The 56,916-nt window shown below is 60.2% G+C and carries 51 protein-coding genes and 1 riboswitch (2 of these 52 only partly in view); of the genes, 21 read left to right on the top strand and 30 right to left on the bottom strand.

All coding sequences use genetic code 11. The features are described from left to right. The 5 genes from cydD to cydX all read left to right on the top strand — a co-directional run. On the top strand, positions 1 to 1,477 hold the 3' portion of the coding sequence (gene cydD, locus AC1DUP_RS05935) for a thiol reductant ABC exporter subunit CydD (protein WP_113310595.1). 230 nt of this gene lie to the left of the window's left edge; 1,477 of the gene's 1,707 nt are visible here — the last part of the coding sequence; the start codon falls outside the window, past its left edge; its stop codon occupies positions 1,475 to 1,477. After that, positions 1,474 to 3,165, top strand: coding sequence for an ATP-binding cassette domain-containing protein (locus tag AC1DUP_RS05930; protein WP_113310594.1), 1,692 nt, complete (start codon positions 1,474 to 1,476; stop codon positions 3,163 to 3,165). Before cydD ends, AC1DUP_RS05930 begins: the two co-directional genes overlap by 4 nt. Before the next feature lie 78 nt (positions 3,166 to 3,243). Beyond that, a complete protein-coding gene (locus tag AC1DUP_RS05925; RefSeq protein ID WP_113310593.1) occupies positions 3,244 to 4,821 on the top strand; it encodes a cytochrome ubiquinol oxidase subunit I in 1,578 nt (525 codons plus the stop codon). A 6-nt stretch (positions 4,822 to 4,827) separates the two neighbouring features. Further along, on the top strand, positions 4,828 to 5,982 hold the full coding sequence (cydB, locus tag AC1DUP_RS05920; protein ID WP_113310592.1) for a cytochrome d ubiquinol oxidase subunit II: 1,155 nt from the start codon (positions 4,828 to 4,830) through the stop codon (positions 5,980 to 5,982). Positions 5,983 to 5,994: 12 nt separating this feature from the next. Continuing rightward, positions 5,995 to 6,117: a cytochrome bd-I oxidase subunit CydX gene (gene cydX, locus AC1DUP_RS05915; RefSeq protein ID WP_113310591.1), complete on the top strand. Its 123-nt coding sequence runs from the start codon at positions 5,995 to 5,997 to the stop codon at positions 6,115 to 6,117. Between the two features lie 65 nt (positions 6,118 to 6,182). Here the strand turns inward: cydX and AC1DUP_RS05910 are convergent, their stop codons facing one another. Genes AC1DUP_RS05910 through AC1DUP_RS05900 form a run of 3 tightly spaced genes read right to left on the bottom strand, consistent with a single transcriptional unit; the run spans position 6,183 to position 8,722 of the window. Then, a complete protein-coding gene (locus tag AC1DUP_RS05910; RefSeq protein WP_113310590.1) occupies positions 6,183 to 6,593 on the bottom strand; it encodes a VOC family protein in 411 nt (136 codons plus the stop codon). 10 nt (positions 6,594 to 6,603) lie between these two features. After that, positions 6,604 to 7,701 (bottom strand): Gfo/Idh/MocA family protein, encoded by a 1,098-nt coding sequence (locus tag AC1DUP_RS05905; protein WP_113310589.1) that lies wholly within the window; start codon positions 7,699 to 7,701, stop codon positions 6,604 to 6,606. 10 nt (positions 7,702 to 7,711) lie between these two features. Then, positions 7,712 to 8,722, bottom strand: a complete 1,011-nt coding sequence (locus AC1DUP_RS05900; RefSeq protein WP_113310588.1) for a Gfo/Idh/MocA family protein — start codon at positions 8,720 to 8,722, stop codon at positions 7,712 to 7,714. 367 nt (positions 8,723 to 9,089) lie between these two features. On the opposite strand from AC1DUP_RS05900, the gene AC1DUP_RS05895 reads away from it, so the two are divergent. Next, the gene (locus tag AC1DUP_RS05895; protein ID WP_113310587.1) at positions 9,090 to 10,250 is read left to right on the top strand and encodes a fumarylacetoacetate hydrolase family protein; all 1,161 of its coding nucleotides are present in this window, start codon (positions 9,090 to 9,092) and stop codon (positions 10,248 to 10,250) included. Position 10,251: 1 nt separating this feature from the next. Here AC1DUP_RS05895 and scpA read toward each other — a convergent pair whose 3' ends face one another. The 4 genes from scpA to tauA all read right to left on the bottom strand — a co-directional run bounded on the left by scpA (position 10,252) and on the right by tauA (position 15,175). Next, positions 10,252 to 12,387, bottom strand: coding sequence for a methylmalonyl-CoA mutase (gene scpA, locus AC1DUP_RS05890; protein ID WP_113310586.1), 2,136 nt, complete (start codon positions 12,385 to 12,387; stop codon positions 10,252 to 10,254). Between the two features lie 99 nt (positions 12,388 to 12,486). Continuing rightward, positions 12,487 to 13,317 carry an ABC transporter permease subunit gene (locus AC1DUP_RS05885; RefSeq protein ID WP_113310585.1) on the bottom strand — a complete coding sequence of 277 codons (831 nt, stop codon included), beginning with the start codon at positions 13,315 to 13,317 and terminating at the stop codon, positions 12,487 to 12,489. Then, complete coding sequence (locus AC1DUP_RS05880) at positions 13,314 to 14,108, bottom strand: ABC transporter ATP-binding protein (RefSeq protein ID WP_113310584.1); 795 nt, start codon at positions 14,106 to 14,108, stop codon at positions 13,314 to 13,316. Before AC1DUP_RS05880 ends, AC1DUP_RS05885 begins: the two co-directional genes overlap by 4 nt. Before the next feature lie 62 nt (positions 14,109 to 14,170). Beyond that, the gene (tauA, locus tag AC1DUP_RS05875; RefSeq protein ID WP_113310583.1) at positions 14,171 to 15,175 is read right to left on the bottom strand and encodes a taurine ABC transporter substrate-binding protein; all 1,005 of its coding nucleotides are present in this window, start codon (positions 15,173 to 15,175) and stop codon (positions 14,171 to 14,173) included. A gap of 205 nt (positions 15,176 to 15,380) precedes the next feature. Here tauA and AC1DUP_RS05870 point away from each other — a divergent pair, with 205 nt between their 5' ends. Beyond that, the gene (locus AC1DUP_RS05870) at positions 15,381 to 16,736 is read left to right on the top strand and encodes an LLM class flavin-dependent oxidoreductase (protein ID WP_113310582.1); all 1,356 of its coding nucleotides are present in this window, start codon (positions 15,381 to 15,383) and stop codon (positions 16,734 to 16,736) included. A 3-nt stretch (positions 16,737 to 16,739) separates the two neighbouring features. On the opposite strand, the gene AC1DUP_RS05865 is transcribed toward AC1DUP_RS05870, so the two are convergent. The 7 genes from AC1DUP_RS05865 to AC1DUP_RS05835 all read right to left on the bottom strand — a co-directional run bounded on the left by AC1DUP_RS05865 (position 16,740) and on the right by AC1DUP_RS05835 (position 24,012). Next, complete coding sequence (locus tag AC1DUP_RS05865; protein ID WP_113310581.1) at positions 16,740 to 17,393, bottom strand: methionine ABC transporter permease; 654 nt, start codon at positions 17,391 to 17,393, stop codon at positions 16,740 to 16,742. After that, positions 17,374 to 18,456: a methionine ABC transporter ATP-binding protein gene (locus AC1DUP_RS05860; protein WP_113310613.1), complete on the bottom strand. Its 1,083-nt coding sequence runs from the start codon at positions 18,454 to 18,456 to the stop codon at positions 17,374 to 17,376. The genes AC1DUP_RS05865 and AC1DUP_RS05860 overlap by 20 nt, the downstream gene beginning before the upstream one ends. Before the next feature lie 85 nt (positions 18,457 to 18,541). Continuing rightward, on the bottom strand, positions 18,542 to 19,378 hold the full coding sequence (locus tag AC1DUP_RS05855) for a MetQ/NlpA family lipoprotein (protein WP_113310580.1): 837 nt from the start codon (positions 19,376 to 19,378) through the stop codon (positions 18,542 to 18,544). A gap of 240 nt (positions 19,379 to 19,618) precedes the next feature. Beyond that, complete coding sequence (msuE, locus tag AC1DUP_RS05850; protein WP_113300400.1) at positions 19,619 to 20,179, bottom strand: FMN reductase; 561 nt, start codon at positions 20,177 to 20,179, stop codon at positions 19,619 to 19,621. Between the two features lie 211 nt (positions 20,180 to 20,390). After that, on the bottom strand, positions 20,391 to 21,593 hold the full coding sequence (locus tag AC1DUP_RS05845) for an MFS transporter (protein ID WP_113310579.1): 1,203 nt from the start codon (positions 21,591 to 21,593) through the stop codon (positions 20,391 to 20,393). A 366-nt stretch (positions 21,594 to 21,959) separates the two neighbouring features. Next, positions 21,960 to 23,270 (bottom strand): ATP-binding protein, encoded by a 1,311-nt coding sequence (locus AC1DUP_RS05840; protein WP_113310578.1) that lies wholly within the window; start codon positions 23,268 to 23,270, stop codon positions 21,960 to 21,962. Beyond that, positions 23,263 to 24,012: a response regulator transcription factor gene (locus AC1DUP_RS05835; protein ID WP_113310577.1), complete on the bottom strand. Its 750-nt coding sequence runs from the start codon at positions 24,010 to 24,012 to the stop codon at positions 23,263 to 23,265. Before AC1DUP_RS05835 ends, AC1DUP_RS05840 begins: the two co-directional genes overlap by 8 nt. A 224-nt stretch (positions 24,013 to 24,236) precedes the next feature. Here AC1DUP_RS05835 and AC1DUP_RS05830 point away from each other — a divergent pair, with 224 nt between their 5' ends. From AC1DUP_RS05830 to AC1DUP_RS05820, 3 genes are all read left to right on the top strand, one after another. Next, positions 24,237 to 25,094, top strand: coding sequence for a MipA/OmpV family protein (locus AC1DUP_RS05830; protein ID WP_113310576.1), 858 nt, complete (start codon positions 24,237 to 24,239; stop codon positions 25,092 to 25,094). Between the two features lie 100 nt (positions 25,095 to 25,194). Beyond that, a complete protein-coding gene (locus AC1DUP_RS05825; RefSeq protein WP_113310575.1) occupies positions 25,195 to 26,439 on the top strand; it encodes an efflux RND transporter periplasmic adaptor subunit in 1,245 nt (414 codons plus the stop codon). A 9-nt stretch (positions 26,440 to 26,448) separates the two neighbouring features. Then, on the top strand, positions 26,449 to 29,550 hold the full coding sequence (locus AC1DUP_RS05820) for an efflux RND transporter permease subunit (RefSeq protein ID WP_113310574.1): 3,102 nt from the start codon (positions 26,449 to 26,451) through the stop codon (positions 29,548 to 29,550). Positions 29,551 to 29,695: 145 nt separating this feature from the next. On the opposite strand, the gene AC1DUP_RS05815 is transcribed toward AC1DUP_RS05820, so the two are convergent. The 5 genes from AC1DUP_RS05815 to hppD all read right to left on the bottom strand — a co-directional run bounded on the left by AC1DUP_RS05815 (position 29,696) and on the right by hppD (position 35,425). Then, positions 29,696 to 30,979: a cystathionine gamma-synthase family protein gene (locus tag AC1DUP_RS05815; protein ID WP_113310573.1), complete on the bottom strand. Its 1,284-nt coding sequence runs from the start codon at positions 30,977 to 30,979 to the stop codon at positions 29,696 to 29,698. A 203-nt stretch (positions 30,980 to 31,182) separates the two neighbouring features. Next, the gene (gene maiA / locus AC1DUP_RS05810) at positions 31,183 to 31,815 is read right to left on the bottom strand and encodes a maleylacetoacetate isomerase (protein WP_113310572.1); all 633 of its coding nucleotides are present in this window, start codon (positions 31,813 to 31,815) and stop codon (positions 31,183 to 31,185) included. Then, positions 31,812 to 32,837 carry a fumarylacetoacetate hydrolase family protein gene (locus AC1DUP_RS05805; protein ID WP_113310571.1) on the bottom strand — a complete coding sequence of 342 codons (1,026 nt, stop codon included), beginning with the start codon at positions 32,835 to 32,837 and terminating at the stop codon, positions 31,812 to 31,814. The genes maiA and AC1DUP_RS05805 overlap by 4 nt, the downstream gene beginning before the upstream one ends. 49 nt (positions 32,838 to 32,886) lie before the next feature. Beyond that, a complete protein-coding gene (gene hmgA / locus AC1DUP_RS05800; protein ID WP_477832247.1) occupies positions 32,887 to 34,248 on the bottom strand; it encodes a homogentisate 1,2-dioxygenase in 1,362 nt (453 codons plus the stop codon). Positions 34,249 to 34,315: 67 nt separating this feature from the next. After that, positions 34,316 to 35,425, bottom strand: a complete 1,110-nt coding sequence (gene hppD, locus AC1DUP_RS05795) for a 4-hydroxyphenylpyruvate dioxygenase (protein ID WP_113310569.1) — start codon at positions 35,423 to 35,425, stop codon at positions 34,316 to 34,318. A gap of 128 nt (positions 35,426 to 35,553) precedes the next feature. Here hppD and AC1DUP_RS05790 point away from each other — a divergent pair, with 128 nt between their 5' ends. Further along, entirely contained in the window at positions 35,554 to 36,054 is a 501-nt protein-coding gene (locus tag AC1DUP_RS05790; RefSeq protein ID WP_113310568.1) for an Lrp/AsnC family transcriptional regulator, read from the top strand. A gap of 14 nt (positions 36,055 to 36,068) precedes the next feature. Here the strand turns inward: AC1DUP_RS05790 and AC1DUP_RS05785 are convergent, their stop codons facing one another. Continuing rightward, on the bottom strand, positions 36,069 to 36,530 hold the full coding sequence (locus AC1DUP_RS05785; protein ID WP_113300413.1) for an Lrp/AsnC family transcriptional regulator: 462 nt from the start codon (positions 36,528 to 36,530) through the stop codon (positions 36,069 to 36,071). 123 nt (positions 36,531 to 36,653) lie between these two features. Here AC1DUP_RS05785 and AC1DUP_RS05780 point away from each other — a divergent pair, with 123 nt between their 5' ends. Next, entirely contained in the window at positions 36,654 to 37,445 is a 792-nt protein-coding gene (locus AC1DUP_RS05780) for a phenylalanine 4-monooxygenase (RefSeq protein ID WP_113310567.1), read from the top strand. Positions 37,446 to 37,514: 69 nt separating this feature from the next. On the opposite strand, the gene panB is transcribed toward AC1DUP_RS05780, so the two are convergent. The 3 genes from panB to AC1DUP_RS05765 form a co-directional block, all read right to left on the bottom strand. Continuing rightward, complete coding sequence (gene panB / locus AC1DUP_RS05775) at positions 37,515 to 38,336, bottom strand: 3-methyl-2-oxobutanoate hydroxymethyltransferase (RefSeq protein WP_115037592.1); 822 nt, start codon at positions 38,334 to 38,336, stop codon at positions 37,515 to 37,517. Next, a complete protein-coding gene (gene panC, locus AC1DUP_RS05770; RefSeq protein ID WP_113310565.1) occupies positions 38,333 to 39,208 on the bottom strand; it encodes a pantoate--beta-alanine ligase in 876 nt (291 codons plus the stop codon). The genes panB and panC overlap by 4 nt, the downstream gene beginning before the upstream one ends. A gap of 256 nt (positions 39,209 to 39,464) precedes the next feature. Then, positions 39,465 to 40,490 carry a LacI family DNA-binding transcriptional regulator gene (locus AC1DUP_RS05765; RefSeq protein ID WP_113300417.1) on the bottom strand — a complete coding sequence of 342 codons (1,026 nt, stop codon included), beginning with the start codon at positions 40,488 to 40,490 and terminating at the stop codon, positions 39,465 to 39,467. A gap of 299 nt (positions 40,491 to 40,789) precedes the next feature. Here AC1DUP_RS05765 and AC1DUP_RS05760 point away from each other — a divergent pair, with 299 nt between their 5' ends. The 6 genes from AC1DUP_RS05760 (at position 40,790) to AC1DUP_RS05735 (ending at position 47,000) form a co-directional block, all read left to right on the top strand. Beyond that, positions 40,790 to 42,055 carry an ABC transporter substrate-binding protein gene (locus AC1DUP_RS05760; protein ID WP_113310564.1) on the top strand — a complete coding sequence of 422 codons (1,266 nt, stop codon included), beginning with the start codon at positions 40,790 to 40,792 and terminating at the stop codon, positions 42,053 to 42,055. Between the two features lie 84 nt (positions 42,056 to 42,139). Then, positions 42,140 to 43,126, top strand: coding sequence for a carbohydrate ABC transporter permease (locus AC1DUP_RS05755; protein WP_113310563.1), 987 nt, complete (start codon positions 42,140 to 42,142; stop codon positions 43,124 to 43,126). Further along, a complete protein-coding gene (locus AC1DUP_RS05750) occupies positions 43,126 to 43,956 on the top strand; it encodes a carbohydrate ABC transporter permease (RefSeq protein ID WP_113310562.1) in 831 nt (276 codons plus the stop codon). The genes AC1DUP_RS05755 and AC1DUP_RS05750 overlap by 1 nt, the downstream gene beginning before the upstream one ends. Positions 43,957 to 43,968: 12 nt before the next feature. Next, positions 43,969 to 44,997 (top strand): ABC transporter ATP-binding protein, encoded by a 1,029-nt coding sequence (locus AC1DUP_RS05745; protein WP_113310561.1) that lies wholly within the window; start codon positions 43,969 to 43,971, stop codon positions 44,995 to 44,997. 75 nt (positions 44,998 to 45,072) lie between these two features. Then, a complete protein-coding gene (locus AC1DUP_RS05740) occupies positions 45,073 to 45,858 on the top strand; it encodes a ThuA domain-containing protein (RefSeq protein ID WP_477832246.1) in 786 nt (261 codons plus the stop codon). Between the two features lie 11 nt (positions 45,859 to 45,869). Further along, entirely contained in the window at positions 45,870 to 47,000 is a 1,131-nt protein-coding gene (locus tag AC1DUP_RS05735) for a Gfo/Idh/MocA family protein (protein WP_113308953.1), read from the top strand. Positions 47,001 to 47,167: 167 nt separating this feature from the next. Here AC1DUP_RS05735 and ribB read toward each other — a convergent pair whose 3' ends face one another. From ribB to AC1DUP_RS05700, 7 genes are all read right to left on the bottom strand, one after another. Beyond that, positions 47,168 to 47,794, bottom strand: a complete 627-nt coding sequence (gene ribB, locus AC1DUP_RS05730) for a 3,4-dihydroxy-2-butanone-4-phosphate synthase (RefSeq protein ID WP_113298810.1) — start codon at positions 47,792 to 47,794, stop codon at positions 47,168 to 47,170. 116 nt (positions 47,795 to 47,910) lie between these two features. Next, positions 47,911 to 48,055: riboswitch (FMN riboswitch) on the bottom strand. A gap of 106 nt (positions 48,056 to 48,161) precedes the next feature. Beyond that, on the bottom strand, positions 48,162 to 48,944 hold the full coding sequence (locus tag AC1DUP_RS05725; RefSeq protein WP_113308952.1) for a glucose 1-dehydrogenase: 783 nt from the start codon (positions 48,942 to 48,944) through the stop codon (positions 48,162 to 48,164). A gap of 77 nt (positions 48,945 to 49,021) precedes the next feature. Continuing rightward, positions 49,022 to 49,759, bottom strand: a complete 738-nt coding sequence (gene tpiA, locus AC1DUP_RS05720; RefSeq protein ID WP_113308951.1) for a triose-phosphate isomerase — start codon at positions 49,757 to 49,759, stop codon at positions 49,022 to 49,024. Positions 49,760 to 49,763: 4 nt separating this feature from the next. Then, entirely contained in the window at positions 49,764 to 50,552 is a 789-nt protein-coding gene (locus AC1DUP_RS05715) for an SDR family oxidoreductase (protein ID WP_113308950.1), read from the bottom strand. 22 nt (positions 50,553 to 50,574) lie between these two features. Beyond that, on the bottom strand, positions 50,575 to 52,053 hold the full coding sequence (locus AC1DUP_RS05710; protein WP_113308949.1) for a sugar ABC transporter ATP-binding protein: 1,479 nt from the start codon (positions 52,051 to 52,053) through the stop codon (positions 50,575 to 50,577). A gap of 27 nt (positions 52,054 to 52,080) precedes the next feature. Further along, positions 52,081 to 53,010 carry a sugar ABC transporter substrate-binding protein gene (locus AC1DUP_RS05705; protein ID WP_113298805.1) on the bottom strand — a complete coding sequence of 310 codons (930 nt, stop codon included), beginning with the start codon at positions 53,008 to 53,010 and terminating at the stop codon, positions 52,081 to 52,083. A gap of 115 nt (positions 53,011 to 53,125) precedes the next feature. Then, positions 53,126 to 54,109, bottom strand: a complete 984-nt coding sequence (locus AC1DUP_RS05700) for an ABC transporter permease (protein ID WP_007822521.1) — start codon at positions 54,107 to 54,109, stop codon at positions 53,126 to 53,128. A 213-nt stretch (positions 54,110 to 54,322) separates the two neighbouring features. On the opposite strand from AC1DUP_RS05700, the gene AC1DUP_RS05695 reads away from it, so the two are divergent. The 3 genes from AC1DUP_RS05695 to AC1DUP_RS05685 form a co-directional block, all read left to right on the top strand. Continuing rightward, positions 54,323 to 55,132 (top strand): transketolase, encoded by an 810-nt coding sequence (locus tag AC1DUP_RS05695; RefSeq protein WP_113308962.1) that lies wholly within the window; start codon positions 54,323 to 54,325, stop codon positions 55,130 to 55,132. Beyond that, the gene (locus tag AC1DUP_RS05690; RefSeq protein WP_113308948.1) at positions 55,132 to 56,088 is read left to right on the top strand and encodes a transketolase family protein; all 957 of its coding nucleotides are present in this window, start codon (positions 55,132 to 55,134) and stop codon (positions 56,086 to 56,088) included. The genes AC1DUP_RS05695 and AC1DUP_RS05690 overlap by 1 nt, the downstream gene beginning before the upstream one ends. A gap of 65 nt (positions 56,089 to 56,153) precedes the next feature. Continuing rightward, positions 56,154 to 56,916, top strand: the 5' portion of a protein-coding gene (locus AC1DUP_RS05685) for an FGGY-family carbohydrate kinase (RefSeq protein ID WP_113308947.1). Its footprint extends 704 nt past the window's final position; 763 of the gene's 1,467 nt are visible here — the first part of the coding sequence; it begins with the start codon at positions 56,154 to 56,156; its stop codon lies off the right edge, out of view.

Here is a 56,916-nt window from a genome sequence, read left to right as displayed (position 1 = left end):
TCTGCTTTTCGGCGTTGTCAAAAGCTGTCTCGACGCCACTGGCGGCCGTCTTGCTTTTCGCGCCGCCCGCGCGGAACTCAGCGAAAAGCGCGTCGCCGCTATTCGCCTGCTCGCCCGCCTGTCGCCGGTCGATATCGACCGCCCGGCCTCCGGCGAGGCGGCGAGCATTCTTGGCGAGCAGGCCGAGCTGATCGTGCCCTATCTCGCCCGGTTCCAGCCGGCACGGGTGAAGGCGAGCCTCGTGCCGCTCGTCATCCTGGCTTGCGTCTTTCCGATCTCCTGGATTGCTGCACTCGTGCTGCTGTTTGCAGGACCACTCATTCCGATTTTCATGGCACTCATCGGCTGGCGCGCGCAGGCTGCGAGCGAAAAGCAGCTTGCCGCGACAGGCGGCCTCAACGCCTTCCTGCTCGACCGGCTGCGCGGGCTTGCAACGATCCGTTCGTTGGATGCGGTCGACGCCACTGCTTTACGGCTGCGCACCGAGGCTGAATCGCTGCGCACACGCACCATGGCGGTGCTGAAAATCGCGTTCCTTTCGTCTGCCGTGCTCGAGCTCTTCTCAGCGCTCGGCGTTGCGATGACCGCTGTCTATATAGGCTTCAGCCTGCTCGGCGAAATCCGTTTCGGCGCGTGGTCGGGCGGCCTCGCTCTTTCGCAGGGGCTGTTCATTCTTCTGCTCGCACCCGCCTTTTTCGAACCCCTGCGCGAACTCTCCGCCGTCTGGCATGACCGCGCCTCGGGCGAGGCGGCGCTGAAGGCGCTCGATGGCTTGGCTGCCGACGGCATGAGGCTTCCCTATGAGGAGAGTGCCGAGGCTACGACTGTAGTGGAAGCCTTCAATATCCGCCTGGAAAATATCGGCTTTCGTTATCGGTCCGATCAGGAACCGGTCCTCGACGGTTTCAATCTCGACATCGCCGCCGGCGAACACGTGGCGCTACTCGGCGCCAGCGGCACGGGCAAGTCAACCTTGCTGTCTCTGACCGCCGGCCTGGCCCCTTGCGGGGAAGGTCAGGTTCTGATCGGTGGAACAGCCATAGATCGCGCCAAAATGGCCTGGATCGGCCAGAATCCGCATATCTTCGCCGGCACGATATCGGGCAATGTCGCGCTCGGTCGGCCTGGAATCACAAAAGACAGAGTTTCCGAGGCGCTCGATCTGGCAAAGCTTGCAGGTGTTGCGAAGGCCTACGGCCATCGCCCGCTCGGCGAAGCCGGCATCGGCCTTTCCGGCGGCGAAGCGCTGCGGCTGGCGATCGCGCGTGCTGCCTGCGACCCCAATATCCGCATCATCCTTGCCGACGAACCGACCGCCCATCTCGACGCCGAATCCGCAGCCGACATAACGGAGAGCCTGCTCGCTTTCGCAGAAGGACGCACGCTGATCGTCGCCACCCACGATCCGCTGCTTGCCGCGCGCATGCAGCGCACCATCCGCCTCGATGCCACAACTTTCCGGGAGGCTGCCGAATGACCACCTTCATAAGAGATATCAAGCCGGTGCTGCGTCTCTTCGTCGAGACACGCCGAAAGGAGCTGCTGCTCGGTGCCGCGCTCTCGGCAGCAACGGTAACGGCGGGCATCGCCCTGCTCGGTCTCTCGGGCTGGTTCATCACCGCGACCGCGCTTGCCGGGCTTTCGGCAACCATCGCTGCGACCTTCGACGTGTTTGCGCCGTCTGCGGGCATCCGCTTCCTCGCCATTCTGCGCACGGCGGCTCGTTACGGCGAGCGGCTGACCACCCATAATGCCACGCTTGCCGTGCTGGCTGCCCTTCGCGAACGTCTGTTTCGCGGCTGGGCCTCCGCAGGTGCGGCGCGCGCGCTCCTCAACCGCCCAGCGCGGCTGCTCTTTCGTCTGACGGCCGATATCGACGCGCTGGATTCGCTCTATCTGCGTATCCTGGTGCCTGCAGCCGTGGCAGTCGGCGCAGCACTCGTCGCCAGCGTTACGCTCGGCCTGATGCATCCGCTGTTCGGGCTTCTCTTCGGCCTCAGCCTTATTCTGGTCGGGCTCGGCCTGCCGCTGGCGGCAGGTCAGGCGGCCCGCAAACATGCGCGCCGACGTGCCTACGGCATCGAAACCCTGCGGTCGCGGACGATCGATCTCATCGCTGGGCAGACCGATCTGTTGATGGCCGGCCGGATCGCCGCACAGCAGCAGGCGATAACCGACGCCGATGCCTATACCGCACGGGCAGACGACCGGCTGAACAGGATCGAGACCGGAGTGACCTTCGGCTTCGGGCTTTTCTCCACCGCCCTGCTGGTTGCAGCATTGCTGACATCAGCGATGCTGATGCAAACAGGCGCAATCACCGCCCCGGTCGCCGCACTCGGCATACTCGTTGCCTTTGCCGCAACCGAACCCTTCGCAGCGCTACGCCGCGGCGCCATGGAATTCGGCAGGACGATGCTTGCAGCCAGACGCATCGCACCACGCCTTTCGGCAGCCGATGTGGACTTCACGCCGAAGACGCCTGCCCATGAGCTCGCCTTCGCGCTGCAGAATGCAACCGTTACCCATGACGGAGCGGCCCTGCCCGCCCTGCTTGACGTAACGCTGGAATTGCGTCGCGGCGAGCATATTGCCGTGGTCGGCTCGAGCGGCGCCGGTAAGTCGACCCTGCTTTCACTTCTAGCCGGCGAGTTGCCGCCGGTAGATGGTATGGCCGCCGCGCTCGACGGAACGCTACTCACCCAGCGGACCGAGCTTTTCCAGGACACGCTGCGCGGCAACCTGTTGCTCGCGGCACCCTGTGCCGATGATGAGCAATTGCGCAGCGCGCTTGCTGGCGCTGGCCTGCTTGCCGATGTTGATGCACTGCCATCAGGCCTCGACACACTGCTCGGCGAAGGCGGTATGGGACTGTCAGGCGGACAATCTCGCCGGCTGGCACTCGCCCGCCTCTTCCTGCGCGACACGCCGCTCTGGCTGCTCGACGAGCCGACCGAGGGGCTTGACGGCAGCACCGCACGCGATGTGCTGCATCGCCTCGCGCTCAGGGCCGACGGCCGAGCACTTGTCATCGCTACGCATATTCGCCGCGAAGCGGCGCTCGCAAACGTGGTCGCCGTCATCGAGGACGGCCGCATCTCGGAAGTTTCGCGCCGTGGAGAGGCGGCGTTCGAAAAGGCGCTCGATCGGCTTCGACCGGATTGAGCGAACAGGCATGCCCCGCACGGCCAGCCGGCAATGCGGAAACTACTTGATACCCCGTGGGACCGTGGGAGTAAGACAATGGAATTAGACATCGTAGCGCTATCGCGCTTTCAATTTGCGCTGACTGCGCTTTACCACTTCCTGTTCGTGCCCTTGACGCTCGGCCTTTCCGTGCTGCTTGCCATCATGGAAACGACCTATGTCATGACCGGCCGCCAGATCTGGCGGCAGATGACGAAATTCTGGGGCACGCTCTTCGGCATCAATTTCGTGCTGGGCGTCGCAACCGGTATCGTCATGGAATTCCAGTTCGGCATGAATTGGAGCTATTACAGCTATTATGTCGGCGATATCTTCGGTGCACCGCTGGCGATCGAGGGCCTGATGGCCTTCTTCCTCGAAGCGACCTTTGTCGGCCTTTTCTTCTTCGGCTGGGACAAGCTGTCGAAGGTCGGCCATCTGGTCGCCACCTGGGCGGTCGCGCTCGGCTCGAATTTCTCTGCGCTCTGGATCCTGATCGCCAACGGCTGGATGCAGAACCCGGTCGGGTCCGCTCTCAATCCTCAGACGATGCGCATGGAGATAACAAGCTTCTACGACGTGGTCTTCAACCCTGTCGCCCAGGCAAAGTTCGTCCACACGGTTTCGGCCGGTTATGTCTGTGCCTCGATCTTCGTGCTCGGCGTTTCTGCCTGGTACCTGCTCAAGGGCCGGCATATCGAGCTTGCCAAGCGCTCGATGACGGTTGCCGCCTCCTTCGGCCTCGCCTCCGCCCTGTCTGTGGTCGTGCTCGGTGACGAAAGCGGCTATCTCGCCACCGAAAACCAGAAGATGAAGCTCGCCGCGATCGAAGCTATGTGGAAGACCGAGCCGGCACCGGCTGCCTTCACCGCCTTCGGCTTCCCGGATCAGGAAGCACGCGAAACGCATTTCGCCATCCATATCCCCTGGGTCATGGGTCTGATCGGCACCCGCTCGCTGACGACGGAAATCCCCGGTATCGACAAGCTGGAACAGCAGGCCGAGGTCCGCATCCGCGACGGCATCAAGGCTTATGACGCGCTGACGCAGATCCGCGCAGCACCCGCCCAGGATCAGGTGGCCCAGGAAGTCCGCAGTTCCTTCGAGGATCTCGGCCACGACCTCGGCTATGCCTTGCTCCTGAAGCGCTATGTCGACGATCCGCGACTGGCAACCGACGAACAAATCGCCCAGGCTGCACGTGACACCATCCCGCATGTGCCCACACTCTTCTGGTCGTTCCGCATCATGGTCGGTCTCGGCATGTTCTTCATCGTGCTGACGGCAACCTTCTTCTGGCTGTCGGCCCGCCGGCATCTGGATAAATATCCGCTGCTCCTGCGCATCGCTGTCTTTGCCATCCCGCTGCCCTGGATCGCCATCGAGGCCGGCTGGGTGGTTGCCGAAATCGGCCGTCAGCCCTGGGTCATCGAAGGCGTGCTGCCGACGGCGGTCGCCGTCTCCAATCACGGCGCCTGGGCAGTCCTGTTGACCATCATCGGCTTTGCCGCGCTCTATACGACACTGATCATCATCGAGATGAGCCTGATGCTCAAGGCGATCCGCCAGGGGCCGGAACCGGACCACGAGCCGGAAGCCAAGCTCATTTCCGAAACCCTCGTTCCCGCGGAGTGACCTGTCATGATCCTTCACGAACTGATTAACTATGATACCCTGCGCATCATCTGGTGGGTGCTGCTCGGCGTGCTCCTGATCGCGTTTGCCGTCACCGACGGTTTCGACCTCGGCGTCGGAACGCTCCTGCCCTTCGTCGCCAGGACCGATACGGAACGCCGTGTCGCCATCAACACGATCGGCGCCACCTGGGAAGGCAATCAGGTCTGGCTCATCCTCGCAGGCGGCGCGATCTTCGCCGCCTGGCCGCCGCTCTACGCGGTCTCCTTCTCGGGTTTCTATCTGGCGATGTTTGCGATCCTCTTCGCCCTCATCCTGCGCCCGGTCGGTTTCAAGTACCGCTCCAAGCGGGACAGTGCAGCCTGGCGCAACGGCTGGGACTGGGCGCTCTTCATCGGCGGCTTCGTGCCGTCGCTGATCTTCGGCGTTGCCGTCGGCAATGTGCTGCAGGGCGTTCCCTTTCGTTTCGCGGACGACATGCGCATCTTCTACGAGGGATCGTTCTTCGCGCTTCTGAATCCCTATGCCCTTCTCTGCGGGCTGCTCTCCGTCGCCATGCTCGTCATGCATGGCAGCGCATGGCTCGTGCTGAAGGCAACGGGGCCGGTTGCTGATCGCGCCCGGCGCTTCGGCAGCATCGCAACGCTTGTGGTCATCGTGCTCTTTGCGCTCGGCGGCCTGTGGCTCTGGGCCGGCATCAGCGGTTATCGCATCACCAGCGATATCAGCCCGGTCGGCCCGTCGAACCCGCTTCTAAAGACGGTGGCGCTGGAAAGCGGTGCATGGCTTGCCAATTACGGCACCTATCCCTGGATGATCGCCGCTCCGGTATTCGGCTTCCTGGGTGCGGCGGCCGCCTTCCTTGCCATGCGCGCACGGCTGGAAGTCGCGACCCTGCTCTTCAGCGACCTCTCGATAACAGGCATCATCTCGACGGTCGGCCTGTCGATGTTCCCATTCATCCTGCCCTCTTCGCTCGATCCGAGGTCGAGCCTCACGGTCTGGGATGCATCGTCGAGCCACCAGACACTCTTCATCATGCTGGTCGTTACGGTCATCTTCCTGCCGATCATCTTTGCCTACACCACCTGGGTCTACAAGGTGCTGTGGGGCAAGGTCGACGAGAAGAGCGTCACCGACAAGAACAGCCACGCTTACTGAGGAGATGAAACGATGTGGTATTTCGCATGGATACTGGGCTTCCCCCTGGCAGCCGCCTTCGCCGTCCTCAACGCCATTTGGTACGAGCTGGTGGATGACGAAGCCAAGAAAAAGGCTTCCGGCGAACGCCGATAAAAGTAAAAAGGGCGCGGTTCATACCGCGCCCTTTCTTTGAACTCGTCACTATTCACACGGGGCTTTCACCCAAGCCGGTTCTGCGAGCGCTCCGCGAGCTCGACAATGATGCCGTCTGGATCGCGGACGAAGGCGATCCTGTTCAGCATCTCGGAATGGACTGCAAAACGTGGCCGCTCCTTGATCTCGACACCGGCCCCTTCCAGTCGGGCGAAAGTTTCTTCAACGTTCTCGAAATGGAAAGTTATGTGCCGGACCCCGGCTGTTCCATCCGGAACGTCGACAGCGCGCGTCGCACCGCCCGGCGGCGCAAAAACTTCCAGCATTCCGTCGCCAGCGTCAAGGAAGGCGACCTGCATGCCGTCAGGCATCTGCTTGCGCAGGTGCAGCTTCAGCCCGAGCAGGCCGCAGTAGAACTCGATCGCCCGGTCCATATTGCTGACTGTCATGCCGATATGTTCGAAAGATTTCAGCATCGTCTTCCCCTCAGACGCCAGCGGCAAGGCGCCGTCCCTCTTCCGGAAGCCAGGAACGGTAAAGCGGATGCTCGGCCGTGATCGGCATCGGCGTCGGCTGGCCGGTACGCTGCGAAGAATAGGCGGCGGTCACCAGTTCCAGCGAGTTGCGTGCGTCCTGAAGCGTCACCGGCGGATCGCGGTCCTCGATGATCGCCTTGTGGAAGAGCTCGAACTGGCGCGTATAACCGTCTTCCGTCTCTTCATAATCCGCAAGCGCCGCGTCGATGCGGGCCTGATGTTTCTCCGTCCCGGCAATGAAGGTCCAGGGATCGCGGCCCATCGTGTAGGGTTCCAGAATGCTTTCGGCGACGAGATCACTGAAGCAGAAACGCAGCCTGGAGATTTCCTTGCGGGAACCAAGCGTCATGGAAAGCGTGGCGAGCGAGCCGTTCTTCATCTTCACCGACAGCGCGGCGGTATCTTCCACCTCGATCGGATTGACCAGCGTCGCACCATAGGAAAACACCTCGGCGCAGGGACCATGCACATAGTTCAGCATGTCATGGGCGTGGATCGCATGACCGAGCAAGCCACCACCGAGTTCCGTTGCCCATTTGCCGCGCCACGGCACGGCGTAATAATCCGGCCCGCGCCACCAATGCGTTTCGATGGTGGTAAGGAACGGCTTGCCGGCAAGACCGCGCTCGATCAGAAGCTTCAGCTTCTGCAGGCCGCTACCGTAGCGGTACTGGAAGATCGGCATCAGCTTGCGGCCGTTCGAACGCGCCAGAATGCGCGCCATCTCGTCCACCTCGGCGATAGAACCGAAGAGCGGTTTTTCGCAGATTACATGCTTGCCACTCTCGATCGCTTTCCGGCAAAGCTCGAAATGCGAATCCGGCGGCGTGGCGATATCGATGATATCGAGATCGTCGCGCGCAAGGAGCGAATCCGCATCCTGCGTGTATTCGGGGATATTATGCTCCTCGCAGAGCGGCTTGCCGCGATCTGCGTCGAGAGAACAGAGAACGGGAACCTCGAAGAGATCGCTGTTCCAGCCGAAACCTGTCAGATGCCGTTCAGCAATGCCCGCACCGATGACGCCGACGCGCAGTTTCCGTGTCATGATATTTTCCTCAGCGGGTACCGATACGAGTGGCTTTGGTCTGTGCTTCGATTGAAAGGCGGCAGACTTCGTAGACGTGGCCTTGCGTCATCGCAGTTTCGCTGCGGTCGCGTACATCGGCGGCGAAAGCATCGAAATAATCGAGCTTCTCGCCGCTGCAGTCGATATGCGTCATCTCCTTGCCATTGACGAGGAAGAGGTGATCCTTGCCGGGCCGACCGGCGATATCGATATATTTGCGCAGCTCGATATAACCTTCGGTGCCGAGAATGGTCAGACGCCCGTCGCCCCAGGTCGGCAGCGCCTCCGGCGTGAACCAGTCGACGCGGACATAACCGCTCGCCTTGTCGGAGCGCAGCAACACTTCGCCGAAATCCTCGAAAGCCGGCTTTTCAGGCATGCCGAAATTACCAACCGAGCTTGCCACCACCTCGCCCGTCGTCGAGCCGGTGTAGAACAGGAACTGGTCGACCTGATGCGAGGCGATATCGACGATGATGCCGCCAAAGGCTTCCGGATCGAAGAACCAGTCCGGCCGCGTCGGCAGCTGCAGCCGGTGGGGGCCCATGCCGAGCGTCTGGATGACCTTGCCGATCGCGCCTTCCTTGACGAGCTTGCCGGCCTTGACGGCGGAGCGCACGCAATGGCGTTCGGAAAAGCAGATGGAGAAGATCTTGCCGGTCTCGGCAACGGTGCGCTTGACCTCGTCGAGCTGGGCAAAGGTCGTCACGCCCGGCTTGTCTGTCATGACATCCTTGCCGGCCTGCATGGCGCGGACCGCTAAGCCTGCGCGATCGCGAGGAATGGCGGCTATGCAGATCACGTTGATCGAGGGATCGGCAAAGATCTTTTCACGGTCGATCTGCGGTGCATCCGGATAGGTCTTTTCAAACATCTCGCGGAGTGCGGGCACTGATGTCTGCGGGCAATAACCGACGAATTCAGCACCGGCGGCTAACAATCCCTTCACATGATCGAACGTATGCCCATGGTCGATCCCGACGACGGCAAATCTCAACATCGCAATATTTCCTCCCGGCGGAATTTCTGAGTCCGGCGGTCGCCGATCCTCCTCCATGGGGCAAAACAGATAACGAAAGACCTGATCTGTCAAGGCAAGATCAGCGGCAAAAGAGTTTTGCCATCTCGTTAAATATATGAAATAGAAAGGTTATTTTGTATCTAAATAGTTATAAGTTATGATGAAATACTGATTTGGCGTTCTCGCGTGACCATACCCCCGATACAACGCGAACCGCTTTTCTCGCAGCGAGACTTGCTCTGTTGCAACGAATATGCTCGATTTTCATCGCCGTCGGGTTGGAGGACGGCACCCATCAATTTTTTCGCAGGAGCGCTCCCCGCTCCGCCCGTGACGGAAGATCGCCATGTCCCATTTCCCCCTCGATGCTGCCGTCTCAGGCGGTCTCTTTGTCGGCCGCGCCTGGAATCCGGAGGTTGCCGGGCCGAGCATCGTGACGCTGCGTGACGGCGCGCTCGTCGACATTACCTCTTCCGAAGCGCCAACGCTGAGCGCGCTGTTGGAGCGATCAGATGCGGCAGAATTCGTCCGCACTGCCGCCGGCAAAACGCTCGGTAGGTTGGAGGAAGTTGCGGCAAACTGCACAGGCAAGCCCGATGCGAGTAAAGCCTATCTGTTGGCGCCGGCGGACCTGCAGGCGATCAAGGCCTGCGGCGTAACCTTCGCCCAATCGATGATCGAACGCGTCATCGAGGAAAAGGCCGCCGGCAACCCGGATCGCGCCGCCTCCATCCGTGAGCGCGTCAGCACGCTGATTGGCGGAAGCCTGACCAATATCAAGGCCGGTTCGCCGGAGGCGGCCACGGTCAAGCAGGCGCTGATCGAAGAAGGCATCTGGTCGCAATATCTTGAGGTTGGCATCGGCCCGGACGCGGAGGTCTTCACCAAGTCGCCGGTTCTCTCGTCGGTCGGCTGGGGGTCGGACGTCGGCCTTCATCCGATCTCGACCTGGAACAATCCCGAGCCGGAAATCGTGCTGGCGGTCAACAGCCGCGGCGAGATCAAGGGCGCGACACTTGGCAACGACGTGAACCTGCGGGATGTCGAAGGCCGCTCGGCGCTGCTGCTCGGCAAGGCGAAGGACAATAACGCTTCCTGCTCCATCGGCCCTTTCATCCGCCTCTTCGATGCGAGCTACAGCCTCGATGACGTACGCAAAGCCGAGCTCGACCTCAAGGTCACCGGCACGGACGGCTTTGTGCTGCACGGCAAGAGCTCCATGTCGCAGATCAGCCGCGATCCGACTGATCTCGTCAAGCAAACGGTTGGCGCTCACCACCAGTATCCGGATGGTTTCATGCTGTTCCTCGGCACGCTGTTTGCGCCGACACAGGATCGCGACGCAAAGAATCAGGGTTTCACCCACAAGATCGGCGACGTCGTGGAAATCTCGTCGGCGGGCCTTGGCGCGCTGGTCAACACGGTGAGGCTTTCGACTGAATGCCCGCCCTGGACCTTCGGCATTTCCTCGCTAATGGGCAATCTCGCAAAGCGCGGGCTGCTCTGAGCTACTGGTTTCGCCTGACACCCTGCAGGAGGTCGAGAACGGAATTCGCGGCTTCGAGCACGTTCGTCCCCGGACCGAACACGGCGGCAACGCCGTGTTCGTGAAGGAACTCGTAATCCTGCCGCGGAATCACGCCGCCGCAAACGACGATGATATCGCCTCCGCCCTGTTCCTTCAGCTTATCGATCAGCTGCGGCAATAGCGTCCGGTGCCCGGCCGCCAGCGACGAGACGCCGACGACATTGACCTTCTCGCCGAGCGCCATGCTGGCCGCTTCTTCCGGCGTCTGGAACAGCGGGCCGGCAAGAACATCGAAGCCGACATCGCCGAAGGCAGAGGCGATGACCTTGGCGCCACGGTCATGCCCATCCTGGCCAAGCTTGGCGACCATGATCTTCGGCTTGCGGCCCATGGCCTCGGTCACTTCCGCCATACGCACCTTGAGCACGTCAAGCTCCGGCTCGTCCCGGTAGGCCGCACCATAGATGCCGCGGATCACCTTGGGCGTCGCAAAATGATCGCCGAAGACCTCCCGCATCGCGTCGGAGATTTCGCCGACGGTGGCCCGCGCCCTTGCCGCTTCGACGGCAGCGGCAAGCAGGTTGCCGTTGCCGCTGCGGGCAATCTCCAGAAGTGCCGCCAGCGTTTCCTTGACCTTCACGCCGTCGCGGCGGCGCTTGGTCTCCTCGATACGGCGGATCTGCGCGGCGCGTACCGCGCTGTTGTCGATCTCCAGGATATCGATCGGCTGTTCGGCCTCGAGCCGGTATTTGTTAACCCCGACAATGACCTCTTCGCCTTTGTCGACGGCGGCCTGACGGCGGGCGGCGGCTTCCTCAATCAGCCGCTTCGGCAGGCCCTCATTGACGGCTTTGGTCATGCCGCCAAGCGCCTCGACTTCCTCGATCAGCGCCCAGGCTCTATCGGCCAGTTCCTTTGTCAGGCTCTCTACATAATAGGAGCCGGCAAGCGGATCGACGACATTGGTGACACCGGTCTCGTGCTGCAGGATGAGCTGCGTATTGCGGGCGATGCGGGCGGAAAATTCCGTCGGCAGGGCGATCGCCTCGTCGAAGGAATTGGTATGCAACGACTGCGTGCCGCCGAGCACGGCCGACATCGCTTCGAAGGCGGTGCGGATGATATTGTTGTAAGGATCCTGTTCCTGCAGCGATACACCCGATGTCTGGCAATGGGTGCGAAGCATCAGCGAGGATGCCTTCTTCGGCTGAAACTCTTCCATGATGCGGGTCCAGAGCTGCCGAGCCGCGCGAAGCTTGGCCGCCTCCATGAAGAAATTCATGCCGATCGCAAAGAAGAAGGAAAGCCGACCGGCGAAGTCATCGACATCAAGACCCTTGGCGATTGCCGCGCGCACATATTCGCGCCCGTCGGCCAGCGTGAAGGCAAGCTCCTGCACCAGCGTCGCGCCTGCCTCCTGCATGTGATAGCCGGAGATCGATATCGAGTTGAATTTCGGCATCTCCTTGGCCGTATATTCGATGATATCGGCGACGATGCGCATCGAGGGTTCGGGCGGATAGATATAGGTATTGCGGACCATGAACTCCTTGAGGATATCGTTCTGGATGGTTCCAGAGAGTTCCGCCTTCGCAACGCCCTGCTCCTCGCCGGCGACGATGAAATTCGCCAGAATCGGGATGACTGCACCATTCATGGTCATGGAAACGGACATGTCCTGCAGCGGAATGCCGTCGAACAGGATCTTCATGTCCTCGACACTGTCGATCGCAACACCCGCCTTGCCGACATCGCCGACGACGCGCGGATGATCGCTGTCATAGCCGCGATGAGTGGCGAGATCGAAGGCGACGGAGAGGCCCTTCTGCCCGGCGGCGAGATTGCGGCGGTAGAAGGCGTTGGACTCCTCGGCGGTCGAAAAGCCGGCATATTGCCGGATCGTCCAGGGGCGGCCGGCATACATGGTGGCACGCGGCCCGCGTGTGAAGGGCGCATAGCCCGGCAAGCTGTCCGCGTCCGTACCGTGAAGATCAGCGGCCGTGTAGAGCGGTTTGACGTCGATGCCTTCGGGTGTGTGCCAGGTCAGCGTTTCCGGCGCTGCGCGCAGCTCCTTTTCCGCCAGCGCCTCCCAGTCCGACAGCGTCTTCTTCGTCATATCATCCTCCGCATCGTCTGCGCGCCACGCTACCACCATGCGGTGACGCGGCGCGATACAGCCTTAGGATAATTTGATCGGCAAGGCGATGGTAGACGTTCAGCGATGCGCGGCCCAGGGCACGAAGAGCCGTTCGATCAGCCGCGCCAGGATCTCCAGCAGGAAGGCGATCGCTGCGATAACGATGATACCACCGATGACGATATCGGTCACAAGAAACTGCGCCGCGGACTGGATCATGAAGCCGAGACCCTGGCTTGCAGCAACGAGCTCGGCCGCGACCAGCGTCGACCAGCCGGCGCCAAGCGCAATGCGCGTGCCCGTCAGGATGGACGGAATGGCGCTCGGAAGAATGACATTTAGCAGCACTTGCAGCCGGCTCGCCCCGAAGGAACGGGCGGCGTTGACGAAATCGCCGGGAGCGGATTTGACGCCTGCTGCCGTCGACAGGATGATCGGCGGCAACATGGCAAGCGAGATGACGGTGACCTTCGACGCCTCGCCGATGCCGACCCAGATGATGATCAGCGGCAGATAGGCAAGCGGCGGCAGCGGCCGCAGGAATTCGACGATCGGATCAAGGATGCCCTTGCCGATGCGGCTGGTGGCGATCGCAAGACCTGCCGGCACACCGATGATGAGCGAAACGGCGAGCGCTGCAAAGATGCGCAGCAGGCTTGCGAGCGTATGTTCGGCAAGCGTGGAATCGACGAAACCGTTGATCGCGACATTGGCGAGCGATTTCGCCACGACAAGCGGCGACGGCAGGAAGACCGGCGAGACTGCGCCATAGGCCGAAGCAAGGCTCCAGCCGGCGATAATGACGACGATGGTTGCAAGCGAGATCGGCAGCGTACCACGGCGTTTCGGCCGCGCCTCTACCGGCTGATCCGACACTGCGGCTGTGAGTGTTTCCGCCTCGACGCTCATGCAGCAATCTCCTCTTCATCCGCGTGGATGAGTGCGGTCAGTTCGTCATGCAGATTTTTAAACGCGGTGAGCGAGTTGATCTCCTTGACGCTTCTGCCGTCGAGCAACGCCTTGCCAAACTCGGTCCTGATGTCGGCGACGATGCGGCCCGGATTGGGCGCCAGCACAATGACGCGTGTCGCAAGCAACAGGGCTTCATCAAGGCTGTGGGTGATCATCAGGGCACCGGTTTTGCTTTCCGCCCAGACATCCAGCAGGAATTTCTGCATGCGGCTGCGTGTCAGCGCGTCGAGCGCACCGAGCGGTTCATCAAGCAACAGGAAGCGTGGGCCGGAGGCGAGCGCGCGAGCGATGCCGACGCGCTGGCGCATGCCGCCTGAGAGTTCCCAGATATTCTTGTGGCCCGCGCCATCGAGCCCGACCTTCACCAACAGTTCTTCCGCGCGGCGCTGCCTCTCGCCTTTTGGGATGCCCTGAAGCTTCAATGGAAAGGCCACATTGCCGGCTGCGGTCAGCCAGGGATAGAGCGCGTCATCCTGAAACACCACGGCCCGGTCTACGCCCGGCCCGTCGATCTCTTTGCCGTCGACCAGCACGCGCCCCTCGCTCGGCTCAGTGAAGCCTGCAGCAATATTGAGAAGGCTGGTCTTGCCGGAACCCGAACGGCCGATGACCACCACGAACTCATCGGAGGCAATATGCAGGTTGATGCCATCGAGCACACGCCTCTTCCGACGACTGCCTGCCTCGGCATAGTCGAGCGACAAGGACTGTAATGAAAGTATGCTCATGGGCATCACCTGTTATAAGAAAAACCGGCGCAGCTGAAGCCGCGCCGGGACCCTTGGGAGGATCAAAGACCTGCTTTGGCTGCTTCCTTGACCCAGTGGTCGGAAACATAGGGGCTGTAGTCCTTCAAAACGCCAGGGATCTTGCCCTGCTCCAGAAGGAAGGCCGAGGTTTCGGCAACAGCCTTCGTCGTACCGCCACCGAGGAGATCTGCGCTCGCCTGTTCCTTCAGGCTCGGGAAAGTGTAGCCCTTGAGAAGAGCCGGCACTTCATCGGTCTTGGCGCCGGTGAGCTTGGCAATCTTCTCAGCTTCCGGTGATTTCGCATTCCAGCTATCCGGATTGGCGAGATAAGAAGCGTAAGCCGCACCCGTGACCTTCACGAAGCCAGTGACAACGTCCGGATGTGCCTCTGCAAACTTCTTGCTGACGATCCAGGCATCGAAAGTCGGGCCGCCCCACTTTGCGACATCAGCAGACGTCGCGAGCACGCTGCCGCTTTTCTTGAGCTGCGCCAGGATCGGATCCCAGACATAGGCGCCGTCGATGTCACCGCGTTCCCAGGCGGCGGCGATTTCCGGCGGACGCAGATTGAGGATCTGCACCGACTTCGGATCGACTTTCCAGTGCTTCAGCGCCGTCAGCAGACTGTAGTGCGCTGTCGAGACGAAGGGGGTGGCGATCTTCTTGCCCTTGAGGTCCTCGGGCTTGGTGATGTTCTTGACAGCGAGCGCTTCGGCGTCGCTGATGAGGCCGACCACGTAGATCGTCTCGATCGGCAATTCGCGGCTGGCTGCGGCCGCAAGCGGCGAAGAGCCGACATAGCCGATGTCGATGGAGCCGGAGGCGATGGCAGCGATGACATCAGCGCCGCCATCGAATTTCTGCCAGTTGATCTTCGCGCCGGTCACCTTCTCATAGGTGCCATCGGCCTGCGGGACGCGCGAAGGCTCGACGATCGGCTGGTAGCCGATATTGAGCGTGACGTCGGCTGCATCGGCCGCATAGCTGGTGAAAGTGAGGACAGCGGCAGCAGCCGTGCCTAGCAGGTTGCGTCGGTTGATTTTCATATCCCTCTCCCGCAATGTTCAAAATCATTCCGCCCCAGGAATGTGACTAGATCATTGTAAAATTCATAGATTTTATAGAGATAGAAAATTCCTGTAATCGGGCATGAGAGATAATTTGCTTCTAAATAATGAGAGAGAAACGGTGGTTTCCCGATCCGCCCGGTAATTCCCCCAAATGACCGACTGACATCTCAGGACAGTATTGATGAAGAAAATGCAGATCTACGCCTTCGACATGAACTGCGTCGGACATATAAATCACGGGATGTGGACGCATCCGCGCGACCGTTCGGTCAGCTATACCGATCTCGATTACTGGGCGGATTTTGCGCGCACGGCCGAACGCGGCAAGCTGGACGGCATTTTTCTGGCCGATATTGTCGGCGTCTACGATGTCTACAAGAACAGTCCAGCCTCCGTGATCGAGACGGGCGCGCAGATCCCGGTCAACGATCCGCTGATGCCGATTTCGGCCATGGCTTACGTCACGAAGCACCTCGGCTTCGGCGTCACCGTCAATACGACCTATGAGCCGCCCTTTCTGCTGGCACGACGCATGTCAACGCTCGATCATCTGACCAAGGGCCGCATCGGCTGGAATATCGTCACCGGCTATCTCGACAGCGCTGCCCGCAGCATGGGATTCGACAAGCTGCCGGAGCATGATGCGCGCTATGACGCCGCCGAGGAATATCTCGAAATCCTCTACAAGCTCTGGGAAGGCAGCTGGGACGACGGCGCGGTGCTGCGCGACAGGGAACGCGGCATCTTCGCCGATGCGTCGAAAGTCCGCGCCGTCAGCCATCAGGGCCAATATTATAAGATGGAGGGCATCCACTTGGCGGAGCCCTCCCCGCAGCGCACGCCGCTTCTCTTCCAGGCCGGCGCTTCGGCGCGTGGACAGGATTTCGCCGCCCGCCATGCCGAATGCGTCTTTATCGCCGGGCCGAACCCACAGTCGGCACGACCGACGGTCGATGCCCTGCGCTCCAAGACACAAGCGAATGGTCGCGGCGCGGATGCAGTCAAGATCCTGAGCCTGATTACCGTCGTTGTCGGAAAGACCGAAGCCCAAGCGCAGGAAAAGCTCGAGGACTATCGCCGGCATGCAAGCGTCGAGGCCTCGCTGGCACATTACTCCGCCTCGATCGGCGTCGATTTTTCGAAATACGGCCTTGATGAAGCGATCGACCAGAGCTCGACCAATGCCAATCAGTCGGCCCTAGCGGCGATCACCAAGCAGGCGGCAAAGCCGGTGACGAAGCGACAGATCATCGACCAGATGGTGCTCGGCAGCCGCATGAAGCCGATCGTCGGCTCGCCAGAGCAGATTGCCGACGTCCTGCAACGCTGGATCGAGGAGGGCGACATCGACGGTTTCAATCTTGCGCGCACGGTGGCGCCGGAAAGCCTCAATGATTTCGTCGATCTCGTCGTGCCGGTCCTGCAGGAGCGCGGCTTGTTCAAGGCTGATTATGCGGAAGGACCGCTGCGGCGGAAGCTGTTCGGCGGAAATGGCCGACTGTCTGCCAGCCATCCCGCCGCTCGCTTCAGGCGCTAGATCTCAGCGGTGATCCAGACGGGCGACCAGCCGGTCGCCCAGCCACTGGATGCCGCAGACGAGTACGATGAGCACGGCGACGACTGCGATCATCACATTGGTTTCAAAGCGCTGGTAGCCATAGCGGATGGCGAGGTCGCCGAGACCGCCGGCACCGATAGCGCCGGCCATGGCCGATGCACCGATCAGCGTCACCAGCGTGACGGTAAAGCCGGCGACGATGCCCGGCAGGGCTTCGGGAACCAAAACCTCACGGATGATCGTCCAGCGATTGCCGCCCATGGCGCGCACGGCGTCGATCAGCCCGCGATCCACCTCCCGTAACGAGACCTCGGCGATACGGGCATAATAGGGTGTCGCGGCAATAGCGAGCGGAACGATAGCCGCCCAGGTGCCGATCGCCGTGCCGACGATCAGGCGCGTCAGCGGGATCAGCGCCACCAGAAGGATAATGAAGGGTACCGAACGGAAGCCGTTGATAACCCCGCCGAGAATGCGGTTGATCGTGAGGTTTTCGGCAATGCCGCCGCGATTGGTCAGCACCAGCGCCAGCCCGAGCGGCAGGCCTGCAACCAGCGAAATCAATCCGGATGTCGCCGTCATCAGCACCGTCTCCCAGAGGGAGCGCAGCAATAGATTAATCATGATCGGTGTCATAACCAAGCACCTCCACCCGGGCGGACCGGGCCTTCAGAAATTGTTCGACCTTTTCTGCAAGCGCGGGATCGCGCGCAGGAACGGCAATGAAGAACCGCGCCACCGGCTGGTTCTGGATATGATCGATGCCACCGTGAACGAGGCGGAAGGAGTGCGGCAGCGCTGACGAAAGATCGGCAAAGAGAGCACCTTGCGCTTCCGGCCCGGCGAGATCGACGCTCAGGATCACTTCCGTGCCGCCGGAATGCGACAGCCGCGCGGCGATATGTTCGGGAAGCTGCGGGCGGATACCGCCGAGCAGGCTTTTGGTGATCGCTGCCTGCGGATCTGCGAAGATCGACCAGACCTGTCCCTCCTCGACGATGCGGCCCGCATCGATAACGGCGACGCGATCGGCAATGCCGCGAACGACTTCCATTTCATGGGTGATCAGCAGAATCGTAAGTCCAAGCTTACGATTGATGTCCTTCAGCAGAGCAAGGATCGAGCGTGTCGTTTCCGGATCGAGCGCAGATGTCGCCTCGTCGGACAACAACAGGGCCGGCCGTGCGGCCAATGCGCGTGCGATGCCGACACGTTGCTTCTGGCCGCCTGAGAGCGAAGATGGATAAGCCGTAGCCTTGTCGGATAGGCCGACCAGTTCCAGAAGCTCCTGCGCCCGCTTCAGCCGTTCGGCCTTGCCGACACCTTCGATCTTCAGCGGCAACGCGACATTCTCCTCGACTGTCTTGGCCGAGAGAAGATTGAAGTGCTGGAAAATCATGCCGATGCGACGGCGCAGCGGCTGCAGCTCCTGCTCGGCGAGACCTGCAATGTTGCGGCCCTCGATGACGATCTCGCCGCTGTCGGCGCGCTCGAGACCGTTGAGACAACGGATCAGCGTCGACTTGCCGGCGCCGCTGCGGCCGATGATGCCGAGAATTTCACCCTTCTTCACGGTCAGCGAAACACCGTCGAGTGCGGCTGTCGCGCCGAACTTGCGCTTGACATCTCTCAGACGCACGACCTCTTCGGCGTCGATGCGAGGCGTCTCTATCCCTGAGGCTGAGACAATTGAATTCATGATCATTCCTTCACAAACGCTGAAGGCGGCCCCGGCAAAGACCCGGGCCGCCTCAGTTATTGACGCCCTAGAGAGGGCCGCGAAATCAATAGGCGCTGAGCCCAGTACCCTTATACACCTTATCGAATTCGGCCTTGACCGTCTCGTTCTGATAGGAGGAGACGAGAGTCTTCACCCAATCGGCATCCTTGTTGTCTTTCTTCACGGCGATGAAGTTGCGGTAAGGATTGTCGGCGATCGGCTCCTGGGCGACACGCTCTGCCGGGGACAGACCGCTCTTCAGCGCCCAATCGGTGTTGACGACGCCGGCGTCGAGGTCGTCGATCGAACGGCCGACGATGCCGGCATCGAGTTCGCGGATCTCGATATTCTTCGGGTTTTCAGAGACGTCGACGATCGTGGCGAGAATGCCCGTTCCATCCTTCAGCTTGATCAAGCCTTCGTTCTGCAGAACACGCAAAGCACGGCCTTCGTTAGACGGATCATTCGGCACGCCGATCACGGCGCCCTCGGGCAGTTCGGCAACCGACTTGTGCTTCTTGCTGTAGAGGCCGATCGGCCAGACGCCGGTATAGCCGACGGAAACGATGTGATAGCCGTGCTGCTTCACCTGGTTGTCCAAATAGGGCTGGTGCTGGAAAGCATTGGCGTCGATTTCGCCCCGCTCCAGCGCCTCGTTCGGCTGGGTGTAGTCGTTGAAGGTGATCGTCTCGATCTTGAGGCCCTTCTTGGCAGCCTCAGCGGTAACGACGCGCCAGACATCCTCATCCTCGCCGCTCATGATGCCGACCTTGATCGACTTGTCTGCCGCAAAGGAAGGAACCGGCCCCGCAAAGGCAATAAGTGCCGCCGCGGAGGCTGCAACAGCGAGGGCCGCGCGGCGCGAAAGCGAAATGGCGCTGATGTTTTTGTTCTTGGTCATTTTTTATCCCGTCTGACTAAATGAGGCCGAGCCCCGAGCAGGCGGATAATTGCAAATGCGCTTGCTGTGAGCGAAGCACGAACGTCCGATGTCCTGTCATCGCCGGGAAAACTCTTGCCGCGTCTTGGATAGTGGCAGGATAAATTTCTACCAAATTAATGGATTAATGTCAGGCTAAAATATGCTTGAATGAAAACGGCGCCTCGGAAGGCGCCGCCGAAAATCAATCTTGAAGCCCGTTTATTCGGCCGCGATCAGCCTGGAGGTTCGGCCCGGAAAGAAGGCTGCAAGTTCGCCGATCACCTCCCCGATGCGCTTGGACAACGGCTCGGAAGACACCTGATAGTCGGTGAAATCGCGGTCTGAGGCATACACGGCGGTCGGCAGCGTGTGAGCCATGAAGAAACCAAAGAGCGGGCGCAGTTGATGCTCGACCATCAGCGCATGACGGTCGCCGCCGCCGGTCGCGGTGATGACGATCGGCTTGGCGCGCAACTCATGTGGGTCGATAAGATCAATCAGATGCTTGAAGAGACCCGGATAGCTGCCCTTGAAGGTCGGCGCGCCAATGACGAGGACGTCAGCATTGGCGATGTCGGCGATGATTTCCCGGGCGCGATTGTCGAGATCGTCGCGGCGCAACGCCTGGCCGAGCGAGGGACCGACATCCGTCAGGTCGTAGATCGTGTTGTCGAAGCCATATTTTTCGGCGGCGAGGCCGGCGATATTCTCGACCAGCGCAAAGGTCTTCGAGGGACGATTGAAGCTGCCGGCAAGACCGACCAGTTTGGGTGCAGACATATCATTTCCTTCCACTATCGCGCCGTCGATGGCTGCATCATGAGACGGATATTATCCATCAAAATAGTAGATTAAAGGAATGTCGATCCGTCTTGGTCAAAAGCCGGGGAAAATATGTTCGCTGAAACCGGACGCCGCTGATTGCGCTTACCTCGAAATAAAAGGCAGCGGAACGCTTTCCGCTGCCTTTTCTCTTTGCAGACGAGACAGCCTACGCCGGGCGATGCTTGGGGATACGCGGCAGGAAGATGGTGAGCAGGCCGAGTAGCGGCAGGTAGGAGCAGATGCGGTAGACGAAGGCGATGCCGTGCGAGTCGGCAAAACCGCCGAGGAAGGCCGCACCGAGACCGCCCGCACCGAATGCGAAACCGAAGAAGACGCCGGCGATCAGGCCGACGCGACCCGGTACTAGCTCCTGCGCAAAGACGACGATGGCCGAGAAGGCCGACGCGAAGATCAGGCCGATGACGACGCTGAGCACGCACGTCCAGAACAGGTTCGCATAGGGCAGCAGCAGCGCGAAGGGGATGACGCCGAGGATCGAGAACCAGATGACGAAGCGTGCGCCGAAACGATCGCCGATCGGCCCTCCGAGGAAGGTGCCTGCGGCAACCGAACCCAGGAAGAGGAAGAGCATGAGCTGCGCCTGCTGCACACCAAGCTGAAAGCGGTCGATGACGTAGAAGGTGAAATAGCTCGAGACGCTCGCCATGTAGACGTTCTTCGTCGCCGTCAGCAGCACGAGAATGAGCAGCGCCCAGACGACCTTGTTCTGCGGCAGCGGCAGCGTACGGCTCGGTGCCGCCTTGCTGGCGTTTTGGCGGCGGTGGCTCATATACCAGTTGCCGACCCAGCTCAGGACAACCATGCCGACCATGGCGATACCGGAAAGCCAGGACACGCTGTGCTGGCCGTTCGGCAGCACGATGAAGGCGGCCAGCAGCGGGCCGATCGCCTGACCGGCATTGCCGCCAACCTGGAAAAACGATTGTGCAAAGCCATGGCGACCGCCAGAGGCAAGGCGCGCCACGCGCGAGGATTCCGGATGGAAGACCGCCGAGCCGAAGCCAATCAGGCTTGCGGCAACCAGCAGCAGCTCGAAACTGCCGGCATTGCCAAGCAGGATCAGGCCGCAGAACGTGCTCGCCATGCCGACCGGCAGCGAATAGGGCATCGGCCAGCGATCGGTGACGATGCCGACGAGCGGCTGGAGAAGCGAAGCCGTGACCTGAAAGGTCATGGTCAAAAGACCAATCTGCACGAAATCGAGGTTATAATTGGCCTTGAAGAGCGGATAGAGCGAGGCAAGCAGCGACTGCATGATGTCGTTGAGCATGTGGCAGAAGCTGACTGCCACCAGAATGGACATTGCGGTCTTTTCAAAGCGGGGGGCGCTCTCGGCAACGGATGCCATGGGTCTTCCTCTTGCGCGGCCGGAACGATGCCGGGCGGTCGTCGGGGTTCGTGCGGACTGTTGTTGGGGCGATCGGGGCGTCGGAAGTGAGTTGTCAGCGGCGGTCGCTGAAAAAGCATTTATCGTATGAAGAGAGACGATTACAGCCCAGTTTTGTGCGGATCGGTACGGAGTTCTAAGATTTTCACTGCTGATCCTGCAATTCGGCCACCTCGCGTGCCGATCCGGCACAGGTGATCGGTCCGGGGGTTGGAGCCGGCAGATAATCAGGAGGGCGTTTTTACCGTCAGTCGCATTCGGCGCCAAGAGCAGACCAGGTGATGCTGGTCTTGAAGAACCTGCGATAGCAGGTTGCCGCTCGCCGTTTCATTTCGGTATCGCCACGACAACGCTGAGACCGACCGGATTACGCTGCCGCAGCTCCAATGTGCCTTGATGGGAGTGAACGATGTCTGCAACGATCGACAGACCGAGACCGAAACCGCCTCCAGCGCGAGACTGGTCCGACTTGAAGAAAGGCTCAAGGACCCGCTCTCGAAGCTCCTGCGGAATGCCTGGACCGTCATCCTCGACAATGATCAGGACGGTATCCGGCCGCTCAGCCATCGTCACCTCGACCTTGCCGGCAAATTTAACGGCGTTGTCGCAAAGATTGGTGACCGCGCGCGTGATGGAAAGCGGCCGGCATCTGGCAAGAAGCCGGTTCGGCCCGGCGTATTGGACGGCGTGGCCGATATCGGAAAACTCGCTGCAGACCGTCTGCAGGATGCTTGCGACGTCGACGAGTTCGATGGTTTCGGTTGCATAGTCGTTTCGAAGATAATTCAGGCTCTCGACGAGCAAGCTCTCGATCCGATCGACGTCGGAGAGTAGGGCGTCCTTCTGACCGCTCTCCCCCATCCGCTCCACACGCAGCTTCAGCCGCGTCAGCGGCGTACGCAGATCATGGCCGATGCCGCGCAGCATGCGGGTGCGAGCTTCGATCATCAGACGGATGCGCCGGCGCATGCCGTTCAATGCCCGGGCCAATGCAACAATCTCCACCGTTCCCTTCTCCTCGAAAACAGGAGAACCGGTGGTGATATCGGAAACCGCTGCCGCATGGGCAATGCGCTGTATGGGTTCGGTGATCGCCCTGATCGCGAATATGAAGAAAAAGCCGATCAATACGAAAAAGGCGACGAAGTAATAGGGCCCGCGTCCCAGGAACGCGCTGCTCAGCATGGAATCCGGGAAACCCGAGGTAATGACGATCGTGCCGTCGTCGACACGGGCGGCAATCACCCGCCGGTCATCGAGGAAGGTCTGCCAGCCGCCGATTGGCGGTTCGTTGTCTGGCGGAAACAGCCGGGCGGCGACGACGTCCAGCAAGCTCTGATGGCTCGAAGACTGTGCAAAGCGGCTCGCGGTCGCCGTCGGCGTGAGTTCGATGTGCCAGCCGGCGCGACGTGCGTTGGCGAGGATGATCTGCCGGTCTTCGGGCGAAGCGGGCCCGAGAAGCTCGGCGATGGCGTTCAGCTTTTCGGCGATGTTTTCGAGATCCGGGGCGGCAAGATCTTCCCTGGCCCAGCGCTCCACCGCATCGCCCATAGTGATGATCGTCACCAGCGCCACCAGAATGATGATGGTGATCTGGCCGCGGATCGTCATCGTCACGCGACGCAGGCGTCTAAACATCGGCCTCTTCCACTTGGGCGGTAAAGACGTAACCGCCGAGCCGGACCGTCTTGATGAGGAGCGGATCGCGGGGGTCCATCTCGATCTTCTGCCTGAGCCGGCTAATATGCACGTCGATGCTGCGCTCGATCGGACCGGCAAGCCCGGCATGCGTGACCGCAAGCAGCTGCTCGCGGGTCAGAACCCGGCCGGCGTTGCGGCAAAAGGCCAGAAGCAGGTCGAACTCGTGGGTCGTCATGGCAATCCTGGCCTGGGCCGGATCGTGGACTTGACGCCGGGCCGGATCGATCCGCCAGCCCTCGAAGCGCAAAAGTCTGTGCGCGGGCCTTGCCTCCCGCTGTGCTGACAAGCCCGACCGGCGCAGGAGGCCTTTGATCCGGGCCAGGAGCTCACGCAGAACGAAGGGTTTGGTGACGTAGTCGTCCGCGCCGATCTCCAGCCCGACGATCCTGTCGATGTCGGTGCTCAAGGATGTCAGCATCAGGATCGGGATGCCTCCGCCTGCGCGCAGGCGCCGGCAGAGACTGAGACCATCTTCGCCCGGCAGCATGACATCGAGGACAACGAGATCGAGGGGCATAGCCCGCATCTTCGCGTCCATCGCTGCGCCGTCGCCCGCGAGCTCCACATCCATACCCTGCTCGACAAGACTGTCCCTCAGCATTTCGGCGATCTGACGATCGTCCTCGACAATCAGTATCCTCGGCCGTTCGACAGCCGCTCGTGTGCGCTCATCAACCAATCACGCCACCTCCGTTCTTCCTCTCATCCTTATCATGGCAGGCGAGAGCGTCCCCGCCTGCGATTATGAAGAAATGTTTCTACGGCGCAGAACGGCCATCCAAGCAGAAACAACTCTTAACAACATCCAACACTCGGTGCCGCCCGCACATGGCACTGCTGAGGCGTGGCGTGCTTCCAGGTCGGTCTCGGGGGGATGCGCGCAAAGTCAACCTCGGAGCATTCATGTCTGCCTCTCTAAAACTGACCGCGGATCGGTCCCGGCTGCTTTCCATCGCCGTGGCGTCGCTATTCTTATCGCCCTTTGCCGTACAAGCCGCCGACTTCACAAATAAGGGGCAGGCCGCGCAGGAACCGCCACCGCCGGACCCGGAGCGTTTCGGCCCGGTTCGCCAGGCGTTGCACGATTGGCACGTCGTCGTCGGCGCCGGCGCTGTCTTCAAACCGAAATATGAGGGAAGCGACGAGTTTGAAGTCTCGCCGTTCCCCTTCGTATCGGCCGAACTCTTCGACCGGATCACCATCGATCCAACTGGCATCGGGATTAAAGCCTTCGAAAAGGACGCTTTCCGCTTCGACGTCAACGTCGGCTACGACTCGGGCCGTGACGAAGATGATGCGGACACGTTGCGCGGCATGGGCGACATCGATTTCGGCGCGACGGTCGGCGGCAAGGCCACCTACACGTTCGGGCCTGCCAATATCTTCGTCTCGGTCGACAAGACGATCGGCGGAAGCGAGGGCCTGCTCGCAACCGCCGGCGCGGCAATCTCGCAGCCCCTGTCGGAGCATCTCATCCTCGGCGCCGAAGCCTCCGCCACCTTTGCGGACGATAACTATATGGAAGCCTATTTCGGTGTCGACGCTGGCCAGTCGGCCCGCTCCGGTCATGCTCAGTACAAGGCCGGGGCTGGGATCAAGAGCGTCGATCTCTCCGCTTCCGCCACCTACCTGATTAACGAGAACTGGGTGGTCAGGGGCGAGCAAGGCGTGAGCTTCCTGGTCGGAGACGCTGCAGACAGCCCGATCGTCAAGGAAAAGGTCCAGTCGCAAACCATGCTGATGCTGGGTTACCGGTTTTGAACCGGCTGGTCAGAGCATCTTGTTCAAAACCCTTGGGGTCGCCGACGCGGCGGCCCTAAACATCCGGCAATCAAACGAAAATCGCCCAGGGAATGAATTGATGACCTCCTTCACGCCGCTCTCTCGCACGCCTGGCCTGTCGCAGGGCGACCGGCCGTCCCAAAACCCCAGAACGGGTGTCCTGATATCGATCGTCCTGCTGTCTGCGACCGCCGGGCTCCCGATCCACGGTCTCGCCGCTGACATGGAGGGGCCGAAAGTGTCGGTTATCGCTGCGAGAGCCCAGGTTCTCGAACAGAGCGTTTCCGTCGTCGGCACGGTCGTCGCGCGGGAAACGACGCTGGTCAATACCGATCTCTCCGGAGCCCGGATAGTCTCGATCGCCGCCGAAGAAGGCGATCTCGTCAACCGCGGACAGGTGCTTGCGACATTGGATACGTCGAGGATCGATGTCGAGCTTATGCAAAACGACGCGCAGGCAGCGAGCGCAGCAGCTCAACTCGGGCAGGCCTCAAGCGCACTCGACAATGCCTTGATTTCGCAGGAGGAGGCCGGGGCCGATCTTACGCGCGCGCAAAAGCTCGTTCCCAAGGGGTTGATGTCGCAAGAAGCACTCGAACAGCGACAAAAGGCGCTCGCGCGCGCAGAGGTGAGCGTGCGGGCCAGCAGGCAGGCCGTCCAATCGGCAGAAGCTGCCGTCAAGACCGTCGCTGCGGCGCGCAAGGATATTGAATTGCGACTGAGCTATGCGACGATTGTGGCGCCGGTGGCAGGCCGGATCATCAACCGGTCCGCAAAGGTCGGCGCGACCGCCTCCTCATCCAGCGAGCAGCTCTTCATCATCGCCAATGACGACCAGTTCGAACTGGAAGCAGAAATCCCACAGGCTCAGTTCGATGTCGTGCTCGTCGGCGCCGTCGTTCATGTTTTGCTCGCTGAGGATCATGACGGTTTGACAAGCGCCGTCCGCTTCGTCGCACCGGCGCTCGCCGACCGGACACGGCTCGGACGCGCACGGATCACTCTGCCCCGTGGATTGACGGCCCCAATTGGCGCCTTTGCCTCCGCGCACATCGAGATCGGAAGCAGCAAAGGCATATTCCTGCCCGCCTCGGCGATTGCCGGTTCCGGAACGGAACCATCGATCAAGATCCTCAAGAACAATCGCATCGAACGAAAGCCGGTTTCGCTCGGTTTTCGCCAGGCCGGTTTCGTTGAGATCCGCTCCGGCATCGATGAAGGCGACCTGGTGGTCACGAAGTCGGGTGGATTCATGGAGGCCGGCGACCAGGCGGTCCCGGTCATCGTGCAGGCCGATGCAAGCCCAGTCTCTGTGGGCAACTGAGACCATCCGATGAACATCTCCACATGGGCGATCCGCACCCCGCTGCCCGTCATCCTCCTGTTCGTCATCCTCACCGGCCTCGGACTGAAGAGCTATGGAACGCTGCCGATCACCTATTTTCCGGCCATCAATGTGCCGACGGTCGGCGTGACCGTCGAAGAACCTGCTGCCGCACCCGATCAGATCGAAATCCAGATCACCAGGCTCGTCGAGGACAGCGTCGCGACCCTTTCCGATATCAAGCACATCGAGTCCACGATTTCGGAAGGTCGATCGGAGACCACGGTCGAGTTTGAAATCGGCGTGCCGGTCGACAGGGCCGTCTCCGACGTCAGGGACGCGGTCACGAAGATCCGCGATCGCCTGCCTGCCGCCATCGATGAACCGGTCATCAATAGGATCGAATCAGAAAACCAGCCGGTCGTCACCTATTCGGCCCATAACGGCTCGATGTCGGCGGAAGATCTGTCCTTTTTCATCAACGACGTCGTCGTGAGAAAGCTCCAGGGGTTGGCCGGAATTGGCCGCGTCGAGCTCGTCGGCACCGTCAACCGCGAAATCCATGTTCTCCTGAAGGCGGATAGGCTCGCCCCTCTCGCCCTGACGGCGGCCTCGGTCAGTGATCAAATCGCCGCAAGCCAGTTCAATCTGCCGTCTGGGCGGGGCAATGTCGACGCGCAGGACATGACGGTGGCAACAAAGGCAGCCGTTACAACCCTCGACGAACTCAGGGCCATTCGTCTTGCCTTGCCGCAGGGAAAGAGCGTCTCGGTCTCCGATGTCGCCACGGTTGCAGACACGAGGGAGAAACGACAGGATTTCGCGCGCCTCGACGGCGAGCCGGCGATCGGCTTTACGGTCTACAAGGCGACGGGTGCTGGAGACGTCGACGTTGCCGAAAAAGTTGCCGCGGCTCTTGAGGAAATAGCCGACTCAAGGCCCGGAACGCAGTTCAAAATCGTCGACGACAGCGTCACGCTGACACTCGCAAACTTCTTGTCTGCCCGCAGCACGCTGATCGAGGGGGCGATCCTTGCCGTGCTCGTCGTCTTCCTGTTCCTGCGCGACTGGCGCGCCACGCTCATTGCCGCCATCAGCCTGCCACTTTCGGCAATCCCGACCTTCTGGGTGATGGAACTGGCCGGCTTCTCGCTTAACATGCTGAGCCTGCTTGCAATCACGCTGGTGACCGGAATTCTCGTCGACGACTCCATCGTCGAGATCGAAAACATCGTCCGTCACAAGAGCCTCGGCAAAAGCGCCTACAAGGCTGCGATCGACGCGTCCGACGAGATCGGCCTCGCCGTCATTGCGATCTCGGCCGCCATCATTGCCGTCTTCGCCCCTGTCGGGATGATGCCTGGAGAAATAGGCCAATATTTCCGGCAGTTTGGCCTGACGGTCGCGATTGCCGTCTTCTTCTCGCTCCTCGTCGCGCGCCTGGTAACCCCGCTGATCGCCGCTTATTTTCTGACCTCGCCGAGCAAACCGCACGCGGAAGGGCGACTGGTTGTGCGCTATCGCGCGCTCGTCGGCATGGCGATCAGATGGCGATGGATCACAGCGGGGCTGGCGGCCGGGCTCTTTGCCCTGACGATCCTGCTTGCCGGTTTCCTGCCGACCGCGTTTCTGCCGGCGCAAGATACCGGCCGGATCACGGTGTCGATCGAGCTGCCGCCAGGCTCGACGCTTGCCGACAATGAGGAGGTAAGCGATCTGGTTACCCATCGTCTCAAGGGGATTGAGGATATCAAGACCGTGTTCGTGCGCGCCGGATCAGGGTCCGACGGCGTACGCGATATCCGCAAGTCGACCATCGTGATGTCCCTTGCAGATCGTAGCCAGCGTAAGCTTCCGCTCGAGCAAATCCAGGAAAAGGCCGAGGTTCTGTTGAAAGCCATTCCCGACCTTCGCTTCGAATTCATCAACGACCGCGGCGGCCGGGATGTGTCGTTCGCAATCCTGAGCGTCAATGGCGAGCAGGCGTCGAAATCAGCCCGCGCAATGCTGGGCGAAATGCGCTCCAACACGATGTTCGTCAATCCGGCTTCTTCGGAAGCGACGCGCCAGCCGGAACTCGGGGTGGTCGTGTCGCCGGAGCGCGCCGCCGATCTTGGCGTCAGTGCGAGAGAGATCGCGACAGCAATCAGGGTCGCGACCTTGGGAGATTCTGATTCGAGGCTGCCATCATTCAAGGACAGCGGCAGATTGATCCCGATCCGCACGCTCGTCGAGGATGCCGGGATAGACCGTTCGGAGAAGCTGCGACAGTTACGGGTCATGACGTCATCGGGGACCCTCGTGCCGCTTGAGGCAGTCGCACGCCTGGAGGAAAGTGAAAGCGTTTCCGTCATCCATCGCATGGAACGCCAGCGTCGGGTCGAGATCGGCGCGGACCTTCCACCAGGCATCACACAAGGCGAAGGCATCGCGGCGCTCAAGGACTTGCCCTCCGTCAGGTCGCTGCCAGCGGAGGTCGAAATGCGGGCAACCGGCGATTCCGATTCCAAGGACAGCGTTTTTGCAAGTTTTGCTTTCGCCATGATCGCGGGCTTGAGCCTTGTGGTGGTCGTGCTCATCTTGCTTTTCGGCAGCCCGCTTACGCCGCTGACGATCGTCACCCCTCTTCCGCTTGCGCTTTCAGGTGTCGTTGCCTCCCTCATCGTCACCGGCTATCCCGTGTCGCTGCCGGTCGTCATCGGGATCCTCATGCTGATGGGCATCGTCGTTAAGAATTCGATCATGCTTGTCGATTTCGCAATCGAGCTCGAGCGGTCGGGCCTGTCACGCATCGAGGCGACCATCGAAGCCTGTGCCGAGCGGCTGCGCCCGATCATTATGACGACATTGGCGATGGTGGCCGGCATGGTGCCGGCGGCATTCGGCCACGAAATCGGTGGCGAGTTCAGAGCACCTATGGCGGTGGCGGTCATCGGCGGACTGATGGTTTCAACGGTTCTTTCGCTCGTCGTTGTTCCCGCAAGCCATGTCCTAATCGCCGATCTCGGCGATGCGGTCAAACGCCTGGCACGGAAGATACCGGGTGGCGAAGCTGCCGCTGATAGCTCAGGCGGCGCCTTCATCGAAGGCCCCGACAGTTTGCGCGGGTAGTGCTGTTGGATGATCTGACAGCTAGGATTCATGGGTGCCTCGGGATCGATGGCCAATAGCGGATGGCGTTGGACGCATCATCTACCCTCAAATTCCGAGCACCTCAGCCGACCGATATCGGGCTCGGCGCTCTCGATACGGCGATTTAAGCCGCATCGAGCGCCAGGGTGAGATCGGCAATAAGGTCGTCTGGATGTTCGATGCCGATCGACAGCCTGATCGTTGCATCAAGGACACCGATACGCTGGCGCACCTCGGCAGGCACGCCGGAATGCGTCATCGTCGCCGGATGCGATGCCAGGGATTCCGTTCCGCCGAGGCTGACGGCGAGCTTGAAGATTTTCAACGTGTTCAGGAACCGGAACGAGGCCGGTTGGCCGCCCATGATATCGAAGGAAAATGTCGAACCGGCGCCGCTGCACTGGGCCGCGAATGTTCTGCCGACGGCGGAATCGGGATCGCTGTATGGCAGGTAGTGGATCGTCTCGACCTTGGGATGCTGCCTGAGGAAATCCGCCACCGCCTTCGCATTGCTGTTGGCCCGCTCCATGCGGATCTGCAGCGTTTCGAGTGAACGCCCGAGCATCCAGCATGAATGCGGATCGAGTTGGGTGCCGATTGCGCCGCGAAGCGCCTTCACCTGCTTCATGAGCGCCCGGTTGCCGAGTGCCGCCCCGGCAATCAGATCGGAATGGCCGCCGACATATTTGGTCAGGGAATAGAGGGAAATGTCTGCGCCATGCTCGATCGGGCGCTGGAAAACCGGGCCGAGCAGCGTGTTATCGCAGGCGACAATAGGCGCATGGCCCTGCTTCTGACCAATCGCATCGGCAATCCGCCGGATCATTGCGATGTCGACAAGGCTATTGGTCGGGTTTGCGGGCGTCTCGACCAGGATGACTGAGACATTACCCTTGGCCATTGCTTCCTCGGCCGCGGCCCTTACCGAGACTTCGCTGACGCCATCGGCAAAACCGACGGCGGAAACGCCAAAATTGAGGAAGGTCTTGGCAAGTAATGTTTCCGTCCCGCCATAGAGCGGCTGTGAGTGGAGGATGGCATCTCCCGGACGGACGAAGGCAAGCAGGACCGTCGCGATGGCGGACATTCCCGATGAAAACACCGCGCCGCTCTCGGCTTGCTCGTAGACCGCCAGACGATCTTCGATGATCTCGCTGTTTGGATGATTGAAGCGCGAATAGACAAGGCCCGCGCCCTTACCTTCCGGCGGCTCCTTCCGACCCGAAACGTAATCGAAGAAATCGCGACCGTCTTCGGCGGAGTTGAAAACGAACGTGGACGTCAGGAAGACAGGCGGCTTGACCGCGCCTTCGGAGAGTTCGGGATCATAGCCGTAGTTCAGCATCTGGGTTTCCGGATGCAGGGGATGATTGCCGATATGGGTTCTTGGAGGATGCGGTGCAGTCATGAAACGTCTCCCTCAATTAGCGGCTTCCGGCATCAATGTGCCCGCGCCTCACTAATATCTGGAGCGCTGCGGCGGCAGAGGAACACCCTTTGCAGATGGCCAGGCAAATTTGCTGAATAGGCTGGCTGGCTGGTGGAGTTGCGATACCGCAATTTCTTCGAAGGATGATCAACGTCAGCTCGCGCAGGCATCTCGGCAAAGCGCTAAGGTTTCACGCTGTCGGGGTGGGCGGCCTGAAAAGCTGGCAGTCTGGAGCACTTGCCATCAATATCGGTGATGCGCGTGAAGTCAGTTACGTCCACTCCCCAGCGGCGGGCATTGTAGACCTGGGGAACAAGACATAGGTCCGCCATCGTCGGTGTATCGCCGAAGCTGAACTCTCCATCGGCTCCGTCAATCATGGCTTCGAGCTTGCGCAGGCCATCCGTGATGAAATGCGTCATCCATTCCTCGCGGGCGCCGGTCTTGTCCGTTACGGTCATGAGATGCGCCACGACATGCGTGTTGCATATCGGATGTATGTCCATGGCGACCGCGTATGCGAAGGCGCGCACTTTCTGGCGATCGGCAATATCCGATGGCAGTAATCCGCATTCCGGCCGAAGCTCGGCCAGATACTCGATGATTGCCAGCGACTGGGTCAGAGTTTTCCCGTCAATCACCAATGTCGGCACGAACCCCTGCGGGTTGAGCGTCAGATATTCCGGCTTCTTGTGCGCTCCCTCCAACAAGTTGATGGACACTGTTTTGTAGTCGATCGCCAAGAGATTGAGCGCGATACGGACGCGATAGCTCGCCGATGACCTCCAGTAGTCGTAAAGAACGACCTCGTTCATCGCGGGCCAGCCTCCTTATATTTTTCTACCGTCTGCTCGATCGCCCCAAAGATCGAATGGCCGGCATCATCCTTCATCTCGATGCGAACCTGGTCCCCGAACTGCATGAATGGAGTCTTCGGCGACCCGGTTTTGATCGTCTCAATCATCCGTATCTCGGCGATGCATGAGTAGCCGTCCCCTCCGTCTTCGATGGGCTTGCCTGCTCCGCCGTCGAGCTTGTTGGAAACCGTTCCCGAACCGATAATCGTTCCAGCCACCAGATTGCGGGTTCTGGCGGCATGGGCGATGAGTTGGCCAAAATCAAACGTCATGTCGACGCCGGCGTTCGCCTTGCCGAATGCCTTGCCGTTCACGCTCACAAGCAGCGGCAGGCACAGCTTGCCGCCATCCCACGCCTCTCCGAGCTCGTCCGGCGTCACCGCGACCGGAGAAAATGCCGATGCCGGCTTGGACTGGAAGAAACCAAATCCCTTGGTCAGCTCGTCCGGTATGAGACCGCGCAGGGACACGTCGTTGGTGAGCATTACCAGACGGATGGCATCGCGCGCAGCTTCCGGACCAGAACCCATGGCAACGTCGCCGGCGATGATGGCAATTTCGCCCTCCAGGTCGATCCCATAAGCTTCGTCAGCCACCACGATCGGGTCTCGCGGCCCGAGGAACCCGTCCGAACCACCTTGATACATCAGCGGATCGGTCCAGAAGCTCGCCGGCATCTCGGCACCCCGCGCCCTGCGGACCAGTTCAACATGGTTGAGATAAGCCGAACCGTCGGCCCATTGATATGCCCGCGGCAAGGGCGATGCGGCGTCGTGTTCGCGAAAGCGGATCGTCGGCTGGGCTCCTGTCTCGATACCTTCGGCAATCTGCGCGAGTCGCGGAGCAACGTGCTCCCAGTCATCAAGAGCCGCCTGCAATGTGCGGGCAATGTGACCGACTTCGGAACAACGGGTAAGGTCGCGGGAAACGATGACGAGCCGGCCGTCTCTCGTGGAGTCTTTCAACGTCGCAAGTTTCATGTCCCATTCCCGTGTCAGAGGATGCTTGGGCGATCTTCACCTGATGCCATCACTTGATACCGGGGGTCCCGTCGAACTTGCGTTCCAGGCCGTCCCAGCACTCCAGGTAGTTGTCCTGCAGCGTTTCAAGCTCAGCTGCGTATTTCGTCAATTGCTGGGGGTACCGGGTCTCGAACATGAAAGCCATGGTGTCATCCAGCTTCACCGGTTTGAGCTCGGTATTGGATGCCTTTTCGAAGGCGAGCGCGTCCGGCCCGTGGGCAAGCATCATGTTATGCAGGCTCATGCCGCCGGGGACAAAGCCCTCCTCCTTGGCGTCATACTGGCCATGGATCAGGCCCATGAACTCGCTCATGATGTTACGGTGGTACCAGGGCGGGCGGAAAGTGTGCTCGGCGACCAGCCAGCGGGGCGGAAAGATCACGAAATCGACATTCGCCGTGCCCGCATCTTCGGTGGGCGCAGTCAGCACCGAAAAAATCGACGGATCGGGATGATCAAAGCGGATCGCGCCAACGGGAGCAAACGTCCGCAAATCGTATTTGAAGGGGGCGTAGTTGCCGTGCCAGGCCACCACATCGAGGGGCGAGTGGCCGATATCCGTGACATAGAATTTGCCGCACCACTTCACATGAACGCGACAAGGCCTTTCCTTGTCCTCGAAAGCGGCGACAGGAGTCTTGAAGTCGCGCGGGTTCGCCAGACAGTTCGCGCCGATCGGTCCGCGATCCGGCAGCGTGAATTTCGCGCCGTAGTTCTCGCATATATATCCGCGCCAGACGGTCTGCTCGCCGTTGCGCAGGACCTTGAACATCATGCCGCGGGGGATGAGGCATATTTCCAGGGGCTCCACGTCCATGATGCCCATTTCGGTGAACACCCTGACGGCGCCGAGCTGCGGCACGATCAGCAGTTCGCCATCGGCGTTGAAGAAGTAATCGTCGATCATGTCTTCATTGAAGACGTAAGCATGGGCTGACATGCCCACCTGGGTCGTGACATCGCCTGCCGTCGTCATTGTTCGTACACCCTGAAGAAACGTCAGCTTCTCGGTGGGTGCGGGAACGGGATTCCAGCGAAGCTGTCCCAGGGGAAGCGAATGCTCGTCCAGACAAGGTGCAGTCTTCCAGTGCGGATAGGAAGCGTTTGAGAAGCGGCTCGCGTGACGCACGCTCGGGCGGATGCGATAGAGCCAGGACCTTTCGTTCGTCCCGCGCGGGGCGGTGAACGGTGAACCGGAAAGCTGCTCCGCGTAGAGACCATAGTTGCATTTCTGGGGGCTGTTCTGGCCTTGTGGAAGAGCGCCCGGGAGTGACTCCGTCTCGAAGTCATTGCCGAAGCCCGGCATATACTTCAGTCTGTTTGCCGTCGTGGCTTCGCCGTCTGACGGCTGGATCGATGTCTGGTCCATGCTCAACTCCTCCCCGGAAACTCTGAGGCACCGCGCGTCTTCAGACGCGCGAGCTGACCCCGAGAGTTTACTCCGCCGCAGTACCGATAACACCACGCTTGATCTGATCGGCCTCGATCGACTCGAAGAGAGCACGGAAATTGCCTTCGCCGAAGCCCTCATCGCCCTTGCGCTGGATGAATTCGAAGAAGATCGGGCCAATGACGGTCTTGGAGAAGATCTGCAGCAGGATTTTCGTCATGCCGCCATTCAGCACGCCTTCGCCATCGATGAGGATGCCGTGCTTCTTCATGCGTTCGACAGGTTCGCTATGGCCGTTCACGCGTTCATAGGACATGTCGTAATAGGTTTCCGGCGGTCCCGGCATGAAACGCAGACTGTTATCGGCAAGCCTGTCAGTTGCCTCGTAGATATCCTCCGTTCCAACGGCGATATGCTGGATGCCCTCGCCTCTGTACTTCTTCAGATATTCTTCGATCTGGCTGGTGTCATCCTTCGATTCATTCAGCGGAATGCGGATCTTGCCGCAGGGCGACGTGATGGCGCGGCTTACCAGACCGGTGATGCGTCCATCGATATCGAAGAAGTGGATCTGCTTGAAATTGAACAGATTGCGGTAAAAATCCCACCACTTGTCCATATTGCCGCGGAAAACGTTGTGGGTGAGATGGTCGAGATAATAGAAACCGATCCCCTGGGGATGTGGGTTGGACTCGCCAAGCCAATCGAACTCGGCATCGTAGGCCGATCCCTTCGCACCATAGGTTTCGATGAAATACAGCAGCGAGCCACCAATGCCGACGATCGCCGGGACATCGAGCGCCTTGTCAGGCCCTTCATACGGGATGGCGCCTTTCGACACTGCGTGATCGAAGGCGTGTCTGGCGTCGACGACGCGCCATGCCATCGACGGGGCGCAGGGACCATGGGCTGCGACGAAACGAGCGGCATGACTGCCGGCTTCGGCGTTCAGGATATAGTTGATGTCCCCCTGGCGCCAGACGGTGATGTCTTTCGTCTTGTGCCTGGCGACTGGGACGTAGCCCATGCGTGTGAAGAGTTCGCGCAGCTTGTCGGGTTCAGGATGGGCGAATTCAACGAACTCGAAGCCGTCGGTGCCGGCCGGGTTGTCGGCGGTAATTTCCGAGGGCGGCGCATCATGCGGAAAAGGGCCCATTTTCTCCTCCTGGGAACTGGACTTTGCTTATGCAAAGTGTGGCCCAAAACGCATGCAAAGTTCTTGCATTTTTTATGCTCCGAGAAGATATTGTGCACGATCTGTGAGGATTTTCGGGATTTTGCGCAATGGATGAACAGCTCGATAAATTGGATTTACGTCTGCTGCAGGAACTTCAAAAGGACGGCCGGTTGACGAACAATGAGTTGGGGGAGCGGATTGCGCTTTCACCCTCGCAATGCTCGCGCCGGCGAACAAGACTGGAGTCCGAGGGATATATTCGCAGCTACCGGGCCTATCTGGATCAGCAGAAGCTGGGTCTGGATATGCTGGTGGTCATATCCGTGACGCTTGCCACCCACAACAGGGACAATGCCCGCAGATTCTCGCAACTGATCAACGGACTGCCGGAAGTTCTCGAAGCCTACGCGCTGACCGGTGAAATGGACTATCACCTGAAGGTCGCGACCCGCGGGCTCGCGGATCTCTCCAAATTCGTCAACGACGTTCTGCTGCCACATGAGTCTGTGCAGCACGTGAAGACGTCGATCGTGCTCGACACATTGAAGACATTCCAAGGCTTTCCGATACACATGCCGGGTAGCTGGCATGGGGACAGCGCGCGATGAACTGGCACCAAGTGTCAAAGCGGCAGTTCGGTCGAGAATTTCAGCTCCCGCAGCACAAAGCTCGATACGACCGTGCGCACATGCGGGTTGCGCATGAGGTAGCGGGTCATGAAGGCTTCGTAGCTTTCCACGTCCCTCACCCTTATCTTCAGCATGTAATCGAAAGCGCCTGATAAGGCGTAGCATTCCATGATCTCCGGCCGCTCCAACACCACCGAAGCGAAAGACGCTACCGCCTCTTCGTGATGATCCTCCAGCGTTACATGAGCGATGACGCAGAGCTTGAGATCGAGTTTTCCAGGATCGAGCAGTGTCACACGCTTGCGGATGACGCCGTCGGCTTCCAGTTCCTGGATCTTTCGCCAGGCCGAGCTTTGTGACATGCCGGCCTTTTCAGCCAGGTCTGCCAGCGAAAGAGTGCCGTCAGCCTGGACGAGCTGCAGAAGCTTGCGGTGAAAATTCCCAGGTTCTTTCATTCTTGGCGTCACATTCGGCAAGATTTTCCATCACTATGCCAATAGCCAGCATGAAAGAAAAGAAAATCCTCCAAACCTGGATCATAATGGCAGGAATAGCGCCGTGCCTGGGAGGATCAGCCTATGACCAAGGAAAGCAGCTACACCGCCAAACTGCCCGGCCCGGACGGTTTATATGACTACATGCCTGATGAAGATGCGATCTGGGGTGAGCTCTACCGGCGTCAGATGAAGCTTCTCGCCGAGATGGCCTGCCGCGAATATCTTGATGGCGTCGAAATGCTGGGACTGAAACCCGACAAGGTGCCTCAGCTTCTCGATGTGAACAGACGTCTGAACGAAACCACCGGCTTCGGGGTTGAAGGCGTGCCGGCGCTCATTCCGCCCTCGCGTTTTTATGAACTTTTGTCGCAAGGCAAATTCCCGCTCGCAACATTCCTCCGCCGTCGCGAGCATATCGACTATATCGAGGAACCCGACCTGTTCCATGAGGTTTTCGGCCACTGCCCAATGCTCACCAACCAGAGCTATGCCAATTTCGTACGGCATTTCGGTGAAACTGCCGTCCGCCTCGGTAAGGGCTATTCCTGGCATTTGTTCCGCATCTTCTGGTTTACTGTCGAATTCGGTCTGATCAACACACCAAAGGGCCGCCGCTGCTTCGGCGCAGGGATCGTCTCTTCGCCAAGCGAAGCAAAGGCGACAATGGAAGGCAAGACGTGTGAATTTCGGCCGTTCGATCTGCTGAGCGTGCTGAGGACTCCGTACCGGATCGATATCCTCCAGCCGATCTACTACGTCATCGACAGCTTCACCGATCTTGAAGCGATCGTGGAGCAGGATATCGAAGGCATGATCCTCAAGGCAAAATCGCTGGGTGATTTCGCCCCCACTTTCGAAGCCAAAGCGTCGTGAATCGCTCATGGCATGACGGCCGCGACAATCGAGCTGACAGGCTATTCAGGCTTGGCAAAGCCACCCGAACTACGGCCGGCGCTTGAATGTATGGTCTTGCGTGGGAAATGCGCGGGAGCGAACCTCGCCAGCATAGGCGGCCGCCGCCGCCCCGATCCTCTTTCCAAGCTCGTCGTACCGTTTGACGAAGCGCGGTGTGAAGTCGTTGAACAGTCCGAGCATATCGTCCGAAACCAGGATCTGGCCGTCGCAGGCGGCCGACGCACCGATTCCAATCGTTGGAACAGGGATAGCGCTCGTCACCTCGCGGGCAAATGTCTCAACCGTGCCCTCGATGACGACCGCAAAGGCTCCCGAGTTGCAGACGGCCTCCGCGTCACGCCGGATCGTCGCGACTTCTTCGTCGGAATGGCCCACGGATCGGTATCCACCTGCGGTATGAACCTGCTGCGGCATCAAGCCGATGTGGCCAAGAACTGGAACACCACGGGCAGTGAGGAAGGCGATTGTATCGGCCATCTCCTCGCCACCCTCAAGCTTGACCGCGTCGCAGCCGGTTTCCTGTAGAATGCGCACGGCATTGCGATAGGCCAGTTCTTTGGATTCCTGGTAACTGCCGAAGGGCATGTCGACGACGACACAGGATTTGGTGACCCCGCGCATGACCGCCTTGCCGTGCGCGACCATCATGTCGAGCGTCACCGCGACGGTGCTGTCCAGTCCATAGAGAACCATGCCGAGCGAATCTCCGACGAGCAGGAGATCGCAGTGTTCATCGAGCAGCCGCGCCATCGGCGTCGTGTAAGCCGTCAGGCATACGATCGGCGTTCCACCCTTCATCGCCCGGATTCGCGTGGGCGTCAGGCGCTTCGTGGAGTTCGCTGTACTCATTGCGCATCTCCTGGTCCAGACGTAGCCTTTTTCACAATCACCCGGTTGTCGAGAAGCCTGGTCGTGCCGATCCGGACGAACAATGCGATCACCACCGGGACCTCGATTTTCGCGACATTCTGCAATGTCGAGGCGTCCCTCACAGCGACGACTTCCGGCTTTGCCAGAGGCTCACGGCTGATGAAGCCGGCAAGCTTCGCTTCTAGGACCTGCGGGTCAGTGAGGCCCTGAGCGACAAGGCGCTCCGCTTCGTCCAACGCGCGAGGGACGATGACCGCTGCGCGCCTTTCTTCCTCATTGAGATAGACGTTGCGAGAAGACAGCGCGAGCCCATCCATATCCCGGACTGTCGGCACGGAAACGACGCGCACCGGCAGAGCCAGATCGTCTACCATCCGTTTGATGATAACGACCTGTTGGTAATCCTTCTCGCCGAAATAGGCGTGCTTCGGCTGGACGATATTGAAGAGCTTGCTGACGACAGTGGCCACGCCGGCGAAATGCCCTGGTCGAACGGCGCCTTCGAGCTCGCATCCAAGCTCCGGCACATCAACCACGGTTTTCATCGGGCGTGGGTACATATCCTCGACGCCTGGCACAAAGAGAATGTCAACGCCTGCTTTTTCCAGCATCGTTTTGTCGCGTTCGAGATCACGCGGGTATCGGGTCAGATCCTCCGCCGGGCCGAACTGCAGTGGATTGACGAAGATCGAGGCAACGACGATTTCGTTTTCGGCGCGGGCTCGCGCGACAAGTTCCATATGTCCGGCATGGAGATAACCCATCGTTGGCACGAAGCCGACCGGCCCGCCTTTCGCCTTTGCTTCAGCAAGTGCTGCGCGCATCGCCTCAATGCTCGATAGGACCTGCATGTGCCCTCCCCGGCGACGGTCACGTTGGGGGCGGATACAGAATGCAAGCGGGGTCGCGCGTCAATGCCCCCTGTAGATAAAAACGATTAGATAAGAGCGGTTTTCTTAGCACCTGCTCTTGCACGCCGGGCACAATGAGAGGGATTTCTCGCAACTGCGCCAAAGCTGGCGCAAGACGGCGTGGGCCTGTCTCGCCGGGCCCGACAGAACTGCTCAAGCTCCTCTGCCGCCTGCCGTTCGTATGGTTGCACAAATGTTAAGTCTGGAGCGCCCGTACCGGCCCTGTTGACTCGCGCAAGATAAGCTCAACCGGCCAAAGCTCGTGAATTTCCAGTGGCGAACGCCCGGCCAAAAGCTGCAGCACAAGATCGGCGCACCGCGTGCCTGCGGCGCGCATCGACGAGCGGGTCGCCGATAGCGACGGGACCATATTGTCGGCCGTCAAATAGGGAAAAACGTCATCGTGAGCGATAACCGAGACATCGCTGCCGATCTGAAGGCCGAGCGAACGCGCGGCTCGGTAAATGCCGAGCGCCGTCATCATGGACCCGGCTACAAACGCGGTAGGCGGCTTCGGTTGTTCGAGAAATGACCGTGCAAAGCGAAAACCGAGCTCGTCGGTGAAATTGCCGTTGGCAATTAATTGCGGATCGACTTCGATCCCGTGGCGCTGCAGCGCGCGGCGATAGCCGATGTCGCGATGCAGCGCATAGGTCGCTCCCTGGCGGCCATTGATCATCGCAATCCTGGTATGACCAAGATCGATCAGATGCGAGGTCGCACGACACACGGCCCCTTCATTGTCGATATCGAGCCACGGGTGCGGCACGTCGATGTCAGACCGGCCATGAACGAGAAACGGCATTCCCAGCTCGTTCAGTAGCGCGATGCGCTGGTCATTGGGTCGAGGCGAGTGAACGATGATCGCATCCACCCGCTGGCTTTCCGCCAGCCGCCTATAAAGTTGCATCTCGGCATCATATTCGGGATTAGCCATCGGAATGACCAGAATGTCGGTGTCTTCCGTGACAAGACGCTCCGCCATGCCGGCCATGAATTCCGCGAAATGGAACTCGCCTGCTCGCCCCATGACAACGCCAATGGCACCGACCCGCCCGGTTTTCAGCCTTACCGCATTGACGTTCGGCCGATAGCCCATTCGCACCGCTTCCTGAACGACACGGGCGCGCGTCACTTCGCTCACCTCGGGATAGCCACTGAGCGCACGGCTGACGGTCGTTGGGGACAGTCCAAGTTGTTTTGCGAACTCTTTGAGTTTCATAGACCGAATTGACTTTCATCGCCTGCGCTGCCGGGGATCTATACCATCGGCGGCGCAATTTCCACATTCTACGCCGTCGACTATATCTCCTCAAATCGATTTCAATTTTAATTGCCCTCTTGTCACGCAACCCGAAATCAAAGAAATCGCAATATTGAGGATACGCATTGATTTCAAACAGTATTCTGCATCTATACACAATCAAAACCGTCGATCGAGCCCCTCTCTTGACATGATATCCGCCTTCTGACAGTTTTTTGCAGCCAAATCGATTTCAATTTGGTCCTTGGGAGGAGAAAATGAAGTTTTGCTTTACAGCGGCCGCGGTTGCGGCCGCGCTCATTGGCGCGACCGTATCGTCCTATGCCGCCGAGATCAGCATCTCGGCGAGTTCCACCGGCAAGAACCTCGATCTGTTCCGCAAGCAGCTCGATGTTTTCGAGAAGACGACTGGCAATAAGGTCAAGATCGTCACCATGCCGTCCTCGTCGACGGAGCAGTTTTCGCAGTATCGTCTCTGGCTTGCAGCCGGCAACACTGATGTCGATGTCTACCAGACGGATGTTATCTGGGCCCCACAGTTGGCCGACCAGTTCGTCGATCTGAAGGATGCCACCAAGGATGTCGTCGGCGACTTCTTCCCGGCAATCGTCGCATCGCAAACCGTGAACGGCCGCCTGGTTGCAATGCCGCTTTATACGGACGCTCCGGCGCTCTTCTATCGCAAGGATCTGCTTGAGAAATACGGCAAGCAGCCGCCGAAAACCTGGGACGAGATGGAGGCAACCGCCAAGGAAATCCAGGAGAAGGAGCGCGCCGCCGGCCAGAAGGATCTCTGGGGTTACGTCTTCCAGGGCAATGCCTATGAAGGCCTGACCTGCAATGCGCTGGAATGGGTCAAGTCCTCGGGTGGCGGCCAGATCATCGAGACCGATGGCACGATTTCCATCAACAACGAAAAGGCTGCGGCAGCTCTCGATCGCGCCAAGGGCTGGATCGGCACGATTTCACCGAGCGGTGTGCTTGCCTATCAGGAAGAAGAATCCCGTGGTGTCTGGCAGACAGGCAACGCGGTCTTCATGCGCAACTGGCCCTATGCCTATGCGCTTGGAAACGGCCCTGACAGTCCGGTCAAGGGCAAGTTCGACGTGACGACCCTTCCGGTTGCCGCCGAAGGCGACAAGCCTTCTTCGGCGCTCGGGGGCTGGAATCTCGCCGTGTCGAAATATTCGAAGAGCCCCGATGCAGCGATCGAACTCGTCAAGTTCCTGACCTCGAAGGATAGCCAGAAGCAGCGCGCCATCGAGCTTTCCAACCTGCCGACGCTGTCGGCGCTCTATGACGACAAGGACATTGCTGCTGCGCAGCCTTTCATGCCGAACTGGAAGCCGATCTTCGAAAATGCAGTGCCGCGCCCGTCGGCTGTTGCGAAGGTCAAATACAACGAGGTTTCCGCGAAGTTCTGGACCGCCGTGCACAACACGCTCTCCGGTAGCGGCTCTGCGGAAGAAAACCTCGAGCTTCTTGAAGCCGATCTGACGACGCTTGAGGGCGGCGCCTGGTGAAAGACCGATACGGCAGCGGCGGACCTTCCGTCGCTGCCGTTCCCGACAACGCCTTTGTCGATCGTCTCATGAAGCGGATACCCCATGAGTGAAGTTGCAGTCTCCCAAAACCTGAGGACGGGCGCTTTCGCCAAGCCCACTTCGTCGGACCTGCGCTCCGAGCGGGTTCGTTCCGCCTGGATGTTTTTGGCGCCGACCCTGTTGATCCTCGCGATCGTTGCCGGCTGGCCGCTGTTTCGCACCATCTACTTCAGCTTCACCAACGCATCGCTGACGAACCTCGGCGATGCGAAGTTTGTGGGCTTCGACAATTACCTCTCCTGGGTCACCCTGAAGAGCGGCCGCACCGTTTACAGGGGACTTCTTGCCGATCCCGCGTGGTGGGGTGCGGTCTGGAATACGGCAAAGTTCACGCTATTGTCCGTGACGATCGAAACCGCGCTCGGCCTCATCGTCGCCCTCGTATTGAATGCCCAATTCGTTGGGCGTGGCATCGTGCGCGCCGCGATCCTCATTCCCTGGGCGATCCCGACCATCGTCTCGGCCAAGATGTGGGCCTGGATGCTCAACGACCAGTTCGGTATCCTGAACGACATCCTTCTCAGCCTCGGGCTTATCAGCCAGAAGATCGCATGGACGGCAGATCCCGATACCGCGATGATTGCCGTTCTGATCGTCGACGTCTGGAAGACGACACCCTTCATGGCCCTGCTGATCCTGGCCGCTCTGCAGATGGTTCCGGCAGATATTTACGAAGCCGCCAAAATCGACGGGATCAACCCGATTAAGATATTCTGGCGCCTGACGCTCCCGCTGGTGCGCCCGGCGATCATGGTCGCGGTAATCTTCCGCATGCTCGATGCGATGCGCATCTTCGACCTGATCTACGTGCTGACGCCCAACAACGCCCAGACAAAGACGATGTCGGTCATGGCGCGCGAAAACCTCTTCGACTTCGACAAGTTCGCCTACGGCGCAACAGCCTCGACAGTTCTCTTTCTCATCATCGCGTCGGTCACCGTGCTCTACATTTGGATCGGCCGCGTCAATCTCGGGGGTGGTGAACGCTGATGCTGCTTACAGCCACAAAGAACACCCTCTTCTACCTTCTGGTTGCCGTTATCGTCATCATCGCGGTCTTCCCGTTCTACTACGCGATCCTCACAAGCTTTAAAGCCGGCACAGCCCTCTTCGAGGTCAATTACTGGCCGACTTCGATCTCGCTCGAAAACTATACAGGTGTGTTGACGACGGGCAGCTTCATACGCAGCCTCGGCAATTCACTGCTCATTGCCTGCCTCGTGGTCGCCGCCTCGCTGCTGCTCGCAGTGACCGCATCCTACGCGCTTGCCCGCGTGCATTTCCGGGGTCGGGCACTCTTGATGCTCACCATCCTGTCCGTATCGATGTTTCCGCAGATCGCCGTGCTGGCGGGGCTTTTCGAACTCATCCGCTGGATCGGCATCTTCAATACGCCGTTTGCGCTGATCTTCTCCTATATGATCTTCACCCTGCCCTTCACTGTTTGGGTGCTGACCACTTTCATGCGGGATCTGCCGATCGAAATCGAGGAAGCAGCGATCGTCGATGGCGCATCCCCCTGGGTCATCATCACGAAAGTGTTCATGCCGTTGATGTGGCCGGCCTTGGTCACCACCGGCCTGCTCGCTTTCATCACGGCCTGGAATGAATTCCTGTTCGCCCTGACCTTCACATCATCGGATGCCCAACGAACGGTACCGGTGGCAATCGCTCTGCTTTCGGGCGGAAGTCAGTTCGAAATCCCATGGGGCAACATCATGGCGGCATCGGTCATCGTCACCGTGCCCGTCGTCGTCCTTGTTCTGATTTTTCAACGCCGGATTATTTCCGGGCTGACAGCCGGCGGCGTCAAAGGCTGAGGAAAGCGAGATATGGCACAGATTAGGCTCGATAATATCCGCAAGAGCTTCGGCGCATTCGAAGTCATCAAAGGTGTGACCCTGGACATCCGTAGGGGCGAGTTCATGGTCTTCGTCGGCCCGTCCGGTTGCGGCAAATCCACCTTGCTGCGACTGATCTCGGGACTGGAGGATATATCTTCCGGCACGCTCTCCTTCGACGGCGAACCCGTCAACCGTCTTTCCCCGTCCAAACGCGGCATCGCGATGGTCTTTCAGTCCTACGCGCTCTATCCGCACATGACGGTCTACGAAAACATGGCCTTCGGCATGAAGCTGTCCGGCCGGACCAGGGAAGAATGCAAGGCACGCGTCGAACAGGCAGCCGGCATGCTTCAGCTTTCGCCCTATCTGGAACGCCTGCCGCGCCAGCTTTCGGGCGGCCAACGCCAGCGCGTGGCTATCGGCCGCGCCATCGTTCGTGACCCGAAGGTCTTCCTGTTCGACGAACCCTTGTCGAACCTGGATGCGGCTCTTCGCGTCGCCACACGGCTGGAGATCGCCAAGCTTCACCGCGGCATGCATGACACGACGATGATCTATGTCACCCACGATCAGGTCGAGGCCATGACACTGGCCGACCGCATCTGCGTGCTGCGCGACGGCGTCGTCGAACAGATCGGAACACCGATCGAGCTCTACGAGACCCCGAACTCCATTTTCGTCGCCGGTTTCATCGGTTCGCCGAAGATGAATTTCCTCTCCGGACCTTTCGCGGCTCCCTATGACACCCACACGATCGGGGTGCGGGCCGAACATATCGAGTTTAGAGATCAGGATCCGGCCTGGACCGGCACCGTCATCCATTCAGAGATCCTCGGCTCGGACAGCTTCGTCTATCTCGACATCGGCTCGGCCGAACCGCTTACCGTTCGCGAGACCGGCGTATCGAGCCACCAGCCCGGCCAGCAACTGGGCGTGTCGCCGCTCAAGGAGCGCATTCATCGCTTCGACCAATCCGGACGCGCGCTCGAAAGGGTTCCTTTCAAGGGCGCAGCCTGACCACCAACCACATAAACAGGATCTGACCGTTTCCCATCGGCTCCGGTCCGCTATTCGCTGTGAAGGAGCAGAAACGTGTCTATTCGCACCATCGTCTGGGGTGAAAACATCCATGAGACAACCAACGAGATCGTCCGGGGCATCTATCCCGAGGGCATGCACACGACCATTGCCAAGGCGCTGAACACCGACCCGGCGATTTCCGCGACGACCGCGACGCTGCAGGAGCCCGAGCATGGCCTGAGCGAAGCGCGGCTTGCCGAGACCGATGTCCTGACCTGGTGGGGCCATAAGGATCATGGCGCGGTGTCCGACGAAGTCGTCGAGCGTGTCGCCAATCGGGTGTGGGAAGGCATGGGCCTGCTCGTGCTGCATTCCGGTCATTTCTCCAAGATCTTCAAGCGTCTGATGGGCACGCCCTGTGCGCTGAAATGGCGCGAAGCGGGTGAACGCGAGCGGCTGTGGACGATCAATCAGCGCCATCCGATCGCTGCCGGTCTCGGTGAGCATTTCGAGCTGGAGAACGAAGAGATGTACGGCGAGCAGTTCTCCGTACCGGAACCGCTGGAAACGGTGTTCATCTCCTGGTTCCAGGGTGGCGAAGTCTTCCGCTCCGGCCTGACCTGGCGCCGCGGTGCCGGCAACATCTTCTATTTCCGCCCCGGCCACGAAACCTACCCGACCTATCACGATGCCAACGTGCAGAAGGTGCTGATCAACGGCGTCAAGTGGGCCTATAACCCCGAGGGTGCATTGAAGAGCATCACCGATGCTCCAAATGTGCCGGTAGAAAAAGCACTGGAGCCGATCGTCGAGCGCGGCCCGAGACTGCACCAGGCCGGCGAAGCCGGTTACCGCTGAGGAGAATAGCAATGCGTCTACTCGTTCTCGGCACAGGCGTCATGGCCAAAAACCAGGTTGCCAACTTCCTTGCCATCGATGGCGTGGAAGTGGTCGGCGCCGTCGATACGGACCGGGCCCGGCTCGATGAGTTCGCCGATCATTTCAGCATTGAAAAACGCTTCAGCACGCTCGACGAAGCAATCGCCTGGGGCGAATTCGATGCGGCGACGAATGTGACGCCCGACCGTATCCACCACGCGACCAGCCTCGCGCTGATTGCCGCCGGCAAGCACGTCTTCTGCGAAAAGCCGCTGGCGGAGAATTATGCGCACGCGCTCGAGATGACCGAAGCTGCAGAGGCAGCCGGGGTCATCAACATGGTGAACCTCACCTATCGCAACGTTGCTCCCCTGCAGCGCGCCCGCGAGATGGTGCTATCAGGCGAACTCGGCACCATCCGCCATGTCGAAGCCTCTTACCTGCAGAGCTGGCTGGTTTCGCGTGCCTGGGGCGACTGGCGCACGGAATCGCGCTGGCTGTGGCGCCTGTCCACCGGTCACGGTTCGAACGGCGTGCTCGGCGATGTCGGCATCCATATCCTCGACTTCGCAGCCTATGGCGCTGCAACCGACATCGATCACGTCTTTGCGCGGCTCAAAACCTTCAACAAGGCGCCGGGTGGCCAGATCGGCGAGTACATGCTGGATGCCAATGACAGCTTCACTATGTCGGTCGATTTCGCCAATGGCGCGCTCGGTGTCATCCATGCGACCCGCTGGGCGACCGGCCATTTGAACGAGCTGAAGCTGCGCATCTACGGCGAGAGGGGCAGCCTCGAAGTCACTCATCGTCCGGACGGCTCGGATCTTCGCGGCTGTTTCGGCGACGACATTGAAAGCGCCACCTGGCGTGATATCGAGGTGCCGACGGTGCTGACCAACTATCAGCGCTTTGCCGAAGCGGTCAGGACCGGGAAGCAGGACGATCCCACCTTCCGCCATGCCGCCAACCTGCAGAAGGTCATCGACCTCGCGATTGTGTCGGAGAAAGAACGTCGGGAGTTCAATCTGCTGGCTTCCGATAACTTGGAAGGCACGGCCGGCCAGGAGCTAGAAAGCGAGATGGACGATCAGGGTCCGGCGCTGGCACTCGTCGTCTGACGGCATGGTGAAACATAGAAGGCCCGCGTGATCGGGCCTTCTTCGAGCCAACAGCTCCTTCTGCTTATCCATGGCAGAGGGCGGGCGCTCGCTCCGGACGGCGCAAACGGCACCCACGCGATCTTTGCTTGCCGCGGTATATAACCACGGCAGACAAGGCGGGCTTCCTAAGCGGCCTTAACAGGCGCGCTCACGCCACGATAGGCAATGAGATCCTCGATCGTGATCAGGTGGAGGCCGTGCCGTTCGGCAAACCGCTCGAGATCGGGCAGGCGCGCCATCGTGCCATCGTCATTGGCCACTTCGCAGATGACGCCCGACGGCGACAGGCCGGCAAGCCTTGCGAGATCGACAGCCGCCTCGGTATGGCCGGGGCGAGAAAGCACGCCGTTCGGATGCGCTCGCAGCGGGAAGATATGGCCGGGCCGCGCAAAATCCTCGGGGCGAGAATTCTCACCGATGAGCGCGCGAACCGTCGCGGCGCGGTCAGCCGCGGAAATACCGGTCGTCGTTTCAGGGATATAGTCAACCGACACGGTGAAAGCTGTCTTCAAGAGTTCGGTATTGTTGGGAACCATCTGCGGGATCTGCAGTTCGTCCAGCCGTTCGCCTTCCATTGCGACGCAGATGAGGCCGCGGGCGTAATTCATCATGAAGGCGATTGCCTGCGGAGTGATTGCTTCCGATGCGATGACGAGGTCACCCTCGTTTTCCCTGTCGCGATCGTCGACGACGACCACGATCTCGCCGCGTGCAATTGCGGCGATCCCATCTTCGATTTTAGAAATTGCCATTTCTCTGCCTTTCAAGGGTTAGCCGCAACGCGCGACATCCATGGCCTGTCAAAGGCCACCATTTTCCCTTGGGCGAACAAGCATATGAAACGCCGCGTGCCGAGCGGCGTCCTCTACGTTGCTCTCTTCCATCCGGACTATGACCGTCGGCTCCGGCATCTCACCGGATCTGCTGACCCTTCGCTTTCACGAAGGCGCTCGCGGGCTCCGAGTTGCCTCGATACCGCCGGTGGGGAATTACACCCCGCCCTGAGAACATTTCTTAGATAAATGATGAATGCCTCGTTCGGCAAGAGGTTGGGCGAAAATCACCGCTCGAGAATTGTCTCGTATAGGTGAAAGCACCGTTCCCTATTGTCGAACAAAGCTATGACATGATCAGGCCGCCATCGACATTGATGGTCTGGCCGGTGATATAGGCCGCGTCGTCGCTCGCAAGGAAGGTGACGAGGCCGGCGACATCTTCGCCCGATCCGGCACGCTTCATCGGTATTCCCTCGACCCATTCCTTCATGAGTTCGCCGGGGCCGTAGTTGCCGAGCAGCTTGCCCCATGCCTGGTCGTTATAGGCCCACATGTCGGTTTCGATGATGCCGGGGCAGAACGCGTTGACGGTAATGCCGTTGGTCGCGACTTCCTTGGCAAGGCTCTGGGTAATGCCGACAACGCCCATCTTCGACGCGGCATAATGCGGCGTATAGATGAAGCCGTCGCGTGCCTGGCCGGAGGCGGTGTTGATGATGCGGCCGCCGCGGCCATGCTTGCGCATGCGAGCGATCGCTTCCTGGGCGCAGAGGAACACGCCCTTGGTGTTGACCGCCATGACCTTGTCCCACTCGCCCTCAGTCATATCCTCGATGCGGGCAATGGTGATGACACCGGCATTTTGAATGGAGACATCGACGGCGCCGAAGGCCTGTTCGGCAGCGTCATAAAGAGCCTTGACGCTTGCCTTGTCGGTGACGTCGCCAACGAAGGAGATAGCTTTGCCGCCATCGACCTTGATCTGCTCGGCGACGGCATGCACGCTCTCCTCATTGGCGGAGACGACGAGATTGGCGCCCTCGCGCGCAAAGCGTTTGGCAATCGCCGCACCGATGCCGCGGCTTGCGCCGGTAATGACGACAGTCCTGTTTTCGAAGCGTTGCATTCTCTTTTCCTTTCACGGTGCCGGCGAGTGCGGCGCCGATCCAAGAAACCGGCCGCGCTTACCCGCTCACTTAGACTTCAAACGGCTGCAGAAATAATCGCGGCGAATTCCGATGCCTTCAGCGAAGCGCCGCCAACCAGCGCGCCGTCCACATTGCGAATCTTGAAGATCGAAGCCGCATTCGACGCCTTGACCGAGCCGCCATAGAGGATCTTGACTGAATGGCCGTCGTTCCCCAGCCGATCTGCGAGCATCTGCCGGATCGCGGCATGGACCTCCTCGATCTGTTCGTTGGTCGGCACCAATCCGGTTCCTATCGCCCATACGGGCTCATAGGCGACGACGAGATTTGCGCTCGTCGCTGCCTCGGGAATGGATTCTCTCAACTGCTCGCCAACCACTTCGATCGCCCGTCCCTCGTCACGCTCATGTCGCGTTTCACCGACACAGACGATCGCGATCAAGCCCGCCTGGTGAGCGGCAACCGCCTTTGCAAGGACGATTTCATCATCTTCGCCGTGAGACACACGGCGCTCGGAATGTCCGAGGATGACATAACGCGCGCCGATATTGGCGAGCATTTCGGCAGAGACGTCGCCCGTATGGGCACCTGACTGCTGCGCATGACAATCCTGCGCGCCGATGACCAGTTTCGAATCCTTAACCCGCGCCACTGCGCGATCAATCAGCGTGAAGGGCGGGCAGACGACGATATCGCACGTCGCACTGCCCGTTAGTCCCTTCAGCGCCTCGATCTCAGCTTGGGAGGAGATGAGACCGTTCATTTTCCAATTGCCTGCGATCAGCTTGCGCATGGCATCACCAGCAGCAGAAGCCGCCGTCGACGAGCAGATCGACGCCCGTCACGAAGCTCGCGGCATTCGACAGCAGAAAGACGGCCGGACCGACCATCTCGTCGACACTGGCCATTCGCTGCATCGGCGTCTGTTCCTCGAAGAGCTTGGTCTGATGCACCATTTCCGGCCGGGTGTTCATCGGCGTTGCGGTATAGCCCGGCGAGATCGTGTTGACGCGGATACCGCGCCCGACCCACTCCATGGCGAACGACTTCGACATATGGATCACGCCCGCCTTCGAGGCATTGTAATGGGCCTGGCTCAAACCGCGATTGACGATAACGCCCGACATGGAGGCGATGTTGACGATCGACCCGCGGCCGTTCTTCAACATGGCCCGCGCTTCGGCCTGGCAGGACAAGAAAATGCCCTTCAGATTGATGTCCATCAGCGTCTGATACTGATCCTCTTCCATCTCCTCGGCGGGATTGGCATTGGCGATACCGGCGGCATTGACAGCAAGCGAGAGCGCACCGAGATCGGCTTCGGTGCGGGCGACGGCATCCGCCAGAGACGACTTGCTGGTCACATCGGCTGCAATCTCGATCGATCGACGGCCGGCAGCCCTGATATGGCCGGCAGTATTGGCAAGGCCGTCATCGCTACGGCGGTCGAGAAGCGCGACGTCAGCACCGCACTGGGCGAGACCAATGGCGATCCTCTGCCCGATGCCGCTGCCGGCACCCGTCACGATGGCGACCTGGCCGCTGAGATCAAATAGTTTTGGTGCGTTCAGAGAGATGTCGGACACCGCTCTTCCTTTCTGTCTTTGCCTAGATGGTCGCCAGTTCCATGACCGAGACGTCGTTTGCCTCGTCACGCTTCAGAATGCCTGCCTGCTTGCCCTGAGCCAGCACGAGAACGCGGTTCGATACGCCAAGAACTTCCTCGAGATCGGAGCTCACGACGATGACCGCGACACCCTGCTTGGCCAGGTTGACGATGATATCGTAGATGCCGGCGCGGGCTCCGACATCGATGCCGCGCGTCGGCTCGTCCAGCACCACGACCTTGGGATCGCGCATCAGCCATTTGGCGATGACGACCTTCTGCTGGTTGCCGCCCGAGAGATCGGAAGCAAACTGCTCCGCACGCCCCTTGACGCCAAACTTCGCCACTGCCTTTTCGGCGAACACGCGCTTCACGTTCGAGGTGAGCCAGCGCCCGCCAAGCTTGTCGAGATTGGCGTAGATGATGTTCTCGCTGATCTTGTGCGCGACGACGAGGCCCTGCTCCTTGCGATCTTCCGGAACCATCACGATGCCCCTGGCGATCGCATCCGCTGGGCTGCGCAGCTTCAGAGCCTCACCGTCCAGCTTGATCGAGCCGCCGCTGATTGGATCGGCACCGGAAATCGCCCTTACAAGCTCGGTGCGGCCGGCGCCGACGAGGCCAGCAATGCCAAGGATTTCGCCGGCATGGACGTCAAAGCTCACATCGCGGAAGGAATCGTCCGGCGACGTCAGGCCAGACACCTCAAGCACGGACCGGCTGGTCGGCTCGGGAAGTGTCGGAAACAGGCGATCGAGCGAGCGACCGACCATGCTTTCGACGATTGTGCGCACCGGCGTCGAGCTGTCGGCAAATTCATGGACGCGCTCTCCGTCGCGAAGCACGACGATGCGATCGGTGATCTTTTTGATCTCCTCCATACGGTGGGAGATGTAGATGATGCCCACACCCTCGGCGCGGAGCTTGCGCACCTGCTCGAACAGGGCTTCCGTCTCCGCCCCGCCAAGGGCTGCAGTCGGCTCGTCGAGGATCAGGAGTTTTGCATTAAGCGCCAGCGCCTTGGCGATCTCGATGAGCTGCTGGTTGGCGGTCGAGAGACCGGCGACCTTTCGGGTCGCGGGAATATGCAGGTTCAGCCGTGCGAGCTGTTCCTGGGCGCGGCGAACCATCTGGGCGCGGTCGACCACGCCGTTCTTCATCGGCCATCGACCGATGAAGACATTTTCGGCGATGGAAAGATGCGGCAGGAGCTGCAATTCCTGGTGGATCAGCACGACGCCTTTGTCGATCGCCTCGCGTGGAGCGGCCGGGGCATAAGGCTGTCCCAGCCATGTCATCGTGCCTTCGGACGGTGTGCGTGATCCGGCAATAATGCCTGACAGTGTCGACTTGCCAGCGCCGTTTTCGCCGAGAAGTGCCACCACCTCGCCGGGATAGACGTCCAGGTCCACATTTTTCAGAACCTGCAGCAGTCCGTAGCGCTTGGATATGCCCCTCAGGGAAAGAACCGGCTCGGTCACAGCACACCTCCTCGAGATTTCGACTGATTACGGATGGTTAGCGATGAAGCCTGCCACGTTTTCCTTGGTCGTCAGCGTGGCGTCCATCAGTTGGACCGGCGGCACCTTTTCCTTGGCAGCGAGCTTTACCGCGTTCTCCACCGCATCGCGGCCCATCTTCTGCGTCTGCTGTGTCGCGGTCACGTCGAACACACCCTTGCTGAGGGCCTCAAGTGCAGCGGTGTCGCCATCAAAACCACCGACCACGATCTTTTGCGATGGATTGGCGACCTTGATCGCCTGGGCCGCACCGAGCGCCAGTCCATCTGCCTGGGCGAAGACGATCGAGACATCCGAATTCGACTGGAGCATGTTCTGCATGATCTGGAAGCCTTCGTCCTGGCTCCACATGTTGGAATATTGCTCGGCTACCACGCTCACATCCGGATAGGCCTTCAGGGATTCCTGGCACCCCTTGGTGCGGTCCAGTTCAGGTGTGGTGCCCTTCTGGCCATGGATGATGACCATCTTGCCCTTGCCGCCAGCTTCCTTGAGGATGTAGTCGCAAACCGCCTTGGCGGAGGCGACGGAATCGGTCGCCAGGAAGGTATCGCCCGGAGCGCCTTCAGCATTGCGGTCGACGTTGACGACCGGAATGCCGGCCTGCTTTGCAAGCTTGACCGGCACACTGGCTGCAGCAGCGCCTGCCGGAATGTAGATCAGTGCGTCGATATTCTGGGTCAGCAGGTCCTGGATCTGGTTGACCTGGGTCGGGCCATCGCCCTTGGCGTCGACGGTGAGGACCTCGATGCCACGCTTCTTGGCTTCAGCTTCGACGGACTGCTTGATCTGGTTGAAGAAGTTCGCCTGCAGATTGGCGACGGCAAGGCCGAGTTTCTTGACTTCGGCCGCCTGAACGGATCCGAGGCTGAGGCCAAGCAGGGCGGCAGACGCGAGCAGAGTGCGCGCAAATTTCATGTCAGTTCCTCCATTGTTAGTGAACCCTTGGGTATCCTCCCCCTCGGGCAATAGATCCGCTCCAAACCCTTCGGAGAGGAATTTCTTCAGGCCCGCATCCTCTGCGGCCTAGCGATCAGGCGGCCCGCCGCTTGCGGATCGTTTCGGCACCGACCGCGAGAACGATGACGACGCCGATGATGACCTGCTGCAGGAAAGGCGACACGTTGAGAAGGTTGAGGCCGTTGCGCAGCACGCCGATAATCAGGACGCCGATCAGTGTGCCGCCGATGCCGCCGGCACCTCCCGACAGAGAAGTTCCGCCGATGACGACGGCCGCGATCGTGTCCAGCTCGTAGCCGAAACCGCTGGACGGCTGAACCGAGTCCAGACGGGCAGCAAGAACGATACCGGCAAGACCTGCAAGGACGGCACTCGCCATGTAGACGAGAATAGTCACAAGCTGGACATTGATGCCGGCAAGACGGGCAACTTCGGGATTGCCACCGACTGCATAGAGCATGCGGCCTTCTGCGCGGAAGTGCAGGAAAACCCAGGCAGCGGCGACGACAGCCAGCATCAGAAAGACGGTTGCGGTCAGAATGCCAAAATGGCGGTCAATGGCCAGCATCATGAACCAGTCGGGGAAGCCGACGATCTGCTGGCCGTCGGTGATCATGTTCGCCACGCCGCGCGCGGCCGACATCATCGCAAGCGTCGCGATAAAGGCAGGCACCCTGAACCAGGTGACCATGATGCCGACGATCAGGCCGCTGATCATCGAGGCAATGAGCGCCACGACGATGCCTACGCCGAGCGGCAGGCCGGCGACATTCGCCGTCCAGCCCATCACCATCATCGCAAGCGCCAGAACAGAACCGACCGAGAGATCGATGCCGCCAATCAGGATCACGAAGGTCATGCCAACAGCCATAATGCCGAGCACGGTGATCTGGTCGAGAATGTTCAAACCATTGCGGACGGAGAGAAATGCATCAGTGCTGAAGGTCAGGAAGAGGCAGAGCAAAAGCAATCCGATCAGGGGACCGGTCGCTCCCGTGAGCTTGCTGACCCACGTGCCCGATGGACGGCTCTGTTCATTAACGTCGATCGCCACCATCGTTCCTCCCTGAAGATTAAGGCCGGCAGCCAATATTTCATCAAGCAAGAATAAATATTCATGCCTGCTGGAAAATTCATTAACAACTTGCTTTACCACTGTCAACCGGCTTTTCGGATGAAAGCTAGAGCATTATGACTAATAAGGGGCTTGACTAAGATGCGGCCTGTGCAAAAATATAAACATATGAATATTTATGCACAAGAGGAAATGATGGAGCCTTCCGAACTTGAACGTGTTGCTCGCCAGATCCGTCTGCGCGACCTTCAGGCCGTATACGAGGCAGGCGCCGGCCATATCGGTGGCGAGATGTCGGTGATTGATCTGCTCACGGCGCTGTACTTCCGCGTGCTGCGTGTCTGGCCCGACCAGCCGAAACACCCCGATCGCGACAGGTTCGTGCTGTCGAAGGGCCATACGGCCTGTGCGCTCTATGTTGTGCTTGCCAAGCGCGGCTTCATTCCGGAAGAGGAAATCTCAACCTTCCTGAAGCCATATTCCCGGCTGAACGGCCATCCGAACTGCAACAAGGTGCCGGGCGTCGAAACCAACACCGGGCCGCTTGGACACGGGCTGCCGGTCGCTATTGGCATGGCGAAGGCCGCGAAACTCTCGGGCGCGAAGTACCACACCTACGTCATCACCGGTGATGGCGAGATGCAGGAAGGCTCGAACTGGGAAGCGATCATGGCGGCATACCAGTTCCGTCTGGACAATCTGACGCTGATCATCGACCACAACAGGTTCCAGCAGGGTGCCTCGCTCTCGGACACCAACGATCTCGCCCCCCTTCGCCCCAAGCTCGAAGCCTTCGGCTGGGAGGTCAGTGAAATCAACGGCAACGACATGCACGCGATCGTGCCCGCTCTCGAGCATCGTTCCGACCGTCCTCATTGCATCGTGGCGCACACCAATAAGGGCCACGGCATCTCGTTCATGCAGGATCGGGTCGACTGGCATCACAAGGTTCCGAGCAAGGAACAATATGAAACCGCATTGGCAGAACTGTCGGAGGCACTCTAATGAACGCGCCCGTAAACCCACCGAAGCTCTATGACTGCCGCGATGCCTTTGCCGCGACGCTCGAACGCCTGGCAACCGAGAATGAAACCATCGTCGCCGTCTGCAACGACTCGGTCGGCTCCTCCAAGCTTGGCGGTTTCAAGTCGAAATTTCCCGACCGCCTCGTCAATGTCGGCATCGCCGAGCAGAACATGGTCGGCGTCGGCGCGGGTCTCGCCAATGGCGGACGCCTGCCCTATGTCTGCGCCGCCTCACCGTTTCTGACCGGCCGGTCGCTCGAGCAGATCAAGGCCGACATTTCCTACTCCAATGCCAACGTCAAGCTCGTCGGCATTTCCTCAGGCATGGCTTACGGCGAACTCGGCCCGACCCATCATTCGATCGAGGATTTTGCCTGGACCCGCGTCCTGCCGAATCTGCCCGTGATCGCGCCGTGCGACCGGATCGAGACTGCCGCCGCCGTCGAATGGGCGGCAAGCTACAATGGTCCCTGCTTCCTGCGCCTGTCGCGCGTCGGCGTTCCCGATCTGCTGCCCGAAGGCCACAAGTTCGAAGTCGGCAAGGCGAACCTGCTGCGCGAAGGCTCCGATGTCACCCTGATTGCCAACGGCACGCTGACCCACCGCATGGTGAAGGCGGCCGAAATCCTTGCCGCGCGCGGCATCAAGGCGCGCGTGCTGAACATGGCGACCGTTCGTCCGATCGACGAAACCGCCATCATCGCCGCAGCCCACGAGACTGGCGCGATCGTAACGGCGGAAGAGCACTCGATCTTCGGCGGCCTCGGTTCCGCCGTCGCCGAAGTGGTGGTCGACAACGCCCCTGTGCCGATGAAGCGTCTCGGCGTTCCCGGCGTCTACGCGCCGACGGGATCCGCCGAATTCCTCCTCGACGAATTCGGCATGGCGCCGGCGGCGATCGCCGATGCGGCCCAGGCGCTGATCAAGCGCAAATAATCTGATAGCAGGTCTATTGAGCCGGGGCGCGCATCCGCCCCGGCCATTCGTTTGAGGAGAAGATGATGCGGGCAATTCTGGCGATCGACCAAGGCACTACCAATTCAAAGGCAGTTCTGGTTTCCGAGAGAGGAGACGTCCTTGCCAGAGGCTCGGCCGCCGTCGGCATCTCCTATCCGCAGCCGGGCTGGGTCGAACAGGATCCACGCCGGATATTTGCCTCCGTTTGCGAAGCGATCGAGGCCTGCCTGAAAAACGCCTCTGGTGTAGCTATCGAGGCGGTGGCGGTGTCCAATCAGCGCGAATCCGTCACTGTCTGGGATGCCGAGACCGGCGAAGCGCTTGGCCCAGTGCTGAGCTGGCAATGCCGCCGCACCGCGCCGGACTGCGAGCGCCTCATCGCCGAAGGGCATCTGGATCGTGTGGAGACACTGACCGGCCTCCCTCTCGACCCTATGTTTCCCGGATCGAAATTCCGTTGGCTGCTTGATCGTGTCCCAGCCGGCCGCCGCGTGCGCCTCGGCACGATCGACAGCTGGCTCATTCATTGCCTGACCGGCGGCAGCCGCCACGTCTGCGATGCCTCAAATGCCGCCCGAAGCCAGTTGTTCGACCTTAATGGCCAGATCTGGAGCGAGGAACTGGGCCAAATCTTCGGCGTCGATATCGGCCTGCTGCCCGAAGTGCTCGACAGCTCCGCCGATTTCGGCACGACGCGTGGCCTTCCCGGTATTCCCGATGGCACGCCGATCCGGTCGGCCATCGGCGACAGCCATGCAGCACTCTTCGGTCATGGCGCCTTCAAGCCGGGCGACGGCAAGGTAACTT

The organism is Rhizobium sp. 01L419 (assembly GCF_056400025.1).
Note: the sequence above shows the minus strand (reverse complement) of the source record. Positions and strands in the feature narration are given on the sequence as shown.

What these genes read in the sequence shown, in the direction of transcription:
- AC1DUP_RS05930 (WP_113310594.1), top strand. Translation starts at nt 1,474, where the DNA reads ATGACCACCTTCATAAGAGATATCAAGCCGGTGCTGCGTCTCTTCGTC.
- AC1DUP_RS05925 (WP_113310593.1), top strand. Translation starts at nt 3,244, where the DNA reads ATGGAATTAGACATCGTAGCGCTATCGCGCTTTCAATTTGCGCTGACT.
- cydB (WP_113310592.1), top strand. Translation starts at nt 4,828, where the DNA reads ATGATCCTTCACGAACTGATTAACTATGATACCCTGCGCATCATCTGG.
- cydX (WP_113310591.1), top strand. Translation starts at nt 5,995, where the DNA reads ATGTGGTATTTCGCATGGATACTGGGCTTCCCCCTGGCAGCCGCCTTC.
- AC1DUP_RS05910 (WP_113310590.1), bottom strand. Translation starts at nt 6,593, where the DNA reads ATGCTGAAATCTTTCGAACATATCGGCATGACAGTCAGCAATATGGAC.
- AC1DUP_RS05905 (WP_113310589.1), bottom strand. Translation starts at nt 7,701, where the DNA reads ATGACACGGAAACTGCGCGTCGGCGTCATCGGTGCGGGCATTGCTGAA.
- AC1DUP_RS05900 (WP_113310588.1), bottom strand. Translation starts at nt 8,722, where the DNA reads ATGTTGAGATTTGCCGTCGTCGGGATCGACCATGGGCATACGTTCGAT.
- AC1DUP_RS05895 (WP_113310587.1), top strand. Translation starts at nt 9,090, where the DNA reads ATGTCCCATTTCCCCCTCGATGCTGCCGTCTCAGGCGGTCTCTTTGTC.
- scpA (WP_113310586.1), bottom strand. Translation starts at nt 12,387, where the DNA reads ATGACGAAGAAGACGCTGTCGGACTGGGAGGCGCTGGCGGAAAAGGAG.
- AC1DUP_RS05885 (WP_113310585.1), bottom strand. Translation starts at nt 13,317, where the DNA reads ATGAGCGTCGAGGCGGAAACACTCACAGCCGCAGTGTCGGATCAGCCG.
- AC1DUP_RS05880 (WP_113310584.1), bottom strand. Translation starts at nt 14,108, where the DNA reads ATGAGCATACTTTCATTACAGTCCTTGTCGCTCGACTATGCCGAGGCA.
- tauA (WP_113310583.1), bottom strand. Translation starts at nt 15,175, where the DNA reads ATGAAAATCAACCGACGCAACCTGCTAGGCACGGCTGCTGCCGCTGTC.
- AC1DUP_RS05870 (WP_113310582.1), top strand. Translation starts at nt 15,381, where the DNA reads ATGAAGAAAATGCAGATCTACGCCTTCGACATGAACTGCGTCGGACAT.
- AC1DUP_RS05865 (WP_113310581.1), bottom strand. Translation starts at nt 17,393, where the DNA reads ATGACACCGATCATGATTAATCTATTGCTGCGCTCCCTCTGGGAGACG.
- AC1DUP_RS05860 (WP_113310613.1), bottom strand. Translation starts at nt 18,456, where the DNA reads ATGAATTCAATTGTCTCAGCCTCAGGGATAGAGACGCCTCGCATCGAC.
- AC1DUP_RS05855 (WP_113310580.1), bottom strand. Translation starts at nt 19,378, where the DNA reads ATGACCAAGAACAAAAACATCAGCGCCATTTCGCTTTCGCGCCGCGCG.
- msuE (WP_113300400.1), bottom strand. Translation starts at nt 20,179, where the DNA reads ATGTCTGCACCCAAACTGGTCGGTCTTGCCGGCAGCTTCAATCGTCCC.
- AC1DUP_RS05845 (WP_113310579.1), bottom strand. Translation starts at nt 21,593, where the DNA reads ATGGCATCCGTTGCCGAGAGCGCCCCCCGCTTTGAAAAGACCGCAATG.
- AC1DUP_RS05840 (WP_113310578.1), bottom strand. Translation starts at nt 23,270, where the DNA reads ATGTTTAGACGCCTGCGTCGCGTGACGATGACGATCCGCGGCCAGATC.
- AC1DUP_RS05830 (WP_113310576.1), top strand. Translation starts at nt 24,237, where the DNA reads ATGTCTGCCTCTCTAAAACTGACCGCGGATCGGTCCCGGCTGCTTTCC.
- AC1DUP_RS05825 (WP_113310575.1), top strand. Translation starts at nt 25,195, where the DNA reads ATGACCTCCTTCACGCCGCTCTCTCGCACGCCTGGCCTGTCGCAGGGC.
- AC1DUP_RS05820 (WP_113310574.1), top strand. Translation starts at nt 26,449, where the DNA reads ATGAACATCTCCACATGGGCGATCCGCACCCCGCTGCCCGTCATCCTC.
- AC1DUP_RS05815 (WP_113310573.1), bottom strand. Translation starts at nt 30,979, where the DNA reads ATGACTGCACCGCATCCTCCAAGAACCCATATCGGCAATCATCCCCTG.
- maiA (WP_113310572.1), bottom strand. Translation starts at nt 31,815, where the DNA reads ATGAACGAGGTCGTTCTTTACGACTACTGGAGGTCATCGGCGAGCTAT.
- AC1DUP_RS05805 (WP_113310571.1), bottom strand. Translation starts at nt 32,837, where the DNA reads ATGAAACTTGCGACGTTGAAAGACTCCACGAGAGACGGCCGGCTCGTC.
- hmgA (WP_477832247.1), bottom strand. Translation starts at nt 34,248, where the DNA reads ATGGACCAGACATCGATCCAGCCGTCAGACGGCGAAGCCACGACGGCA.
- hppD (WP_113310569.1), bottom strand. Translation starts at nt 35,425, where the DNA reads ATGGGCCCTTTTCCGCATGATGCGCCGCCCTCGGAAATTACCGCCGAC.
- AC1DUP_RS05790 (WP_113310568.1), top strand. Translation starts at nt 35,554, where the DNA reads ATGGATGAACAGCTCGATAAATTGGATTTACGTCTGCTGCAGGAACTT.
- AC1DUP_RS05785 (WP_113300413.1), bottom strand. Translation starts at nt 36,530, where the DNA reads ATGAAAGAACCTGGGAATTTTCACCGCAAGCTTCTGCAGCTCGTCCAG.
- AC1DUP_RS05780 (WP_113310567.1), top strand. Translation starts at nt 36,654, where the DNA reads ATGACCAAGGAAAGCAGCTACACCGCCAAACTGCCCGGCCCGGACGGT.
- panB (WP_115037592.1), bottom strand. Translation starts at nt 38,336, where the DNA reads ATGAGTACAGCGAACTCCACGAAGCGCCTGACGCCCACGCGAATCCGG.
- panC (WP_113310565.1), bottom strand. Translation starts at nt 39,208, where the DNA reads ATGCAGGTCCTATCGAGCATTGAGGCGATGCGCGCAGCACTTGCTGAA.
- AC1DUP_RS05765 (WP_113300417.1), bottom strand. Translation starts at nt 40,490, where the DNA reads ATGAAACTCAAAGAGTTCGCAAAACAACTTGGACTGTCCCCAACGACC.
- AC1DUP_RS05760 (WP_113310564.1), top strand. Translation starts at nt 40,790, where the DNA reads ATGAAGTTTTGCTTTACAGCGGCCGCGGTTGCGGCCGCGCTCATTGGC.
- AC1DUP_RS05755 (WP_113310563.1), top strand. Translation starts at nt 42,140, where the DNA reads ATGAGTGAAGTTGCAGTCTCCCAAAACCTGAGGACGGGCGCTTTCGCC.
- AC1DUP_RS05750 (WP_113310562.1), top strand. Translation starts at nt 43,126, where the DNA reads ATGCTGCTTACAGCCACAAAGAACACCCTCTTCTACCTTCTGGTTGCC.
- AC1DUP_RS05745 (WP_113310561.1), top strand. Translation starts at nt 43,969, where the DNA reads ATGGCACAGATTAGGCTCGATAATATCCGCAAGAGCTTCGGCGCATTC.
- AC1DUP_RS05735 (WP_113308953.1), top strand. Translation starts at nt 45,870, where the DNA reads ATGCGTCTACTCGTTCTCGGCACAGGCGTCATGGCCAAAAACCAGGTT.
- ribB (WP_113298810.1), bottom strand. Translation starts at nt 47,794, where the DNA reads ATGGCAATTTCTAAAATCGAAGATGGGATCGCCGCAATTGCACGCGGC.
- AC1DUP_RS05725 (WP_113308952.1), bottom strand. Translation starts at nt 48,944, where the DNA reads ATGCAACGCTTCGAAAACAGGACTGTCGTCATTACCGGCGCAAGCCGC.
- tpiA (WP_113308951.1), bottom strand. Translation starts at nt 49,759, where the DNA reads ATGCGCAAGCTGATCGCAGGCAATTGGAAAATGAACGGTCTCATCTCC.
- AC1DUP_RS05705 (WP_113298805.1), bottom strand. Translation starts at nt 53,010, where the DNA reads ATGAAATTTGCGCGCACTCTGCTCGCGTCTGCCGCCCTGCTTGGCCTC.
- AC1DUP_RS05700 (WP_007822521.1), bottom strand. Translation starts at nt 54,109, where the DNA reads ATGGTGGCGATCGACGTTAATGAACAGAGCCGTCCATCGGGCACGTGG.
- AC1DUP_RS05695 (WP_113308962.1), top strand. Translation starts at nt 54,323, where the DNA reads ATGGAGCCTTCCGAACTTGAACGTGTTGCTCGCCAGATCCGTCTGCGC.
- AC1DUP_RS05690 (WP_113308948.1), top strand. Translation starts at nt 55,132, where the DNA reads ATGAACGCGCCCGTAAACCCACCGAAGCTCTATGACTGCCGCGATGCC.